This window comes from Bradyrhizobium sp. UFLA01-814 (assembly GCF_046718885.1).
GTDB lineage: Bacteria > Pseudomonadota > Alphaproteobacteria > Rhizobiales > Xanthobacteraceae > Bradyrhizobium > Bradyrhizobium elkanii.
On sequence record NZ_JAQOSR010000058.1, the window covers coordinates 1 to 45,885 of the forward strand.

At 63.1% G+C, this 45,885-nt stretch carries 43 protein-coding genes and 1 pseudogene; 24 read left to right on the forward strand and 20 right to left on the reverse strand.

All coding sequences use genetic code 11. The annotated features are described in order from the left end of the window. Positions 1-109 precede the first annotated feature (109 nt). Genes PMN64_RS19100 through PMN64_RS19110 form a run of 3 tightly spaced genes read right to left on the reverse strand, consistent with a single transcriptional unit; the run spans position 110 to position 4,163 of the window. The gene (locus tag PMN64_RS19100) at positions 110-2,335 is read right to left on the reverse strand and encodes a molybdopterin cofactor-binding domain-containing protein (RefSeq protein WP_411781740.1); all 2,226 of its coding nucleotides are present in this window, start codon (positions 2,333-2,335) and stop codon (positions 110-112) included. After that, the gene (locus PMN64_RS19105) at positions 2,332-2,823 is read right to left on the reverse strand and encodes a (2Fe-2S)-binding protein (protein ID WP_411781741.1); all 492 of its coding nucleotides are present in this window, start codon (positions 2,821-2,823) and stop codon (positions 2,332-2,334) included. The genes PMN64_RS19100 and PMN64_RS19105 overlap by 4 nt, the downstream gene beginning before the upstream one ends. Then, positions 2,820-4,163, reverse strand: a complete 1,344-nt coding sequence (locus tag PMN64_RS19110) for a c-type cytochrome (RefSeq protein WP_411781742.1) — start codon at positions 4,161-4,163, stop codon at positions 2,820-2,822. The genes PMN64_RS19105 and PMN64_RS19110 overlap by 4 nt, the downstream gene beginning before the upstream one ends. Before the next feature lie 133 nt (positions 4,164-4,296). On the opposite strand from PMN64_RS19110, the gene recQ reads away from it, so the two are divergent. Further along, positions 4,297-6,165, forward strand: coding sequence for a DNA helicase RecQ (recQ, locus tag PMN64_RS19115; protein ID WP_028341525.1), 1,869 nt, complete (start codon positions 4,297-4,299; stop codon positions 6,163-6,165). A gap of 106 nt (positions 6,166-6,271) precedes the next feature. On the opposite strand, the gene PMN64_RS19120 is transcribed toward recQ, so the two are convergent. Further along, a complete protein-coding gene (locus tag PMN64_RS19120; protein ID WP_051447922.1) occupies positions 6,272-7,189 on the reverse strand; it encodes a DUF1186 domain-containing protein in 918 nt (305 codons plus the stop codon). Positions 7,190-7,400: 211 nt separating this feature from the next. Here PMN64_RS19120 and PMN64_RS19125 point away from each other — a divergent pair, with 211 nt between their 5' ends. Then, positions 7,401-9,149 carry a flavin-containing monooxygenase gene (locus PMN64_RS19125; RefSeq protein ID WP_411781743.1) on the forward strand — a complete coding sequence of 583 codons (1,749 nt, stop codon included), beginning with the start codon at positions 7,401-7,403 and terminating at the stop codon, positions 9,147-9,149. An 80-nt stretch (positions 9,150-9,229) separates the two neighbouring features. Continuing rightward, positions 9,230-10,171 carry a metallophosphoesterase gene (locus PMN64_RS19130; RefSeq protein WP_411781744.1) on the forward strand — a complete coding sequence of 314 codons (942 nt, stop codon included), beginning with the start codon at positions 9,230-9,232 and terminating at the stop codon, positions 10,169-10,171. A gap of 163 nt (positions 10,172-10,334) precedes the next feature. Here PMN64_RS19130 and PMN64_RS19135 read toward each other — a convergent pair whose 3' ends face one another. Continuing rightward, the gene (locus PMN64_RS19135; RefSeq protein WP_411781745.1) at positions 10,335-11,594 is read right to left on the reverse strand and encodes a S1C family serine protease; all 1,260 of its coding nucleotides are present in this window, start codon (positions 11,592-11,594) and stop codon (positions 10,335-10,337) included. 428 nt (positions 11,595-12,022) lie between these two features. On the opposite strand from PMN64_RS19135, the gene PMN64_RS19140 reads away from it, so the two are divergent. Further along, on the forward strand, positions 12,023-12,154 hold the full coding sequence (locus PMN64_RS19140) for a hypothetical protein (RefSeq protein WP_259245081.1): 132 nt from the start codon (positions 12,023-12,025) through the stop codon (positions 12,152-12,154). A gap of 422 nt (positions 12,155-12,576) precedes the next feature. Beyond that, positions 12,577-12,768, forward strand: coding sequence for a hypothetical protein (locus PMN64_RS19145; protein WP_304498255.1), 192 nt, complete (start codon positions 12,577-12,579; stop codon positions 12,766-12,768). Positions 12,769-12,784: 16 nt separating this feature from the next. On the opposite strand, the gene PMN64_RS19150 is transcribed toward PMN64_RS19145, so the two are convergent. Continuing rightward, entirely contained in the window at positions 12,785-12,958 is a 174-nt protein-coding gene (locus PMN64_RS19150; RefSeq protein WP_411781746.1) for a hypothetical protein, read from the reverse strand. A gap of 1,162 nt (positions 12,959-14,120) precedes the next feature. Between PMN64_RS19150 and PMN64_RS19155 the strand changes: the two genes are divergently transcribed. Continuing rightward, on the forward strand, positions 14,121-14,432 hold the full coding sequence (locus PMN64_RS19155) for a hypothetical protein (protein ID WP_411781747.1): 312 nt from the start codon (positions 14,121-14,123) through the stop codon (positions 14,430-14,432). A 164-nt stretch (positions 14,433-14,596) separates the two neighbouring features. Further along, positions 14,597-14,878 carry a hypothetical protein gene (locus PMN64_RS19160; protein ID WP_411781748.1) on the forward strand — a complete coding sequence of 94 codons (282 nt, stop codon included), beginning with the start codon at positions 14,597-14,599 and terminating at the stop codon, positions 14,876-14,878. A 456-nt stretch (positions 14,879-15,334) separates the two neighbouring features. Here the strand turns inward: PMN64_RS19160 and PMN64_RS19165 are convergent, their stop codons facing one another. Next, positions 15,335-15,577 (reverse strand): hypothetical protein, encoded by a 243-nt coding sequence (locus PMN64_RS19165; RefSeq protein ID WP_411781766.1) that lies wholly within the window; start codon positions 15,575-15,577, stop codon positions 15,335-15,337. Positions 15,578-16,227: 650 nt separating this feature from the next. Then, on the reverse strand, positions 16,228-17,241 hold the full coding sequence (locus tag PMN64_RS19170; protein WP_028341533.1) for a 1-aminocyclopropane-1-carboxylate deaminase: 1,014 nt from the start codon (positions 17,239-17,241) through the stop codon (positions 16,228-16,230). Positions 17,242-17,402: 161 nt separating this feature from the next. Between PMN64_RS19170 and PMN64_RS19175 the strand changes: the two genes are divergently transcribed. Together PMN64_RS19175 and PMN64_RS19180 are read left to right on the forward strand one after the other, a co-directional pair. Beyond that, the gene (locus PMN64_RS19175) at positions 17,403-17,867 is read left to right on the forward strand and encodes an Lrp/AsnC family transcriptional regulator (RefSeq protein WP_411781749.1); all 465 of its coding nucleotides are present in this window, start codon (positions 17,403-17,405) and stop codon (positions 17,865-17,867) included. A gap of 185 nt (positions 17,868-18,052) precedes the next feature. Then, positions 18,053-19,225 (forward strand): Ig-like domain-containing protein, encoded by a 1,173-nt coding sequence (locus tag PMN64_RS19180; protein WP_411781750.1) that lies wholly within the window; start codon positions 18,053-18,055, stop codon positions 19,223-19,225. A gap of 33 nt (positions 19,226-19,258) precedes the next feature. Here the strand turns inward: PMN64_RS19180 and PMN64_RS19185 are convergent, their stop codons facing one another. Further along, positions 19,259-19,639: a c-type cytochrome gene (locus PMN64_RS19185; RefSeq protein ID WP_411781751.1), complete on the reverse strand. Its 381-nt coding sequence runs from the start codon at positions 19,637-19,639 to the stop codon at positions 19,259-19,261. Between the two features lie 63 nt (positions 19,640-19,702). Between PMN64_RS19185 and PMN64_RS19190 the strand changes: the two genes are divergently transcribed. Next, positions 19,703-20,596, forward strand: coding sequence for an NAD-dependent protein deacetylase (locus PMN64_RS19190; RefSeq protein ID WP_411781752.1), 894 nt, complete (start codon positions 19,703-19,705; stop codon positions 20,594-20,596). Between the two features lie 121 nt (positions 20,597-20,717). On the opposite strand, the gene PMN64_RS19195 is transcribed toward PMN64_RS19190, so the two are convergent. The 8 genes from PMN64_RS19195 to dctA all read right to left on the reverse strand — a co-directional run bounded on the left by PMN64_RS19195 (position 20,718) and on the right by dctA (position 26,664). Continuing rightward, on the reverse strand, positions 20,718-21,014 hold the full coding sequence (locus PMN64_RS19195) for a hypothetical protein (protein WP_411781753.1): 297 nt from the start codon (positions 21,012-21,014) through the stop codon (positions 20,718-20,720). Beyond that, on the reverse strand, positions 21,011-21,289 hold the full coding sequence (gene minE, locus PMN64_RS19200) for a cell division topological specificity factor MinE (RefSeq protein WP_026192121.1): 279 nt from the start codon (positions 21,287-21,289) through the stop codon (positions 21,011-21,013). The genes PMN64_RS19195 and minE overlap by 4 nt, the downstream gene beginning before the upstream one ends. Further along, complete coding sequence (gene minD / locus PMN64_RS19205) at positions 21,289-22,104, reverse strand: septum site-determining protein MinD (RefSeq protein ID WP_016842305.1); 816 nt, start codon at positions 22,102-22,104, stop codon at positions 21,289-21,291. The genes minE and minD overlap by 1 nt, the downstream gene beginning before the upstream one ends. A 21-nt stretch (positions 22,105-22,125) precedes the next feature. Continuing rightward, positions 22,126-22,842, reverse strand: a complete 717-nt coding sequence (gene minC / locus PMN64_RS19210; RefSeq protein ID WP_411781754.1) for a septum site-determining protein MinC — start codon at positions 22,840-22,842, stop codon at positions 22,126-22,128. A 203-nt stretch (positions 22,843-23,045) separates the two neighbouring features. Continuing rightward, positions 23,046-23,309 carry a hypothetical protein gene (locus PMN64_RS19215; RefSeq protein ID WP_411781755.1) on the reverse strand — a complete coding sequence of 88 codons (264 nt, stop codon included), beginning with the start codon at positions 23,307-23,309 and terminating at the stop codon, positions 23,046-23,048. 18 nt (positions 23,310-23,327) lie between these two features. After that, on the reverse strand, positions 23,328-24,305 hold the full coding sequence (locus PMN64_RS19220; RefSeq protein ID WP_411781767.1) for a tripartite tricarboxylate transporter substrate-binding protein: 978 nt from the start codon (positions 24,303-24,305) through the stop codon (positions 23,328-23,330). 88 nt (positions 24,306-24,393) lie between these two features. Next, positions 24,394-25,323 carry a LysR substrate-binding domain-containing protein gene (locus tag PMN64_RS19225; RefSeq protein ID WP_411781756.1) on the reverse strand — a complete coding sequence of 310 codons (930 nt, stop codon included), beginning with the start codon at positions 25,321-25,323 and terminating at the stop codon, positions 24,394-24,396. 24 nt (positions 25,324-25,347) lie between these two features. Beyond that, a complete protein-coding gene (dctA, locus tag PMN64_RS19230; protein ID WP_411781757.1) occupies positions 25,348-26,664 on the reverse strand; it encodes a C4-dicarboxylate transporter DctA in 1,317 nt (438 codons plus the stop codon). A 314-nt stretch (positions 26,665-26,978) separates the two neighbouring features. Between dctA and PMN64_RS19235 the strand changes: the two genes are divergently transcribed. The 4 genes from PMN64_RS19235 (at position 26,979) to PMN64_RS19250 (ending at position 29,915) form a co-directional block, all read left to right on the forward strand. Further along, on the forward strand, positions 26,979-28,121 hold the full coding sequence (locus tag PMN64_RS19235) for an FAD-dependent monooxygenase (RefSeq protein WP_411781758.1): 1,143 nt from the start codon (positions 26,979-26,981) through the stop codon (positions 28,119-28,121). Between the two features lie 23 nt (positions 28,122-28,144). Beyond that, positions 28,145-28,543, forward strand: coding sequence for a carboxymuconolactone decarboxylase family protein (locus PMN64_RS19240; protein ID WP_028341542.1), 399 nt, complete (start codon positions 28,145-28,147; stop codon positions 28,541-28,543). Further along, entirely contained in the window at positions 28,533-29,384 is an 852-nt protein-coding gene (locus tag PMN64_RS19245) for an alpha/beta fold hydrolase (RefSeq protein WP_411781759.1), read from the forward strand. The genes PMN64_RS19240 and PMN64_RS19245 overlap by 11 nt, the downstream gene beginning before the upstream one ends. Before the next feature lie 120 nt (positions 29,385-29,504). Then, positions 29,505-29,915 carry a hypothetical protein gene (locus PMN64_RS19250; protein ID WP_155258557.1) on the forward strand — a complete coding sequence of 137 codons (411 nt, stop codon included), beginning with the start codon at positions 29,505-29,507 and terminating at the stop codon, positions 29,913-29,915. A gap of 208 nt (positions 29,916-30,123) precedes the next feature. On the opposite strand, the gene PMN64_RS19255 is transcribed toward PMN64_RS19250, so the two are convergent. Further along, a complete protein-coding gene (locus tag PMN64_RS19255) occupies positions 30,124-30,390 on the reverse strand; it encodes a hypothetical protein (protein WP_028341544.1) in 267 nt (88 codons plus the stop codon). 447 nt (positions 30,391-30,837) lie between these two features. On the opposite strand from PMN64_RS19255, the gene PMN64_RS19260 reads away from it, so the two are divergent. Next, a complete protein-coding gene (locus PMN64_RS19260; protein WP_028341545.1) occupies positions 30,838-31,074 on the forward strand; it encodes a DUF6894 family protein in 237 nt (78 codons plus the stop codon). 622 nt (positions 31,075-31,696) lie between these two features. Beyond that, positions 31,697-32,113, forward strand: a complete 417-nt coding sequence (locus PMN64_RS19265; RefSeq protein WP_304498243.1) for a VanZ family protein — start codon at positions 31,697-31,699, stop codon at positions 32,111-32,113. A gap of 53 nt (positions 32,114-32,166) precedes the next feature. Here PMN64_RS19265 and PMN64_RS19270 read toward each other — a convergent pair whose 3' ends face one another. Next, positions 32,167-32,820 (reverse strand): LuxR C-terminal-related transcriptional regulator, encoded by a 654-nt coding sequence (locus tag PMN64_RS19270; protein WP_304498242.1) that lies wholly within the window; start codon positions 32,818-32,820, stop codon positions 32,167-32,169. Positions 32,821-33,279: 459 nt separating this feature from the next. Between PMN64_RS19270 and PMN64_RS19275 the strand changes: the two genes are divergently transcribed. From PMN64_RS19275 to PMN64_RS19310, 8 genes are all read left to right on the forward strand, one after another. Continuing rightward, the gene (locus PMN64_RS19275) at positions 33,280-34,200 is read left to right on the forward strand and encodes a LuxR C-terminal-related transcriptional regulator (RefSeq protein ID WP_304498241.1); all 921 of its coding nucleotides are present in this window, start codon (positions 33,280-33,282) and stop codon (positions 34,198-34,200) included. Positions 34,201-34,297: 97 nt separating this feature from the next. Beyond that, positions 34,298-35,308, forward strand: coding sequence for a UDP-glucose 4-epimerase GalE (gene galE / locus PMN64_RS19280; protein ID WP_411781760.1), 1,011 nt, complete (start codon positions 34,298-34,300; stop codon positions 35,306-35,308). Between the two features lie 341 nt (positions 35,309-35,649). Then, entirely contained in the window at positions 35,650-38,265 is a 2,616-nt protein-coding gene (locus PMN64_RS19285) for an AMP-binding protein (RefSeq protein ID WP_304498239.1), read from the forward strand. Positions 38,266-38,658: 393 nt separating this feature from the next. Further along, positions 38,659-39,822 (forward strand): GNAT family N-acetyltransferase, encoded by a 1,164-nt coding sequence (locus tag PMN64_RS19290; RefSeq protein WP_411781761.1) that lies wholly within the window; start codon positions 38,659-38,661, stop codon positions 39,820-39,822. 395 nt (positions 39,823-40,217) lie between these two features. Next, entirely contained in the window at positions 40,218-40,988 is a 771-nt protein-coding gene (locus PMN64_RS19295) for a 4'-phosphopantetheinyl transferase family protein (RefSeq protein WP_411781762.1), read from the forward strand. A 47-nt stretch (positions 40,989-41,035) separates the two neighbouring features. Further along, a complete protein-coding gene (locus PMN64_RS19300) occupies positions 41,036-42,076 on the forward strand; it encodes a thioesterase domain-containing protein (RefSeq protein WP_411781763.1) in 1,041 nt (346 codons plus the stop codon). Between the two features lie 41 nt (positions 42,077-42,117). After that, positions 42,118-44,133 carry a non-ribosomal peptide synthetase gene (locus PMN64_RS19305; protein ID WP_411781764.1) on the forward strand — a complete coding sequence of 672 codons (2,016 nt, stop codon included), beginning with the start codon at positions 42,118-42,120 and terminating at the stop codon, positions 44,131-44,133. Positions 44,134-44,200: 67 nt separating this feature from the next. Then, positions 44,201-45,379 (forward strand): acyl-CoA dehydrogenase family protein, encoded by a 1,179-nt coding sequence (locus PMN64_RS19310; protein ID WP_411781765.1) that lies wholly within the window; start codon positions 44,201-44,203, stop codon positions 45,377-45,379. A gap of 173 nt (positions 45,380-45,552) precedes the next feature. Here the strand turns inward: PMN64_RS19310 and asnB are convergent. Further along, positions 45,553-45,885: pseudogene (gene asnB / locus PMN64_RS19315) on the reverse strand (asparagine synthase B); the annotation flags it as partial.

Sequence of the window (45,885 nt, forward strand, 5' to 3'; positions counted from 1 at the left end):
AAAATGCCTGACACTGGCCTCCACCCGCGCACGCCCGATTGCGCAAAGCCCTCGCAAGCGGGAGAGGTGCAACGAGTTTGCGGTGAGATCAATCCAAATCAGTTTTATTTCACGCGTCGATCGCGTCCTTGATCCGCTTGCGGCTGAGTGGCAGGTCGCGCAGCCGCTTGCCGGTTGCATGCGCGATGGCATTGGCGAGCGAGGCGGCGGCCGGGCCCTGCCCGGTCTCGCCGCTGCCGAGGAACGGCTGGCCCGGACGGTTGATGATGTGGACGGCGATGCTGTCGGGCACCGCATTGAAGCGCAGGATCGGGTAGGTCTGCCAGTCGATGCTGGTGATCCTTGTCTCATCGAAGGTGACGCTTTCATAGAGCGTCCAGCTCGTCGACTGCACGATCGCGCCCTCGATCTGGTTGGTGATGCCGTCCGGATTGACGACCTGGCCGGCGTCGACGGCGGCGACCGCGCGCACCAGCCGAGCCCGCCCGGTTTCGCGATCGACCTCGACCTCGGATGCGATGGCGCAATAGGCGGCAAGATTCTTGTAGCGCGCGAACGCGAAGCCGTAGCCGCGATTTCGCGGCGGCTTCTGCCCGCGCGTCCAGCCGAACTCCTCCGCGGCCTTCTCGACCACCGCGCGGCCGCGCTGATCGTCGAGATGCCTGAGGCGAAACTCGACCGGATCGGCGCCGGCGAGACCGGCCAGTTCATCCATGAAGCTCTCGCTCGAGAACACGTTGTGATAGGCGCCGAGCGCGCGCATCGCGGAGATCCGCAGCGGCATCGCGGGGATGAAGTGATGCATCACATGCGCGTTCGGAAAATTGTAGATCGGGATCGCGTTGCGATCGCCGCCACCTTCCGGCAGCGGCAACGGCTTTGGTGCGGGCACCGCGAATGATCGCGCCATGTGCTGGGCCGCAAGCAGCGCGCCGGCGCCGCCCGGCCGCATCGAATGCGTGTTGCTCCACACCGCAAAATTCCAGTCGGCGATCTTGCCGTCGGCCGTGAGCGACGCGCTCAATTTCGTCACCATCACCGGACCATAGGGCTCCCAGCCGTGCTCCTGCTCGCGCATCCACTGCACCCGAATTGGGCGCTCTGGCAGCGCTCGGGCGATCAGCGCGGCGTCGGCCGCAGCATCGTCGGCGCCATTGTGGCCATAACAGCCGGAGCCTTCGACATGGATCAGGCGGACGCTGGCGGGCGTCATGCCGAGCATCTCGGCGATCGCCTGCCGGTCGGGATAGACGCCCTGCGTGTGCGTCCACACCGTCATCGCACCATCGACGAATTGCGCGACCGCGCAAGACGGCCCGATCGAGCCGTGCGACTGGTAAGGCCGCGTATAGGTTGCTTCGAGCGACCGCGCGCCGCTCACCGTGGGATCATTCCTTTGAAAGATTGCAAAGTCCTGCGACGGCAGCGCAGTCAGCACGTTGGCCAGATCGTGCTGGTTCGGCAGCTTCGCGCTCTCTCGCCACTTCGCCGCGGCGGCCAGCGCGTGCATGGCCTTGACCGCCGAAAATTCCTTCTCCGCCACCACGGCCAGGAAGTTGCCGTCGCGCACGATTTGAATCACGCCGGGCATTTTCTCGATCGCGGCCGTGTCGCATTCCACGAGCTGCGCGCCGTAGCTCGGCGGGCGCACCACGCGCGCATGCACCATGCCGGGAAGCCGCATGTCCTGCACATAGGCGGCGCCGCCCGTGACCTTGGCCGGAATGTCGACGCGTGGCACCGGCTGGCCCATCACCTTGAAGCTCGCCGGATCCTTCAGGCTTGATGTCGGTTGCGCCTGGACGTGCAACATGTCCGCGGCAACAAGCTCGCCATAGCCCAGACGCCGGCCATCGGGAGCGACGACGGCCGCATTCTCGGTTCGCAAGCCGTCGGGCGGCAAGTCGAAACGCTTTGCCGCCTCCGCAACCAGCAGCGCGCGCGCTTGCGCCGCGGCATGCAGGATCGCCGTGCCGCTGTCCTGCATCGAATGACTGCCGGACGTGTAGCCCTCGTTCGCCGTGAGTTTGGTGTCGGCGGTGATCACCTTCAGCGCATCGAAGGGAATATCGAGCTGCTCCGCCGCGATCTGCTGGAACGCAGTGCGGAATCCCTGGCCGAGTTCGGCCTTGCCCGTAAAGGCCGTGACCTGGCCATTGGCATCGATGCGGATCCAGGAATCCAGATTGGGCGCTTTCGCCAGGCTGCCCGGCAACGCCGGGCTCTGCGCAGCCTTCTGCTCCTGTGCCACCGCATGGCGAAGCGAGAAGCTGACGATCAGCGCGCCGCTGCCGGCCAGCACGCTGCGGCGATCGAGAACCACCGGCGCGGTCATCGGACGCTCCTGTCGCTTGCGGCGTCGGCCGTATCCATCAACTTGGCGGCGCGGTGCACTGCGCGCAGGATGCGCATATGGGTGCCGCAGCGGCAGAGATTCGGCTCCAGCTCGGCACGGATCTGTGCATCCGATGGCTTCGGGTTGCGCATCAGCAGTGCCTGCGCGCGCATCATCATCCCGGCGATGCAGTAGCCGCACTGCGCCGCCTGCTCCTCCATGAAGGCGCGCTGGATCGGCGCCGGCGCGGCCACGGTGCCGAGCCCTTCGAGCGTCGTCACCTGCTTGCCCTCGACCAGGACCAGCGGCGTGACGCAGGACAGCACCGCCTTGCCGTCGACGATCACCGTGCAGGAGCCGCATTGCCCGAGACCGCAGCCGAACTTGGCGGCATTGAGCGCCAAATCATTGCGCAGCACATAAAGCAGCGGCGTATCCGGTTCCGCATCGACCTGATGATCCCTGCCATTGACCTTCAATGTCATCATGGCTTGCCTCGCTGTCTGGATTCTGATGGCGTGTCGCGCGCCGCAAGCGACGCGGCCTGCACCGCCCGCGCATCGCGCACCGCCTTGTCGAGATTGGCCCACGCCGGCCGCTTGCCGAATCGGGCGCGCAGATAGGCCGTGAGCGCAACCATCTGCGCATCATCGATGCTGGCGGCGAAGCCCGGCATGATCGGGCTGCGCTCGCCTTCGACAGCAACGACGCCCGACAACATGATATTGAGGAGGTTGCGCGGGTCGGGGCTTGCGATCGCCGTGCTGAGCGCGAGATTGACGCCGCCATAGGGCAGCGCGCGGCTGCCCTCATGGCAGGAGGCGCACGCCGCGGCATAGATCGCCGCGCCGGCCGCATGGGCCTGTGCCGCATCATCCGAAGACGATTGCGCCACGACGTCGGCTGGCCGTTTGCGATCCGGCGCCGGCGCGCCCGGGATATCGGCCATGTACGCGGCGATGGCCCGCACGTCGCTGTCGGGCACCGTCGCCAGATTGCCGACCACTTCAGCCATCGGGCCGCGCGCGGTGCCATGATCGGCCTGCCAGCCGTGGCGCAAATAGGCGTAGAGCGCGTCGGCGATCCACCGCACCGGAGCTTGCGAGGTGTCGTTCAGCGCATAGGCGTGCCAATTGTCGACCTCGCCGCCGGAGAACTGCGCATTGACGCGCTCGGCGCCAAGCGCGTTGCGCGGCGTGTGGCAGGCGCCGCAATGCGCGAGCCCCTCCACCAGATAGGCGCCGCGGTTCCATTCCGCGCCCTTCGCCGAGTCCTGAGGGACATCGCCGCTGCGAAGATACAGCAGCTTCCACCCTGCGATCAGCGGTCGATAGTTGAGCGGAAACGACAGCTGATTCGCCGGCGGCGACGCGTGGACCGGCTGTCGTGTCATCAGGAACGCATAAAGCGCCCGGTCGTCCGCATCGGAGACGTTGGTGAAATGGTCATAGGGAAAGGTCGGGTAGAGATGCTGGCCATCGCGCGCGACGCCCGAGCGCATCGCGCGGACGAACGCCTCCTCCGGCCAGCGCCCGATGCCGGTTTCGGCATCCGGCGTGATGTTGGATGAGAAGACGATGCCGAACGGCGTTGGAACCGGGAGCCCGCCGGCATAAGTCGCGCCGCCCTGCACGGTATGGCAGGTGTTGCAATTGCCGATCGCGGCGAGTTCGCGGCCGCGTTTGACCGCATCGGGGTCGAAGGTATCGGCCCGCGGCGGCGCAATGGCGGCAATCTGCGGCCGCCAGGCGACCGCGAGGCCCATTGCCGCGCCCGCGACCAGCACGATCGCGGCAATGCCTGTGATGATCCGCAGCTGACCAGTCATGCTGAATTGAGTTTGTTGTTGGGACGTGTATTAACACCTTTCGTTCCGGTATCGTTCGGCCATAAGACCTCGATCACCGCCTGTTGACCCCAAGGAAATCCTGGGAAATCCCAAAGGGATCGCGCAAGGGACCATGACCGCCCAGCCCGCCCTCGATCGCGCCTCCGCCCCGTCTCGCGATGCGCTGTCCGTGCTCAGTTCCGTGTTCGGCCTGTCGGGCTTCCGCGGCGCGCAGGAAAAGATCATCCGCCACGTCACCGATGGCGGCAATTGCCTGGTGCTGATGCCGACCGGCGGCGGCAAGTCGCTGTGCTATCAGCTGCCGTCGCTGCTGCGCGACGGCTGCGGCATCGTGGTGTCGCCCTTGATCGCGCTGATGCGCGACCAGGTCGCGGGCCTCACTGAAGCCGGCGTCAACGCCGCGGTGCTGAATTCGACGCTGTCCTATGAGGAAGCCTCCGAGGTCGAGCGGCGGCTGCTCGCCGGCGATCTCGACCTGCTCTATGTGGCGCCGGAACGGCTGCTGACGCCGCGCTGCCTCAATCTGCTCGGCCAGGCGCAGATCGCGCTGTTTGCGATCGACGAGGCGCATTGCGTCTCGCAATGGGGCCATGACTTCCGCCCGGAATATATCGGCCTGTCCGCACTCGCCGAGCGCTTCCCGAAAGTGCCGCGCATCGCGCTGACCGCGACCGCAGACGCGCTGACCCGAAGGGAGATCGCCGAGCGGCTGCAGCTTACCGACGCACCGCAATACGTCGCGAGCTTCGACCGGCCCAATATCCGCTACGAGATCGTCGACAAGCAGAATGCGACCACGCAGCTGAAGAACTTTATCAAGGAGCGGCATGCCGGCGACGCCGGCGTGGTGTATTGCCTGTCCCGCGCCAAGGTCGAGGATGTCGCGGCGGCGCTCAGCGAGGCCGGCATTGCCGCGTTGCCCTATCATGCCGGGCTCGACGCCGGCCTGCGTGCCCGGCATCAGGACCGCTTCCTCAACGAGGACGGCATCGTGATCGTCGCCACGATCGCGTTCGGCATGGGCATCGACAAGCCCGACGTGCGCTTCGTCGCGCATCTCGATCTGCCGAAGAGCATCGAAGCCTACTACCAGGAGACCGGACGTGCCGGCCGTGACGGCAAGCCGTCGGCCGCGTGGATGGCCTACGGGCTCTCCGACATCGTGCAGCAGCGCCGCATGATCGATGAATCGACCGGCTCCGACGCCTTCAAGCGCGTCTCGGTCGGCAAGCTCGACGCGCTGGTTGCGCTGGCTGAAACGGTGCATTGCCGCCGGCAGCGCTTGCTCGGCTATTTCGGCGAGACCCGCGCGGAGGAAATCTGCGGCAATTGCGACAACTGCCTGACGCCGCCGCGCGTCCGCGACGGCAAGGTGCTTGCACAAAAGCTGCTGTCCTGCGCCTACCGCACCGGGCAACGTTTCGGCGCCATGCACCTGATCGACGTGCTGGTCGGACGGCTGACCGAACGGGTCAAGCAGTTCAACCACGACCAGCTGTCGGTGTTCGGCATCGGCCGCGAGCTCAACGAGAAGCAATGGCGCGCGGTGCTGCGCCAGCTGGTGGCGATGGGCCATCTGCGCGCCGACAGCGACGCCTTCGGCGCGCTTGTTCTGACCGACAGCGCCCGCGGCGTGCTGAAGGGCGAGACCGCGGTGATGCTGCGCGAGCAGCCGGAAGGCGCGCGCAACCGCGCAGTCCGCGGCAAGTCGCGCCGCGGCGAGCTTGTGCCCGCACCCGACAGCCCGGGTGGCGTCGCAAATCCCGCGCTGCATGCGGCGTTGCGCGCCTGGCGCTCGGACGTCGCGCGCCAGCGCGGCGTGCCGGCCTATGTCGTGCTGCATGATTCCACCATCGACGGCATCGCCGCGATGCGGCCGGACACGCTGGGCGAGCTGCGCAACATCGCAGGGATCGGCGACAAGAAGCTCGAGCACTACGGCGACGAGCTGATCCGCATCGTGAAGGCGACGGAAGGCTGAACCTGGGCCAAGCTATATCCATATCCGCCAGCATTTCCGGATCGGTCTCGAACGAAGCGGCGTCCGGATGTGCGCCAATGGTCGGCAGATCTAGGGCGACTGCACCTCAACCTTGATTGGCGAGGCAACATTTCTTGTATTTCTTGCCGCTTCCGCATGGACATGGATCGTTGCGTCCGACATGGCGGAGGGGATTCCTCACGGGCTCCGAGGGCATCCATTGCGTGTCGAGATCGTCCTCGGCGTCATCGTAATCGGTCCACGCCAGCGCATCGACCACATCTTCGATATAGCCGAGATAACTTTCCTCGAAGCGGGTAATGTCGTCGGGTCTCTGCTCGGCGGTGGCGAGCAAGTCGTCAAACTCGCTGCGTATGAACGGCGAGTCAGGGATGCGGCCATCGTCGATGGCGCTATGCACCAGCGGTGCCAGCTCGCGTAGTCCCAGCAAGGCAATTGCCTGCTGCCAGCCATACCAAGCTTGGTCCTCATCGTCGGCAAGTCTGTCCTCAAAGAATGCTACGAGCAGGTGTCGCATCCGCTCGTGCGGGATACGTCCGTTCCACGTAAGGAAGGCTGCCGCGCCGAGAATTTGGTCGCGGACGAACTGATCAATGGATCGATCCCCCACCATGCCCAATAGTGTATCGACGTCCCCATCGAAAACGCCGGCGACGATGCTCGCCATGCTTTGGGGCACAACATCCCCGAGCAGATAATCGAGCTCGGCTTCGGGCCGGCGCAGCAACCGCAGCAGGTCGCGGCATACGTCCTGGTCGCGGGCTCCGCCGAGGATATAGAGGCCGCGGAACAGAAGCGTGACCTCGTCGTCGGAGAGCGCTTCACCATTCGCCGCACGAGCGACCAGGGCGCGCAGCGGCGGAGCCGCCTCTTCCATCCTGACCAGACACATCCCAACCGCAAGGGCAGGTAACCGCTTTTCAGTAGCGACCGCTTCCAGGTAACCGTCGATCGGCCCCAAGTCGCCCCGCTTGAAGATAGCTTCTACTTCTTCCTTCTTCATGGGAACTCGATCTTTTCGGGCAGGTGAACGATCGCGACAGAACAACTACCGGATCACCGCTCATCCCCATACTCTACCAGAGACAGCATAGGAGCTATTCGCTGGACGGCAATACGCTTGCTTGCGGGCCGCGCCGCCATCGCCCTAATCTTCGTCCATCGCGTCCAACGAGGCGCGGACACGACATAACGATATAGGGAAGAGACGGCCCATGGCTCAGGAGAGCACCGCGCGCAAGGCTGCGCGCCCTGCCGAAACCGGAACGTTCGATGCCGTGGTGATCGGCGCCGGGTTCGCCGGCATGTACATGCTGCATCGGCTGCGCGGACTCGGCTTCACCGCGCGGGTCTATGAAGCCGGCGGCGGGGTCGGCGGCACCTGGTACTGGAATCGCTATCCCGGCGCGCGTTGCGACGTCGAGAGCCTGCAATATTCCTTCTCGTTCTCCGAGGAACTCGATCAGGACTGGAGCTGGTCGGAGAAATATTCTCCGCAGCCCGAAATTCTCGCTTACGCCAATCACGTCGCCGATCGCTTCGATCTGCGCAGCCAGATCGTGTTCGACACCCGCGTCACCGCGGCGACCTTCGACGAGCAGGCAGGCACATGGCTGATCGAGACCGACCGCGGCGACAGGGTCACCGCAAAGTTCTGCATCATGGCGGTCGGCTGCCTGTCGGCGCCGAACCGGCCGGCTTTCCCAGGCATGGCGGATTTCCGCGGGCCGATCTATCACACCGGCGAATGGCCGCATGAGGGCGTCGACTTCACCGGCCTGCGTGTTGGCGTGATCGGCACCGGCTCATCGGCGATCCAGTCGATCCCGATCATCGCGCAGCAGGCCTCCGAGCTCACGGTGTTCCAGCGCACCGCGACGTGGTCGGTGCCGGCATGGAACGAGCGGCTGTCGGCGGACTATCTCAAGGAAGCCAAGGCGCATTATCCGGAGCTGCGCGCGAAAGCCCGCGCGCGCCCGACCGGCTTCTATTTCCAGTTCAACGCCCAGCCCGCCTTGCAGGCGAGCGAGCGGGAGCGCGAGCAGCAATACGAAGAAGCCTGGCAGCGCGGCGGCCTGCCCTTCCTCGGCGCCTTCGGCGACCTCCTGTTCGAGAAGGCCGCCAACGACACCATCGCCGATTTCGCGCGCGAGAAGATCCGCGGCATCGTCAAGGATCCCGCCACCGCCGAGCTGCTGTGCCCGCGAAACGTATTCGGCTGCAAGCGGCTCTGCGTCGACACCAATTATTTCGAGACCTACAATCTGCCGCATGTGAAACTTGTCGACGTGTCGACGACGCCGATCGATCGCTTCACGACGGAAGGCATTATCGTCGACGGCACCGAATACAAGTTCGATGCGATCGTCTCCGCCACCGGCTTTGCCGCCATGACCGGCTCGTTCGACAAGATCGCGATCACCGGCCGCGGCGGGCAGACGCTGGCCGAGAAATGGCGGGCCGGCCCGCGCGCCTATCTCGGCCTTGCCTCCGAGGGCTTTCCGAACCTGTTCATGATCACCGGGCCCGGCAGCCCCTCGGTGCTCGCCAGCATGATCCAGGCGATCGAGCAGCATGTCGACTGGCTGGCGGATTGCATCAGTCATATGCGCGACATCGGCGCCGGCACGATCGAGGCGGTCCGCGACGACGAGGACGCCTGGGTCGCCCATGTCAACGATGTCTCCACGGTCTCGCTGCGCTCGACCTGCAGCTCCTGGTATGTCGGCGCCAACATCCCGGGCCGTCCCCGCGTGTTCATGCCCTATATCGGCGGCTTCCCGATCTATGTGCAGAAGTGCAATGAGGTGATGAACTCGGGTTACGACGGCTTCGTGCTGCAGGGCGGGCGCAACGGCAATGCACCGCCGCAGGTGCGCTTCACCGAGCGCTGGCAGGTGCCGCTCGACATCGAGGTGATCTCGCCGGCCGCGGTCGCCGCGAAGCGGGTTCCCGTGGTCTGAGTGCCGGCGGTATCCGCACCGGGATTGCGCATGATAGTGTCGCGCCGGTCCGCGCTTCAAACCGCGGGCCGACGGGGAACATGGCCGACACGGCATTGCAGGGATTGATCGAGCGGATCGGCGCCGACCATGTGGTGCGCCGGCTTGGGATCGAGGCCGCGCACGAGAAGCAGCTGTTCGGCCAGGGCACGCTGGTGTTCAATGTCGAGAACTGGAAACTGGCGCCGCGGATCATCGAGTCCGCGCTCAAGGTGACCGGCCTGCATGGCCGCGCGCGGCGCAATGCCGATAGCGTCGAGGTGCGGCGCAATCTGGTGACGTCGGCGCGGCTGCCGGTGGCCTTCGACGGCTTCACCATCCTGCATCTCAGCGATCTCCACGCCGACATCAGCCAAGGCGCGATGCGGCATCTGGCTGACATCGTGCGCGATATCGCCTGCGATATCTGCGTTCTCACCGGCGACTACCGCGGCAAGACGTACGGGCCGTTTGAAACGAGCCTCGCGCTGATGCGGGATCTGTGCGCGCGGATCGAGCTGCCGCGCTACGGCATCCTCGGCAATCATGACAGCATCCGCATGACGCCAGCACTGGAGGCGATGGGCATCAGGATGCTGTTCAATGAGCAGGAGCCGATCACGCGCGATGGCGCGACGATCCACCTCGCCGGGATCGACGACGCGCACTTCTACCGCACCGACGACATTGCAAAAGCCGCGGCGGCAATCCCGCGCGATGCGTTCTCGATCCTGCTGGCGCATACGCCGGAATCCTATCGCGCGGCGGCGGCCGCCGGCTTCGACCTGATGCTGAGCGGCCATACCCATGGCGGCCAGCTCTGCCTGCCCGGCGGCATCGCGATCAAGCTGGAGGCGCGGCTGCCGCGCCGGATGGGCAGCGGCGCATGGCGGTTCGGCGCGCTTGCCGGCTACACATCAGCCGGCGCCGGCACCAGCCTCGCGCCGGTGCGGCTGAATTGCCCGGCCGAGATCACCGTGCATACGCTGCGGCGGGCCGGTTGAGCTCACCCCGCCCGTACGTCGCAGGCGCCCATTGCCAAAATATCGAAAACAACCCCATGCAAAGGAGCCGGAGGCTGCCCGGACGTCGCAAGGAAAGACGCGTGGCCGGTAGCCAGATGCAGTCGCCCTGCCGTAAGGACGGGAAGAAGGCGTAGCGGAGGTCTCAATTGCCCTTCTTCGCGTTTGCGCTCTGCTCATTCACCGTGCAGGTGATCAGCAGCGTGTAGCCGCGCGCATTCTTGGCAATCTCGGCGGTTTCCTTCTTCATCTCCTCGCGCCACTCGGCGGTCCGGTACGCCACCGCGCTGTTGTCGAGGAAGTCGCGCAGCGCGCCGGTCTTGATCGCGAAGTTGATGTTCTCCGGAATGGTCCCCGTCGCCCGCGCCATCCTGACCGCGTCGAGCTTGGCAGCCACGACGCCGACCACCGCGCCGGTGTGGTCGAACAGCGGACCGCCGCTGTTGCCGGGCTGCACCGCGGCGCTGATCTGCAGATGACGGGTATCGTTGAGGATGCCGCTCAACGAAGAGACAATGCCCGTGGTGACGGTGAAATCGGATGTCAGCAATCCGTGATAGGGATAGCCGATCGCCACCACGCCGTTGCCGACCAGGATGGGGTTTTGCCTGAGGCTGACGACATCCTTGAACGGGGTCGGCGCCTGCAGCAACGCGAGATCATTGGTCTCGTCATCGGACACCAGGCGCAGCTTGACCGGCGCCTCGCCGCTCAGGTTGCCCGTGATCTCGCTGCAGCCGCCGACAACATGGTGATTGGTGACGACGTGGCCGCTGCTGCTGACCACAAAGCCGGTCCCCGTCCCTGATCTCGCCTGTTTCTGCGTGGGCCCCGGAGCCGCCTGCTGCGGCGGCGCAGCCGCGGGCTTTGTCGCGACGGCGAACTCGCCGGCATTGGCGACGCCGTTCTTCTTCACCGAGACAACGCAGTTGAGCAGTGCCGGCAGCAGCTGCGCGGTCTGATTGAGGTTGAATTGAAACAACTGGCCCTGCGCGAAGGCGGTCATCTGGCGCGCCTTGCGGAACTGGTTGATCAGCGCCGAGTTCACCGGCATCTCGACATTCACGAGCTGCGTGCCGAGCGGCATGCCGTAGACATTGAACGCAGGCTGGCCGTCGAAGGTCAGCGCGAGCGGAAAGGCCTCGCCCGCCGTCAGGCGCCAGCTCTCATGGGCAAAACCCAGGCGCCAGCTGCCATTCTCGGCGATCGACACCATGAAGAAGATGCCGCTTTGATACGTGGTGCCCGCCGAGCAATGGGTGAAGGCGCCATTCTTGTCGTTGGTGAAGGCGCCACCCTTCCAGTTGCCGACGCTGATCGAACCGTAGGGACCGCGCGCGCTCGACGGAGTTGCAGACGCAAACAGCCATGCGACTGCAACGACCGCCCAGACCGCAACTCTCATGACGCACACTCCCCAGCCACAACCCTATCATAGGAGGCGGAGAAATTCATCCGCAAGTGGAGCGCGGCTTGGACTTTGGTCCTGCAGCCACGCAAACCCACCGCGGATGAGGCAATCGCCACACCCTCAGGTTACAAAACCTATGTTCTCATTTTGTTCTTATGTCAATCGGGGTGCTGTCCGTATTCAAGCCCCCATGTCCTAAGTCGGATCTCGGAGTGTCCTAATTCGGATTAAGCGAACGGAAACCAAGGGTTGGCCGTTGTTCTCGGTAGAGCTACTGAGGCGGTTTGGTGAATGTTCTGCCCACAGCGAACATTCGTGGGTGAACGGACCGGAATGATCCGGATAGGCCCATCAAGAGTTCTTTAAAGTGGCCCTGCGACGATCCTCAGCATTGGCTGAATGAGCTTAAGGATTGCCCATTCATGAAAGGGCTGTTCATTGCAATAAGCGTCATCGCCGGCCTTTTCATCGGCGATCAACACTTCAACCACGGTCAATACACGGACGCCGTGCAGCGCATGGTTGCTCAGATGAGGCATTCTTTCGGAATATAAGGCCGCCTCAATTGAACGGAGTGCCAGTCGCTCTTAGTGCGATTTATATGCCGTGATGATTTGGGCGAATTCGTCGTCATCATCGACGGTCACTAAACCGATGACCATCCAGCCTGCGCACAAGCCGAGAACCATCAACGTCATCTTTAGCCACGGTCTCATAAAAGCTAATATGCTCCGAGAACCAGCTATTTTCCACCCCACCGGTCGTTTGGTGCTCTCCGTATTAGGCCCCAGTGGGCCATTGGATGTTCTGGCCCCATCAATTTCCATGGTCGCCATCTGTTCTTGATCTAGCTCAACGAGCGGAACAACGGCGGCATCCGGGGATTCACCGTGGGTGAACCGAGTTTCCTTGGCCTGATTTTGATTTGAGCGCTAAAGTGCGCACGCTCGCTCGAAACACCTTTGAGGGGAGAGTCATGAAGTCAATTTTCAGAATTGCTTTGGCCTTAGCTATTTTTGCCGGTTCCACCGCGACCTATGCGCAGACCTCAACCACACAGAAGGCCGCGACCGGCCAAAAGGGCGCCGCTAAAAACGCGAAACGAACTTCCATGCATGATGGCTGCCATAGCAGGGCGGCCCAAATGTCGGGAAAGCCTTGCCATTAACGTAAAGGAGGCCGCCTCAGTTGGTGGCCTCTTCCTCGTCCTGTTCGGCCAAAATCTCTTTGTCGAGTTCGAGTTTCTTAATCAGCCCGTTCGATTTCCTTGACGCCGATCTGTCCGTCACGAGCAAGCAGAAACTGGCATCCTTCGCCGAAAGCCCTGTTGTTAGTTCGCGTTCGCCAGCCATCAGCATAACCTTTCCTTGACCTACTGGCGCCGCTTGGAGAGGGGACGCGGACGATGGGCGCTGCGACGCAGCCCCATCCATTTCGCTCTCTTCCCCGGCCACGCCCGGCCTCAACCTCGTCGATCACAAGTCGCCCGGCGATCTCATCACGTAAAAAGAAACGGCCCCAGCGAGGCATCGGGCCGGGGCCGAGTTGCACTTTGGTCGTCCCAGCGCTCGTCCAGCGCCGGGCATGCGGCAACGGCAGTCGCCCTTCCCGTGTCCCAAATGAAATGGCCGCAGCATCCCGTGTGAATCAAAAGGGGGCCGCACCAAAATGCGGCCCCCGCTGAACAGCCACTCAAAATGCCCCTGCCTCTCAGCAGAGGGCTGTAGCTCTCGCCAATATTTAGACTTTTAACGGTGTTGCGGATTCCGGGCCATTACGGACCTGTTTTCAGGTGTCCTAATTCCCCCGCTGCGAGTGTCCTAACTAGAATAGGACAGCACCTCAATCGGGGTGCTGTCCCGTATTTAAGCCTCGTGTCCTGAGTTGGATTTCGGAGATTACTGAGCAAGAATTTCCAAAGAAACAGCCCCAGCACCCTTGGAGGGTAGTGCTGGGGCCGTTCTCATTGCTGTCGCCGAGCCGCCGCTGTCGGTAATCGGGCTAGCCCCTCTGGGCCTCAAAAAATTGTCCTTAATAAAACCGCTCTGCCCAGTGAGGCGAATGATCCAATCAAAGCGTGAGCCAGTCAATTAACTTGCGTAAATCAAAGGTAAAGAAGTCGTCCGGATGCTTAACGGGCCGGGCCGGGTGTCCTAATTTCCGGCTGCGAGTGTCCTATCTAGGACAGCACCTCAATTGGGTCCTGTCCGTATTTAAGCCTCGTGCCCTAAGTTGGATTTCGGAGTATCCTAATTCAGGATAAGCAACGGAAACCGCAACTCGGTCAATGTTCTCAGTGGGACAACCGAGACGGCCATCGGATGTTCTGGCTCCATCAATTTGCATGGGACACCATTCGTTCTTGATCTAAGTCAATGAGCAGAACAGAGGGGCATCCGGGGTTCTCCGTGGGTGAACGGAGTTCCAGCCAGCCTGTCCGCTGCTTTCGTCCCCCTTAGCATTCCACACGGAATACCCCGCCATCGCAGGGGTTGGAAGCTGAGGGAGGTCGAGCAAGCCATGGAAAGCGAAAGCACGCCTTCAAGGCCGGGTGAAGCCGCATGGGAAGCGTTGACATTCGATGAGCCGGTCAACGTCGCGCTTGCCATCTGGGCGGCGCTGTTGGTGGCCCACGTCATCGCGGCGTCGGTGTATTATTGGCGGGAGCAGCGCAGCCCGGAATGGTTGGCCGCACTTGCGGTTTTGGCATACTTGCCGATCTTGGTGCCGATCATCTGTCTTGGCCTTGTCTTCAAATATCTGATCCGGCCGCTGATCGGAAAAATAAGACTGTTTCGGCGAAGGTCCGATATCAAAGGCGTCGTTGAGTAAGGGCCGCCTCAGTCATGGCGTCCTATCTCCAGACAAATCGCTACAAAGGCGCTCGGGCTCGCCACTTCCGTAGAAACACGGCCCCAGTGCCGGGGGACACTGAGGCTACGGCAAGGTCCCGCGTTTACGCGAACAGAAGCCACGCTATGCTGGCAAGAAGCCCGATGAACGACATTGCCAAAACGCTGGCGAAGGCAATCTCCACACCGTCTATCCGCTCAGAATGCAATCGCATCAAACCGCCCTCCGGCGAAAAGGGATCGAAAATCTTTAACCGATTGCAGGTGTCCTGGTTCCTTGAAGCGAGTGTCCTAGCCAGGACAGCACCTCAACCCGGACACTTCCCGTTCGCCGCGAAGGCAAAGAAGCTAGATCACCACGCCGCAGCCGTGAGCCCGAACGTGGTTCACTGCGCGCCGCTCGTCTCCTCCAGGTCGGCGGCCTAAAGAAACGGCCCGCGAGGGAATGCCTACGGCGTCAGGCCGCGCTGAGCGCCCTCAGCCCATTTGGCCCTGTTGGCGATCACTGCGAGCCGCCTATTAATTCCGGCTCCGGTCCGGCGCATATGATCCGCTATCAGCCGATGATCCAGCCCAGCCTCATGCAACGCGACCAACAAGCGCTCCTCGATCTCAGTCCAACTCTTGAATCTGTTCGCACGCATTCGACAAGGCCCGCCTTGGAGCTCAAACAAACGGCCCCAGCACTCGGGCAAGGAGGCTGAGGCCGAGGGGCGCCCGTGGGGTAGGGAAAGATTCTGGACACCCCCGCGTGAGCTAGAACCTCGATGGCACGGAAGGGCATTTGCATATGTGAATGAGTGCCCTGATTTCCCCAGGCAAGTGTCCTAACTAGAACAGCACCTCAACCCGGACATTGCCCGTTCGCCGCGCAGGCGGACGCTATTGCGGCTCCCCAACCGAGGAGCGCGCCGGCGGATTTGGTTCGCTGAACCAGTACCAGGATGCGAGGGCATGGACGCCGACGCCGATCAGGAAGATGCCGGCGTAGAGTTCGACCGCATGATTCATCGCCAGCAGGCGGGCATGCGGCGCGGCACCCTGGCCCTGGTAGACCCAGCACCAGTGCCCCACGGCGACGATGCCAACGCCGAGCGCGGCGGCGGCTCGGCCGAATGCATTCATCCTCACGCGATGGTCTCCCAACTCGCCCGGCCCGGCAAAAATACCGGGCGAAGCTGACGCGGACCTGACGTGGGACATGGAACGTAGCCCGGATGGAGCGCAGCGAAATCCGGGATAGTCCCCGAACGGCACGGGCCCCGGATTGCGCTTCGCTCCATCCGGGCTACGGCTCTTCTCCTTCCCCCTGAAAGGGGGAAGGTCGGGATGGGGGTCAGCCACAGGCGACGCTGCAAGCGGAGAAAGCAGATCCCCACCCGCTTTGCTCTGGCGAGCAAAGCGACCTCCCCTTTTCAAGGGGAGGTGAGAATGCGTGGCCCGGATGGAGCGCAGCGAAATCCGGGATTATCCGCGAACGGCACGGGCCCCGGATTGCGCTTCGCTGCATCCGGGCTACGGCTCTTCTCCTTCCCCCTGAAAGGGGGAAGGTCGGGATGGGGGTCGGCCGCAAGCGACGCTGCAAGCGGAGAAAGCAGATCCCCACCCGCTTTGCTCTGGCGAGCAAAGCGACCTCCCCTTTTCAAGGGGAGGTGAGAATGCGTGGCCCGGATGGAGCGCAGCGAAATCCAGGATTATCCCCGAACGGCACGGGCCCCGGATTGCGCTTCGCTCCATCCGGGCTACGTAGCCACGAAATCAGAAGCCCACCCGCCTCAGCCGTTCCTGAACGCGTAGGCGTAGCCGTTGAGCGCCGGCGCGCCGCCGAGATGGGCGTAGAGCACCTTCGATCCGGCCGGGAAATAGCCCTTCTGCACCAGGTCGATCATGCCCTGCATCGACTTCCCCTCATAGACGGGGTCGGTGATCATGCCTTCGAGCCGCGCGCTGAGGCGGATCGCCTCCTTGGTCTCCTCCGACGGCACGCCGTAGGCCGGATAGGCATAGTCCTCGATCAGCACGACATCGTCCTCGACGATGTCGCGGCCGAGCTCGACGAGCTTTGCGGTGTTCTGCGCGATCGACAGCACCTGCGCCTTGGTCTGCGCGGGCGTGAACGAGCCGTCGATGCCGATCACGTTGCGCGCGCGCCCGTCGGCGGCGAAGCCGACCAGCATGCCGGCATGTGTCGAGCCGGTCACCGTGCAGACGACAATGTAGTCGAACTTGACGCCGAGCTGGCGCTCCTGCGCGCGCACCTCTTCGGCGAAGCCGACATAGCCGAGCCCGCCATATTTGTGCACGGAAGCGCCGGCCGGAATCGCGTAGGGCTTGCCGCCCGCCGCCTTCACTTCCTCGATCGCCTGCTCCCAGCTCTTGCGGATGCCGATGTCGAAGCCTTCGTCGACCAGCCGCACATCGGCGCCCATGACGCGCGAGAGCAGGATGTTGCCGACGCGATCATAGACCGCGTCCTCATGCGGCACCCAGCTTTCCTGCACCAGCCGGCACTTCATGCCGATCTTGGCCGCGACGGCCGCGACCATGCGGGTGTGGTTCGACTGCACGCCGCCGATCGAGACCAGCGTGTCGGCGTTGGAGGCGATCGCGTCGGGGATGATGTATTCGAGCTTGCGCAGCTTGTTGCCGCCGAAGGCCAGCCCGGAATTGCAATCCTCGCGCTTGGCATAGAGCTCGACCTTGCCGCCGAGATGCTTTGACAGCCGATCGAGCTTCTCGATGGCGGTCGGCCCGAATGTGAGCGGATAGCGCGCGAACTTCTCCAGCATGCTGGCATCCTCTTTGGTGGTCTGGAACGGCGGCCACAGCTATCACCCCTGGCGCGAAAGGTGCTCTCTAACTCGGCTTGAGGAGTTACCGGAAATTGCTGGATTTGCCACGTATGATATGTTTTCTCTCACAAAACTGCTCAATCGCGAGAGATTCTTCCATGTCCGCCCGACTCGACCGCATCGACCTCAAGATGTTGAGATTGCTGCAGAAGAACGGCCGGCTCAGCAATGCCGAGCTGGCCGAGCAGGTCGGCGTCAGCCCCGCGACTTGCCATCGCCGGACGCAGGCGCTGTTCGACGAGGGGTATCTCAGCGGCGTCCGCGCCATGGTGGCGCCGCGCAAGCTCGGCAAAGGCACGCTGGTCATGGTCGGCGTCGTGCTCGACCGCTCGACGCCGGAAAGCTTTGCGAGCTTCGAGCAGGCGGTGGCGAAACTCAAATGCGTGCTCGACTGCCACCTCGTCGCCGGCGATTTCGACTACTTCCTCAAGATCCGCGCCGGCGACGTCGACGACTTCAAGCGCATCCATGGCGATCAGCTGATCGCACTGCCCGGCGTGCGGCAGACCCGCACCTTCTTCGTCATGAAGGAGGTGGTGGACAATGCGGCGCTGGAGTTTTGAACCTGACGTGATCCCGGCGCGGGCGAGCGCCGTGAGCCGCCAGGTCGGCGGGCCTGCCCGAGAGAAGTAATCCCTTCATCCGACTTGATGGCCGGCGCAAACCGGCGCAGTCTGTCACGGAATCCCCGCGGGGTGCGGGATCGCGCGCGCGGACGCGCGGGGGCATTGATCCGCGGATGACAATCATGAGCGCCACGGCGATTCGACTGGTCATTCCGTTGCTGGCACTTGCCGCCGGCGGCACGGCGGCGCTCGTCTTCGGCATCCGCCAAACCCAGCAAATCCTGGGCGGGAACACGCCTTTGACGGCGACGGCACCATCCGCACCGGCCGCTCCCGCGCGAAACCAAGACGCGCGAAACCAGGACAAGACTGCGCTGGCAAAGGCGCAAAGCGAGACCGCTGCCTTGGCCGAAACGCTGGCGGGACCGCCGCCAGCACCAGGCGGCGACGCGGTGCCGGAGTTCGACGTCGTCAACATCGAGCCGACCGGCGAGACCGTTGTCGCCGGTCGGGCGCTACCGGGCACGACGGTGGAACTGTTGCGCAATGGCGAGGTGCACGATCGCGCCGTGGCGGACAAGTCCGGCCAGTTCGTCATGGTCCCGCGCCCGCTTCCGCCGGGAAACTATGACCTGACCCTGCGCATGACGCGCGACGGCAAGCAGGTGACCTCCAAGCAAAGCGTTGCGGTGGCGCTCGAGGCTGCGACAAGGGAGCGGCCGATGGTGGCGCTGATGGCGCCGGACAAACCGGTCCGCGTGCTGTCGCAACCTGCGGCCACGGCGCCGGCGGCCGGGAAAGTGGCCATCGAGGCCGTCGAGACCGAACCGGACGGCAAGCTCCATGTGAGCGGTCAGGCAGCTCCCGGCGCGACCGTCAGGCTCTATCTCAACGGCAGTTTGATCACGTCCGCGACAGCCGACGAGAAGGGGCACCTCTCGGTCACGATCAACAAGGGCGTGACCGCCGGCAATTATCAGGTGCGGCTTGACGACGTCGACCCCACCTCCGGCAAGGTCCGCGCACGTGCCGAGGTGCCGTTCAACGTTCCGGACACGATGACGACCGCATCGATCCCGGCATCGCCAACCTCGTCCGGCCGTGCGGATATGGCCAAACCGCAGCTCGCTGCGGCGGCAACCGCCACCGCATCTGATGTGAAGTCCCCCTCCGCCGTGATCGTGCCGAAGATCACGACGACCACCGTCGCCCGCGGCGACAGCCTGTGGCGGATCAGCCAGCGTGCATTCGGCGCCGGACAGCGCTACGCCGTGATCTATCGGGCTAACTCGCAGCAGATCCGCAATCCCAATTTGATCTATCCCGGACAGGTCTTCGTCGTGCCGGCAAGGTGAGACCGGCCTTCCGCCAACGGTCACTTGCAACGGTCACTTGCCGGGGGATTTCAGGAACGCCACGATCCTGGCGCGATCCTCCGCCGAGCGCACGCCGGTATACGGCTTCATGCCGTTACCCGACACCACGGCCTCGGGATCCTCGATGAAGCGCAGCAGCGTGCTCTCATCCCAGACGATGTCGGATGATTTCATCGCCTCCGAATAAGGAAAGCTCGCAACCGATCCGGCCTTGCGGCCGACGACATTGTGCAGGTTCGGGCCGGCGCGGTTGTCGCCGTCCTTGACCGTGTGGCAGGTGCGGCAGGAATTGTTGAACGCCTGCTCGCCCGACACGCCGGCATCCTGACCATGGGACGGCGACAGCGCCACCGACATCAACCCGCAAACGACGACGATGAATCCCGGCCGCATCGATCACTCCGTCGGCAATTGCGCCAGGCAAACAGGCGCGCGCAGCACCACGTCTCGGGTGCCATGCGGTCAACGCAGAGGCCGCGTGAAAGGTCCGCTCGCGGCAGGCCCCACATCTGGCGCAGGCGCGCGCACCGCACTAGATGTGCTGCCATGCAACACCCCGCCCTGCAGGATTTCATCGCCGGCCACCAGCGCTTGTTTGTCCTGACCGGGGCCGGCTGCAGCACCAATTCCGGCATTCCCGATTACCGCGACAGCGACGGCAACTGGAAGCGGACGCGCCCGGTCACCATCCAGGCATTCTTGGGCGAGGCGGCGACGCGGCAGCGCTATTGGGCGCGCAGCATGGTGGGCTGGCGGCGGTTCGGCTGCGCCGCGCCGAATGGCGCGCATCGCGCGCTGGCCAAGCTCGAACAGCAAGGGCGCTGCGAGCTGCTGCTGACCCAGAATGTCGACCGCCTGCACCAGGCCGCCGGCAGCCAGCGCGTGATCGACCTGCACGGCCGATTGGACGTGGTGCGCTGCCTCGGCTGCGGCGCGACGATACCGCGCGAACAATTTCAGGACGAGCTCGCGCGGCTGAACCACGCCTGGCTCACGCTCGATGCTGCCGACGCACCCGACGGCGACGCCGATCTCGAGCAGGATTTTTCGTCGTTCGTGGTGCCGGCCTGCGAGGCCTGCGGCGGCGTGCTGAAGCCCGATGTGGTGTTCTTCGGCGAGAACGTATCGCGCGATACGGTCGCGTCGGCGCAGGCCCATCTTGAGCAGGCCGACGCCGTGCTGGTGGTCGGCTCCTCGCTGATGGTCTATTCCGGCTTTCGCTTCGTCCGGATGGCGGAGCAGCGCGGCCTGCCGATTGCCGCCGTCAATCTCGGCCGCACCCGCGCCGACGAGCTGCTCACCCTCAAGATCGAGGATAGTTGCGAGACGGCGCTGTCCTTTTTGCTGTAGGTCGCTGCTCTCTCCACGTCATTGCGAGGAGCGATAGCGACGAAGCAATCCATCGAGCCGCCTATGCGGAAAAATGGATTGCTTCGCTTCGCTCGCAATGACGATGGGCCAGGTTATCGCACTACGCGCGATGCCGTTGCGCCTTGGCCATCGGCAGATTGGCGTTCCAGTGCGTCCAGCTGACGCTGGCGAGGCTGCCGAGGTCGGTCGCGAGCGGACGACGGGTGCGGCGCTCGTACTCGGCGATGCAGCGGCCCGACTCGCCGATCTTGCGCTGCAACTCGTCGATCGTCATCTGCGTCGCGCGGCCGCAATTGGCCTTGCCGAGCTGATCGGCCTCGATCGCCTTCAAGGCCGCACGCAGCTTCTTGAGCTGCGCGCGCTGCCAGGCAATGTGACTATCGCTGTCTGCCGTCATGTGGCCGCCACCATCTTTGATCGTTGCACGCCATTGGGAACCTCGATGTCGACCTCGAGCATCGAGACAAACTTGCCGCGGTCCATCCGGACCACGACCTTGTCGGGGTCGACGTCGATATGCTTGGAAACCACGCTCAGGATTTCCGAGCGAAGTGTCTCCAGGAGATCGGGCGCGCCGGTCCGGCCACGCTCATGCGAAAGCAGGATCTGCAACCGCTCCCGCGCGACGGGCGCCGATGCGGCGCGGCCGCCGAACAGCCGCATTACGTTCATCATGCCGCCCTCCGTCGCAGTAGCCGATCCATCAGCCCCTTGCGTTGAACCGGCACGGTCATCTCCACCGCCTCGCCCATCAGGCGGCGTACCGCGTCGGTATAGGCCCGCGCCGGCGCGCTGCTTGCTGCGTTCAGCGTGACCGGGCAACCGACATTGGAGGCGCGCAGCACGTCCTGGCTTTCCGGGACGATGCCGAGCAAGGGGGTCGCAAGGATTTCCAGGATATCGTCGATCGAGAGCATCTCGCCGCGCGCCGCGCGGCCGGCATCATAGCGGGTGACCAGAAGATGCTTCTCGACGCGCTCGCCGCGCTCGGCGCGGACCGTCTTGGAATCGAGCATGCCGATGATGCGGTCGGAGTCGCGAACCGACGACACTTCCGGATTGGTGACGATGACGGCTTCGTCGGCGTAGCGCATCGCGAGCGTCGCGCCGCGCTCGATGCCGGCCGGGCTGTCGCACAGGATCCAGTCGAACTTGGTCTTGAGGTCGGCGATCACGCGCTTGACGCCCTCTTCGCTCAGCGCGTCCTTGTCGCGGGTCTGCGACGCCGGCAGCAGCCAGAGGTTCTCCAGCCGCTTGTCGCGGATCAGCGCCTGCGGCAGCTTGGCGACGCCCTGCACCACGTTGATGAGGTCGAACACCACCCGACGCTCCGCGCCCATCACCAGATCGAGATTGCGCAGGCCGACGTCGAAATCGATGACGACGACGTTCTGACCCATTTGCGCGAGCGCCGCGCCGAGCGCGGCGGTTGAGGTCGTTTTGCCGACCCCGCCCTTCCCAGACGTCACGACCAATACCTTGGCCATTCTCTCTCTCCTTGTGGTCGGTCAGTTCAATGGTGTGATGCGCAGCATTTCGCCCTCGAGCCACGCCTGGGCGGGCCGGTTGCGCAAGCTGTCGGCGATTTCGTCCGCAGTCTGGTAGTAGCCGTCGATCGCGAGCAGCTCAGCCTCGATCCTCTGGCAGAAGATGCGAGCCGCCGAATTGCCGTTGATGCCGGCCATCGCGCGGCCGCGCAGCGTGCCGTAGACATGGATCGAGCCGCCGGCGACGATCTCGGCGCCGGAGCCGACCGAGCCGAGCACGGTGACGTCGCCCTCGGCAAACACGATCGACTGGCCGGAACGGACCGGGCTCTCCAGCAGCAGCGACGGCAACTTGGTCTTGTCCTTGTCCTTGTTTTTTTCCTGCACCTGCGGCTTCTGCGGCTCGACATGGGTGATCGCGCAGGCCCGGCCGCCGGTCAGAAGCGGCGGCATGTTGGCGCCGAGCTTCGCTTCGTCGACGCCCTCGATGCCGAGGATGCGGATGTTACGCTCAGCGAGGCTGCCGATCAGATGCGCGATCGCGGTCTGGCTGAGATCGACCGCCGAAAGGTCGAGCACGATGGGCTTGCCGGTGAAGAAGCCCGGCGACTTCGCCAGCGTCGCGTCGATCTCGGCCAGCCAGGACACGACAGGCACGACCGGCGAGAAAACGAACGCAACGTAGGAACGGCCGCGCATGCGGACCTGCTGACGTGCGACCTGTTGAGTTGCGTCCATCGCCCCTGACTCAGTTGTCTTGTCGAATGGTTAACAATCGGACCGCATGGTTAATCAAAGGTTAACGCGGTCAGGGTTTTCACCGATTTGGACAGCACTCGCCCCAGGACCTCGAAGCGCGCTTCGGCGTTTGAACATGGAATTGGGGGAGATACGGCCGCGTTTTTGAGCTGGATCAATTTTCTTCGCGCCAGACGGGGCTATCATTCCGGCAAGCGTTTACAGACCACGTCATGACCCACTCCAGCTGGATTGAGATCCTGCGGTGCCCGAAATGCCGACGCACGGGCCACGCTGAGCTGTCCGAGGTCGCCCCGCTTCGCAACCGAATTGTCCGGGTCTCGGAGGATTTCGAAGTTCGCCCCGACGAGCGCGGCGACGATTTCCAGTGCCGAGCTTGCAAGCTGCCAGCCCTGCCATGACAGATGCCTTGGCGCGCAGCTGCCCGTCACGTCGAAAAACGTCATCGAATCAAATAATTGCAGCTATTCCGCCTTGATATTCGCCGATTTGACGATCGGCCACCACTTCTCGACCTCGGCAGCCTGATGGCTGCGCAGCGCGTCGGGGCCCTGTCGGTCGGGCGGCGGGATCTCCTGGCCGAGCTCGGCGAAGCGTTGCCGGACGGCAGGCTCGGCAAGCGCCGATATCACCGCATTCGACAGGATCGACACGACGTCAGCGGGCGTGCCTTTCGGCGCCCAGATGCCGTGCCAATAGGCGATATAGAGACCCCGCAATCCGGCTTCATCGACCGTCGGAATCTCCGCTGCCGATGCAAGCCGCGACGATTGGGTCACCGCAAAAGCCTTCACGGTCCCGCTCTTCACCTGCGGCAGCGAGTTCGAGGCCTGATCGAACATGATGTCGATATGTCCGGCCATCAGATCGTTCAGCGCCGGTCCAGCGCCGCGATACGGCACGAAGGAGAAGTTCGCGCCGGTCAATTGCTGGAAGAACACGCCGGCCACATGCGCGCCGGATCCCGGGCCCGCGGTGCCCGCCGTCGCCTTGCCGCCATTGGCCTTGAGCCAGCCGATCAGCTCCTTCAGGTCCTTCGCCGGCAGATCGGGCCGGCCGATGATGAGCTGCGGCCCGCTTGCGATCAGCGCAATCGGCGCGAATTCGCGCACGTCATACTGCAGCTGGTAGATCGCGCCGTTCAGGCAATGCGTGCCCCAATGCCCGATCGTGATCGTGGTGCCGTCCGGTGTCGCACGCGCGGCGCGCAGGCCTGCAACGGTGCCGGAGGCGCCGGTGACATTCTCGATGATGACGGGATGGCCGAGCGTGCCGCGCATATATTCGGCGAGGATCCGCGCCAGCACATCGGTCGGCCCGCCCGCGGCGAACGGCACGATCATGGTGACCGGGCGCGCGAGGGTCTCCGCGCCGACACCGATCGACGCCAGCGGCAGCGTCGCCGCGCCGAGTGCGAGCTGCAGGAATGGCCGGCGAGACATGTTGGGCATCTGCGTTCCCCCTCATTTGTCATAGAGCCGGCATCGTCGGGCGGTCCAGCCTGAAGACGCGACGTCCGCCATTCGCTCGCTAGAAGCTCCAGCCCTTCGACGTGGCCCAGTCCAGCATGAATTGCTCGGTCTCGCGCCCGGCATCGGCGAGCCATGCGGTGAAGTCGGCGATGGCCCCGGCGCTTTCATTGTCGGCGAGATAGAACGAGCGGTATTCGCGCTTGCGCAGGCCGAGGTCGCCGAACGGCAGGCAGAGCTGGCCGGCCATCAGCTCGTCGATCACGAGAAACAGCGGAAACAGCCCGATGCCGATGCGCTCGATTGTCGCCTGCAGCGCGAAGAACATCTGCTCGAACCGCAGCGTCTCCTGATCCGCGCTCATCTCGCCGCCGGCCTGCGCGAGCCAGCGCGGCCAGTCATAGGGCTCGGTCAGATAGGTGATGAGGGTGTGATGCCGCAGATCATCGGGGGTGGCGAGCCGCCCGCGGCTCAAGAGATCGACATGGCAGACCGGTGCGATCAGCTCGGTCATGAAGTGCTGCGACATCCAGCCGACCGGCTCGCCGACATTGCCGCGGATCGCGACGTCGAACGAACGGTCGTTGACATTGAGCGGTCCGATCGAGGTCAATAGCCGCAATTCGACATCGGCGCGCATCCGCTGGAACGACGCGATACGGCGGATCAGCCAGCGCATCGCGAAGGTCGGCGGCGCGCTGACGCGCAGCACAGACGGCGAGCCGTACGCCTTCATGTCCATCGAGGCGAGCGCCAGCCGATCGAGGATGGCCGTGACCTCGCGGTAGTAGATCTGCCCGGCGGCGGTCAGCGTCAGTTGCGAGGGCGCGCGGCGAAACAGCTTGACGCCGAACCAGTCCTCGAGAAGCGCGACCTGGCGGCTGACGGCCCCGTGGGTGACGAGCAGCTCTTCGGCGGCCTTGGTGAAGCTGACGTGCCGCGCGGCCGCCTCGAATGTTCGCACCGCGTTGAGCGGTGGCAACTTTCTCATGGTCGTGTCGCGTCTCCGGATGCATCAGGAAGATAGCGTGGCGGCGTCCGGATTGTCGAGGGCGCGGACGAATTGGGCGCGGTCGAGGTCGCCTTCCCAGCGCGCCACCACCACGGTCGCCACCGCGGTGCCGATGAAGTTGGTCAGCGCACGCGCCTCCGACATGAAGCGATCGATGCCGAGCAGCAGTGCGATGCTTGCGACGGGAACATGACCGATCGAGCCCAGCGTCGCGGCCAGCACGATGAAGCCGCTGCCCGGCACGGCAGCCGCGCCCTTCGACGTCAAGAGGCAGACCACCACGAGGCCGATCTGCTGGACCAGCGACATCGGCGTGTCGGTGGCCTGGGCGAGAAACACGGCGGCCATGGTCAGATAGATGCAGGTGCCGTCGAGATTGAAGGTGTAGCCGGTCGGGATCACGAGGCCGACGGTCGATTCCGCGCAGCCGGCGGCCTTCATCTTGTCGATGAAGCGCGGCATCACCGATTCCGAGCCGGACAGGCCGAGCACCAGCAGCAGCTCCTCGCGGAGATAGCGGATCAGCTTGAAGATGCTGAAGCCGGCAAGGAGCGACACGATGCCGAGCCCGACGATCACGAACAGCACGCAGGTGAGATAGAACACCAGCATGAAGTGCGACAGCGCGACGATCGAGCCGACGCCGTATTTGCCGATGGTGAAGGCCATGGCGCCGAATGCGCCGATCGGCGCGATCCGCATGATCATGCCGATCAGGATGAAGAGGATATTCGACAGCCTCTCGATCGCCACCAGCACCGGCTTGCCGCCCTCGCCATGGCGTTGCAGGGCGATGCCGAACAGCACGGCGAAGAACAGCACCTGCAGCGTGTCGCCGCTGGTGAACGCGCCGCCCACGGTCGACGGAATGACGTTCATCAGGAAGCCGACGACGGACTGGTCGTGCGACTGCGTCACGTAGGAGGCGACCAGGCGGGAATCCAGCGTATCGGGCGAGACATGCATGCCGACGCCGGGGCGCGCCAGGTTGATGACAACAAGGCCGAGGATCAGCGCCGCGGTGGTTGCGATCTCGAAGTAAACAAGGGTTTTGACGCCGATCCGTCCGGCCTTGCGCATGTCGCCGAGGCTCGCAATGCCGTGCACCACGGTGAGAAAGACGATCGGCGCGATCGCCATCTTGATCATCTTGATCAGGGCGTCGCCGAGCGGCTTCAGCGCCGCGCCGACATCGGGCCACAGATAACCGACCAGCACGCCGAGCGCGATGCCGATCAGCACCTGGACATAAAGACGCGCATGCCAGGGCGCAGCGACGGCGTCAAGACGGGCGGCGCCGTCATTGGTGATCGTGGACATGGGCGTCGATCCTCTGATGTCTTTGGTGTTGGCCGCGCAGCAGGCATCGTCGGCAGACGCATCGCTGCAGCAGCGGCGGAACGTTGGCGGGCGATTGGCCGAAGCGCAAACGAGTTAAGCTCAGGCAGCGTGACCTCAGCTCACAGGCCGACCGCCGTCTCGATCGGCAATGGCGGCACGAGGCGCGAATGAGCCCACCCCGCGTGAGCCCACCTCACGCTCCGTCAGCATTACTCGTTTGCGGGCGCCGCCGGCTTTGGCCGACAAAAGCCGAGAAGCCGGTCGTCAACCGGCGCAAGCTGTGAGGAACGACAATGAGCAGACTTTCGGTGGCGGTGATCGGCGCCGGCATGGGCGGGCTTGCCTCCGCCGCGGCGCTGACCCGCGCAGGGATTGATGTGACGGTGTACGAGCAGGCCCAGCGCTTCACGCGGCTTGGCGCCGGCATCCAGATCGGCTGCAACGCCATGAAGGTGATGCGGGCGTGGGAACTCGAGCCGGTGCTGCGCCGCGAGGCGTTCTATCCGCGGTCCTGGAACAACAAGGAGCACGACACCGGCGAGGTGCGCTTCGACATGGTGTTCGGCCCGGCCGCCGAGGAGCGCTATGGCGCACCTTATCTGCTCGGGCATCGCGGCGATCTGCATGCGGCGCTCGCCAGCGCCGTGCCGGAGAAGCTGGTTCGTCTCGACCACAAGCTGACCGCGATCGAACAGCGCGCGGACCGCGCGGTGGCGCTGACCTTCGCCAACGGTCACAGCACGACGGTCGATGCCGTGGTGGCGGCGGATGGCGTGCATTCCCTGGTCAAGGAACGGCTGTTCGGCCGTGATGAACCGAACTTCACCGGCCGCATCGCCTATCGCACGGTGTTCCCGGCATCGCTGCTCAACGGTTATCCGATCGACGACTGCACCAAATGGTGGGGACCCGATCGCCACATCGTCATCTACTACGTCAAGCCTGATCGTAGCGAAGTCTACTTCGTGACCAGCCAGCCGGAGCCCGGATTTACCGTGGAATCCTGGTCGGCCACCGGTGACATCAACGAATTGCGCAAGGCGTTCGAAGGCTTCCATCCGCAGGTCCGCAAGGTGCTGGAGGCCTGTCCCTCGGTGCACAAATGGGCGCTGGTCGACCGCGATCCGCTGCCGCGCTGGAGCGACGGCAATATCACCTTGCTCGGCGACGCCTGTCACCCGATGACGCCTTACATGGCGCAGGGCGCGGCGATGGCGATCGAGGACGCCGCGGTGCTGTCGCGCTGCCTTAAGGGCGTCGATCGCGACGGCGTTTCCGACGCCTTCCGTCGCTTCGAGGCGACGCGCAAGCCCCGAACCTCGCGCGTGCAGGCGAGCTCGCGCACCAACACCTGGCTCAAGAACCCGACCGATCCGGACTGGGTCTACGGCTACGACGCCTGGACCGCGCCGCTCGCCGAGCCGGCGCTGGCGTGACCACACTTCAAGAGGAGAATACGATGACCGACGCAAATCCCCGCGGCGAGAAGTTCGAGCGCGGGCTGCAAACCCGCCGCACCGTGCTCGGCGACGCCTATGTCGAGCGATCGCTGAAGGCGGCCGACGATTTCAACTGGCCGATCCAGAAGCTCGCGACCGAATATTGCTGGGACGAGATCTGGAATCGCCCCGATCTCGACAAGCGCAGCCGCAGCCTGCTCAACCTCGGCATGATCGCGGCGCTCAACCGGCCGCATGAGCTCAAGGTGCATATCCGCGGCGCGCTCAACAACGGACTGAGCAAGGCCGAGTTGCGCGAGGTGTTCCTGCAGATCGCGGTCTATTGCGGCATGCCCGCCGGGCTCGACAGCTTCCGCATCGCCAAGGACGTGTTCGCGGAGATGGGCCTTGTCGACTGAACCGGCCCCGATCGAGATCGCCGCATGGCAGGGCTTTGTCCGGCACAATGTGCCGGGCAAGGCCGGGCGACTCAGCGTCCGCAGCGGCGGCCCCGAGCGCGGGACGCCGGTACTGCTCTGCCATTCGATCCTGACCAGCAGCGCGATCTGGCATCGGCAGGCACTCGCGCTCGCTGCCCGCGGCCATCGCATGCTCGCACTCGACAGCAGGGGTCACGGACAATCGGAGGCACCGCGCGGTCCCTACGCCATGGACGATCTGGTGGCGGATGCGATCGCAGTGCTCGATCACTTCGGTATCGCGCAGGCGCACGTGATCGGCGTCTCCCAGGGCGGCATGACGGCGTTCGGTCTCGGCGTGCGCCATCCCGACCGCCTCCTCAGCCTCTGTGTGATCGCTGCACGCGCCGATGCACCGCCACCATTCGCCGCCGCATGGGACGATCGGATCGCGCTGGTGCAAGCGCAAGGCATCGCGGCGCTGGCGGCGCCGACCGCCGAGCGCTGGTTCGGACCCGCCTTTCTCGCGGCACATCCGGCCATCGCCGCGACGCTGCTCGACTGCATCAACCAGACCGATCCCGAAGGCTTCATCGGCTGCGCGCGCGCAATCCAGTCCCTCGCCTATCTCGACGGCGTCAAGCAGCTGCAGGTTCCGCTGACAATGATCGTGGGCGCAAACGACCAGCTGCTGGTGCAGCCGATGACGGAGCTTGCAACGATGCTGGGTTGCCGGCTCGTGATCATTCCCGGCGCCGGGCATCTGCCTCAGGTCGATCACCCGGACGCGGTCGACGCCGCAATCAAACTCCACCTGCGCGAGATTGGGCCAGTGGCGTGAGGCGTGTCATCCGACCGCGAACGCCGCTCCAATAATTATCGGCGGTGTAAGGTGCTTCACATGCAACTCACAAGCGATGAGGTTGAATCGCGCGGACTACTTGTGCAGGAGGAGAACTCTATGTCCACGTATGTGACAGGCTTCACAAGAGACGCCAAATCCCAGAACGTCGTCGAGTTCGCGTCTGACCTGGCCCCGGACACCTGGATATCGATACCGCGGGGCCTGATCGAGAATATCAAGGAATTGCCCGGCAAGGCGGCACAAGGCGCTTACGTCAGGGTGGGCATCAAGCTCGCGGAGCCGGCCTCGCCTGAGGGAAAAGTCTTTGCAGCGCTGACCGACGGGCTCAACACCGCAATTGTCTCGCTTTCGCGGAAGGTCGCCCCCGCCCTGGACAGCACCGGCAAGGCAACGCACGCGAGCGACTCATGCATCCGTTGTCTCGAGGCCTGCAAGCTGATCGTCCTTCCTCCGGACGACCCATTTGCTCAGATTACTTGCATGTTGGGGTGCGCGGCTTGCCCATGAGCTCCTGAAAGAGAGGCTGGGCTAGCCGATCGGCATCTGCGCGGGTTCAACCAATCGACATGGCGCTTGCCGTCCGCCGCAAGGCACCACTTGGCGGCGGCGAACGGCACGAGCTTGCGTCGGACGCAACCGGGCATCGATGTATTTGCTCTACGCCCGAGGAAGACCCGCGACTTCGTCGCGGGCCTCCCGGGAAGGACTGTGCCGATCAGTGGACCGAACGGTCGGTGCGGGCAGCGGCCCGCGCGGTCGTCATCTTGTTGCGGGGCGTCAGAACGCTGAGTTGATGCGGCGTCGCCGACGTCGTCGCCACGGGCGCCTGTTCGCGGGCGTTGGCGGCGCCAATGACGCCGGCCTGCACCGCCGAGATCGGCAGGCCCGCGGCCTCGTAGGTCGGAAGCTCCGCGGCGGACACGGCGGTTGCGCTCGCGATCGCGAGAGCGGCGGCAATGGTGGAGAGGGAAATCTTGATCACGGAAGGCTCCTCAATGGCACGTGAGAAGCAGAGTTAGTCAGCTATTATTGCAATGCAATATCATTATTGCGGCACCGCACAAATAATTGATTGCCGGCGCGACCCAGCAGCCGTCGTGAACCGCTGCTCGTTAGCTTCGGATGTCAGGGATTGCCGCACGCTTCCTTGACCGTCCGAGAGAGATCTCGGCGCATCCGGGCTTGTCCCGGGCATGACGGCGCGGAAGAATCGGTTCATTCCAAATGCGATTGCCCTGCTATCGACCCGATGCGTCGTTCGACCTTCCGAACCGATGATGATGCAGGTCCACGTCGGGGTACTCAACAATGATGATCCGCCCTCCTAGAATAGCGGCTTGCCGTCCGCCTCCCCATGGTGCGATGACACCATCCTGATGCGTAGAGTTCGGCGCAGTCGTCGGAATGTTCGCCTCATCCGGAGACACCAATGCCGCGGTATTTTTTTCATATCCACGGCGGCCATTCAGTGCTCGATGATGTCGGCTTGGATCTTCCCGACATTTTCGCCGCACGGACGACGGCGATTGAACTGAGCGGCGAGATACTCAAGCACGACGTGACGGAGCCATTCTTGCGTCATCTTCGCTGGCATGTCGAAATCAGCGACAGCCCCGAGCCGGGCGGCCAGTCACTGTTCGTCCTTCGGTTTTCCATTGCGGCATGAATAGCAGCGAACGCAGCGCTCGCCTGGGGCGCCTCGTGGCCATTTTAAAACTTCGCGATCGAGCGCAGCGTGCAAGCTTGATGTCCGGGAGGAGTACTCAGAACGCACCGGAGACACGCTGAGCGAAAGCTGCAATTCCAGTCCATTGTGGCCGGACCAGCCGCCGGCTTGCCTTGGCTCGCAGAAACCAATCACCACTACATCATGGAGAAGAAGCTTTCTGCCGATCCGCTTTCAAACATCACCGCCTGGTGTCTCGAATTTGTTTTCGCGCCTAGACCTGACCTCGGAGGTCCCGCATGACAGCAAGACACATCTGGTACGTCTCCTTCGTTGATCAACGCGATGCTCCGCCCGACAGGCACGCACGAAGGACTGCGACATTCGTATCCGAACAGGATGCGAAGCAGTTCACAATGAAACTGGCGGAGGACCGGCGCATCGAGAGACTCTCGGCTGGAACGATCAACCCGTACCGGCCAAAACGGGTTATCGGATCCAGGGAAATTGGCCAGTGGCTTGGCAAGACTTAGCCCACCATGGTGATCCGCAGTTGAGCTTGCCCCCACCGTGGAACGACGATCCACCTCTTAAAACGGCCGCGCCTGGAGAGTAGTTGCGAATGCGAATGATGAAACCAAGCTACTCCGTTCTTGCTGACCCACAAGGGATGACGCAAACCGTATTCCGATGTTTGGCCTGGGGATTAATCCTGGGCCTCTTCATCGTCACCGATACACCGCTGGCATTCCGTCCGCACACATTGGTATCGGCGAACATTGATCGTTTTGCAGCTCTGTTCATTATCGGGGTCGCCTTTTCGCTCGCCTATCCGAAGCGCGTGCTGCCAATACTGCTCGTCCTGCTAGTTATAGTCGTCGGCTTCGAACTCATCCAAAGACTGCTCCCCGACAGACATGGATACGTGAGGGACATGCTCGTTAAAGGCGCCGGCTGCTGTGCAGGCGTTTTCATCGCAACTGCCTTGAGACGCTCGTTCTCTGCAATCTCCAGGCGTACAGGCAGCCCGTTGATCTAGCGGGAATGGTCATCTCGCGCGAAGCTCGATGAAAAAATGCCGGTTCGTCGCCGCTATTCGGATGGAACGCCGGTCGGCCCGGAATATGAGACGGCCAGCGTAGCAAGGACGGTCCTGTTGCTGATCTCGAGCTTGCGGAAGATGTGGTGCAGATGGACCTTGATGGTACCGTCGGCCACCTTCAGACGGCGGCCAATCTCCTTGTTCGATAGGCCCTCCGACACCAAACGCATGATCTGACGCTCGCGGTCCGTCAGCACCGCAAGATATTTCTCCGGAATCGTCGTTTGCGCATAAGGGATGGCTTCTTCGTACGAGGGCGGAGGCAACGTCTTCTGGCCGTCGGCGACTTGCCGCAACGTCTGCAAGAGAGTTTCAGGCTCCTCCTCGCTCAGAAGAACACCGCAAGCTCCCGCTGCTGCGAGCATGGCGAGATCGCGATCCTCAACCGAGGCGGCAAGAAACACGAGCCGCACACCGAGCGCCCCGGAATTTGCGACCTCGAGCATGGCCTGCCCAAAAATGTCGGGCATCGACATGTCCAGAATGGCGATGTCCGGCGCAAGGCTCTGCATTGCCTTGAAGCAGCTCGCAATGTCATTGCAGCGAGCAACAACTTTGAAATCGCGCTCTGCTTCGAGCAGGCAGTTCAGACCCAATAAAACGACTGGATATCTACTGGCAATTACAACACGACTGAAATGCATTTCCGATCAACCCTCAGTCCCCCTCCAGTTCAGATCGGCGCCCATGTCATAAGTTACTCTAATATGAGACATGCTAGTAAGGTTTTGTTGTCGCGTGGCCCCGTGAATCTACCGCCTGGAGCGCGCCGATAAACATGATTCCACAACGCGTAATCGCAGCGACGATCCGACACACCCTCAGCGAGCGTCCGTCGACCAGGACCCGGCGACCGCCCTCGTCAAGTTGATGGTCCCAAATGCCCTATAACCAACGGTATATAGGGATATTGGGGATTAGCATCTAACATTCGTAAATATTTTCTGAGTGGGTTAAGCGCTTTTCGTCCCGGGTTTGTTCCATCGACCAAATCTGAGGAAGCTTGTTTTTACGTCGTTCTTTTTAGCTGGGCGGGCCACCGAAAATGAACCGGGTTCAACCGTTCAACCGCTTGTATCATTGTAGCGTCCGGGAGAGTTTCCATGAGACGACGATATCCTTTTGCCATTGCGCTGGTTGGTGAAAATAGTCTTCGCAAAGAAGGCCTTGCAAGAATTCTAAATTCGGAGAATTTTGTCCTAGCCTCAATAGACGATGCCGATGATTGGCCGAGCGACGAGGCGCTTCAGAACGTCCCCGCCAGTCAGGCATTGTTCCTCATTGTTCATAGCGGCGATGATTTTCGCTCGACAGTCGAGCAGATCGAATCGTTCAAGCACCGCTGCACGGATGCACGTGTGGCAGTTGTCGCGGATCACTTTCACCTGAGTGATCTGGTTGCCGCATTCCGAGCCGGCGCCACCGGATATTTCATCGACGTGATGAACTGCGACGCGTTCATCAAATCCATCGAACTCGTCATGATGGGTGGGACGGTATTCCCGCCGGCATTCTTGACGTCCGCCCTCGATACCGAGAAACGCGAGGTGGACGATGCTCCCGTAGCCAACGATGACGATCGCGCCGTCGCAACGGCAGATGACACGCTGGCTCAGCAACTTTCGCCGCGGGAAGTTTCAATTGTGCAGTGCCTGATTGAAGGCGATTCCAACAAGTGCATTGCGCGCAAGATCAAGATTGCCGAAGCCACGGTGAAGGTTCACATCAAGGCGATCCTTCGCAAGATCCGGGTTCAAAACAGAACGCAGGCAGCAATCTGGGGATTGAACCATCGATCTGCGGCTTGGTCGAGAAGCAGCAGTTCGGCACATCAGATCGTCGACGTAACCGAGCGGCTCCTCCCGCCTGGCCGGGAAATTTCCAAGATCGCGAGAGCGGGCCGGCCGGCGCCACTTGGCGCGATCGACCATGCGGAGAGCTACTTTGAAGCCTCCCTCGCCAACGGCCATACCCGCAAGGACATGAGCTCAAAAGCCGACGGGGCGATCCGACTGCGAAAATAGCTGAGACTCGTCCGGTCTGGCGCATCGGCATCACCGCGCGGGATGATTTCCCGCGCGCGGCGGGCAATGACCACGCAGACGCGAAACGGAAGCGGAAATGATCTTGTTGACCGGCGGTGCCGGCTATATCGGGTCTCACATTGCTGTCGCGCTACTCGACGCCGGGCTCGATGTCGTCGCGGTCGACAATCTTTCCAACAGCAACAGCGCCTCCCTCGAACGGATACGAGCCATCTGCGGACGATCGGTCATTTTCCGGCATGCCGATATCCGCAATGAAGAGGCGATCTACCAGATCCTGCGCGCCCACGACGTGACCGCGGTCATTCATCTCGCCGGCCTCAAGGCGGTGGGCGAGTCCAGCGCGCAACCCATCACCTATTACGACAACAACGTCGTGGGAACGATGCGGCTCGTGTCGGCCATGACGCGAGCATCCGTCAAGACGCTGGTCTTTAGTTCATCCGCAACCGTTTACGGGACACCCGCGTACCTGCCGCTGGACGAGAAGCATCCTGTCGCGCCGATAAATCCATACGGCCGCACAAAATACTTCATCGAAGAAATCCTGAAGGATCTTCATGGGGCCGACAAGGATTGGCGGATTGCCATCTTGCGCTACTTCAATCCGGTTGGCGCCCACGAAAGCGGACTGATCGGAGAAGATCCTCTGGATGTGCCGAACAATCTGCTGCCGATTGTCGCACAAGTGGCGATCGGACGGCGTCCGAAGGTGCATGTTTGGGGAAACGACTATGATACTCCGGACGGCACCGGGATCCGTGACTACATTCACGTTGTCGATCTTGCATCCGGACATCTGAGCGCCCTGAGCCAACTGAGGCAGCCGGGCCTCCTGACTGTCAATCTCGGAACGGGAAGCGGCAGCAGCGTCATGGACGTGATCCAGACATTCAAGGAAGTGAGTGGCCGGCCAGTTCCGTATGTGATCGACCAACGCAGGGTCGGCGACGTCGCGATCTGCTATGCCGATCCAGTTCTCGCGAAGAACCTGTTGGGCTGGACATCAAAGCGATCCCTGACACAGATGTGTGCCGACCATTGGCATTTCCAGATGAAGAACCCGAATGGCTATCGCGGCGCGTAGTCGGCGAGAGCCGTCTGCGTCTTGCGCGGTCACGACGATGACCTAGCGGCTGCCAAGACCACACCATCTCGGTGGCTGACGAGAACTTCTGTGTTGTTCGAGGCCCGCTCAATCCCGCGCAAGATGGACGACTGCTCTCATCGGCGAGCGCAAGTAGCGCCGCTGCCCGGTCTGGTTAAGCCACCACTCACCAATGCTCGCAATCGGCAGGATGGCAGGATGCCGCACTGAATATTGGCTAATCCCGAATTGCTGCCTTCACTTGCTGTACAGCAAGGCATCTTCGGGAGCGGCGCGCTATGGTTGTGCGAGCCGACTTAGGTTGTTCAAGGTGGGACGGAATGCTTCTGGACAACGAGACGCCTGCCGCCACCATGTGTTCCGAGAGCTTCCGCGCTCGCGACAGTGGGGAGCCGGAAGCACGACTCACGATAGGCCAGATCATCGGTCGAACAGCCAGTCGGTTTCCGAACCAGCCGGCGATCGTCTCGAGCGCTTTCGAGCCTCTGACATACAGCGGTCTTGAACGCCAGTTGAATGCATTCCGACGGCGGCTGCGCTTGGCCGGATTCGACTGCAATACCCGGATCGGGGTCTTGATGCCGAACGGCCCGGAGGCGGTTCTCGCCATCGTGGCAGTCGCCTGCTGTACCGTCGCGGTGCCCCTCGACCCACGCCTCTCCCAGCCTGAGATCGAGCAGCGTCTCGACATGCTGAACCTGAGCGCCCTCGTTGTGCTGCAGGGCAGCGCCCCTGAAGCTCGCCAGGCCGCAGCTCGCAGAACGCTTGCCATTATAGAAGCCGCTCCGGTCGGACAGGGGCAGCTTGGACTCGAGATCGCCGTGCAAGTTTCCGCCTCCCCTGCCATCGACGCCGAGCCGGATCCGCGCTCCCCCGCCTTCATCCTGCAGACGTCGGGCACGACCGCGCAGCCGAAGCTCATTCCGTTCAGTCATGACAATATGCTGGCGGCGGCCGAACGCCTTCGGGCCTGGTTCGGCCTCACGTCCCGGGACCGATGCCTGAGCGTGTCGCCCCCGTACTATTCTCATGGGTTGAAAGTAACGGTCTTCACGCCGTTGCTCACGGGAGGCAGCATTGCCATCCCGGCGAACAATGCGATCGTCGCACTCGATGAGTGGTTCGATGTCCTGCGGCCGACCTGGTACTCGGCGGGCCCGACGCTTCACGCCACGGTGCTGGACAAGGCGCAGAGCCTCGAGAATGCAGGGGCTGCGCACACTCTGCGATTCGCCATGTCAGGCGGCGCGCCGCTGCCGAGGACCGTGCAGGACGGCCTGCAACACGCTCTGGGCGTGCCGGTGCTGGAGCATTACGGCTCCAGCGAGGCGGCGCAGATCGCCGCCAACCAGCTGCCGCCCGGTCCGAACAGGCCGGGCACCTGCGGGAGACCCTGGCCCGATACGGTGGCGATCGTTGGTGAGGATGGACATCCCCTGGCGGCCGGCGAGCGCGGAGAGATCTGGATTCGTGGACCGACCGTGACGTCGGGCTATCTCGATGCGCCGGAACTCAATCAAGCCGCTTTCACGAAGGGTTGGTTTCACACCGGCGATATCGGCAGCCTCGACGAAGACGGCTTCCTTTCGCTGGACGGCCGCCTGAGCGAGCTGATCAATCGCGGCGGTGAGAAGATTTCTCCCGCCGAGATCGAAGCCGCGCTATTGCGGCATTCGGCCGTCGCCGAAGCTGCGGCCTTCGCGATCTCACATCCGCGCCTGGGCGAGGACGTCGCAGTCGCCATCGTCCCTCATCGCGGCGCGCAGCCGACCGCTGCGGAGCTTCGCCAGTTCCTGCAACGCGAGTTGGCCTCGTTCAAGATTCCGAGACGCATTCTGACGCTCGACCATCTGCCGAAGGGGGTGACGGGAAAGGTTCAGCGGCGACGTCTGCGCGAGCTGGTCGACCGGCCACGGGGGCATCTGGCGCCGATGCCGGCGCCTGTCGCGAACGGGCCGCTGAATCTGGAAGCCGAGTTGCTGACGCTCTGGCGCAGGCTGCTCAAGAACCAGGCCGTGACCGTCGACAGCGATTTTTTTGCCAGCGGCGGAGACTCCCTTCTCGCGATGGAGATGCTGCTCGAGGTCGAGCGGCTCGTCGGCTATCCCGTGCCGGAAACCATCATGTTCGGGGCGGAAACCATCCGGCAATTTGCCGCAAGGGTTTCCGCACCAATGGACACGTGGGCGACGGCGTTCTTCCAGCCCCATGCGTGCGGCACGCGGTCTCCGCTGTACTTTTTTAACGGCGACCTTGTCAGCGGCCACGCGAGCGTGCGGCGGCTGGTAGAGCTTCTGGGGCCGGATTATCCGATCATCTCGATCAATCCCCACGGCCTTCATGGGGAGCCGATTCCGGTCTCGATCGAGGCCATGGCCGCCGACCGCCTGCCGTTCATCCTGGCAAGGCAAGCGAGCGGTCCCTTTCTTCTTGGTGGCAAGTGCAATGGCGCCATGGTGGCGTTCGAAGTGGCCCGCCAGCTGATGGCAGCCGGCCACACGGTTGATTTGGTCACGATGGTGGACCCGCCGACTGTCAGTGCCCGTCCAATGCCACGGGCGATCCTCAGGCTGCTGAAGCCGCTGGTTTCGCCTTATCTTTTGCGTTGGACCTTCGAGCAAATGGTGAGACTGGAGCGATACATGAAGCTCCCCGCGAACGGACAGACTGCGAGCGCCAAGGTCGAGATTCCCGCGGCGTTGTGGGACGCTCATTCAATCGCAATGGCGCAGTATTGTCCGGCGCCGCTCGAAATCCCTGTGGCCTTTTACGCGGCCGACCACGATGGCCGAGCGTGGCGGCATCTCAGCTCTCAACTGGAATTGATACAGGTGCCTGGCGGACATCCCGGCTGCCTGTTGATCGGTGCGGAACTGCTCGTGGATCACCTGCGGCGGAGATTTGAAAAACTCACCTCGGGATCGAGCGCCACGTGAGAAACCGGACGTCAGCCATGGCAGGCCGTGGTGAGCGGGCGGGGGATCAAGGCCGTCGGACGCCGAAGGCTGGAGCACGCTGCACCAGCCTTGAGCCCGGTCGATCTCAGCTTCACCTCGGCACAGTTGCTCCGCCGGCACAAGAGGCTAGCGTGGGTACTCAGGAAGGGTCCGCACCTCGATCAAATTCCGGATATAGTTCGCGTTATCGGCCTCCGCCGAGGCAACGGTCGGAGACGCCCAATCACGACGTGTCCGTCAGAGGGATGCCTGTGTGTGACCAGCCACCCGTCATCGGATCTTGCATCGGATCTTGCGCGCGCGTTGCAGCTTGGTCCTTCGGTCTTCCCGTCGCGGCGCGCGTTCGGTCCTCTGGCGTTGGAACGGGAAAGCATGCCTGAGACGGTTACCGATGTCAGCCTGGATGCCCTGGAGAGCATTGCGTGGCTTGAAACCTCATGGAAGGAGCTCGAAGCGCGAGTGACTCACTCGTTCTTCTTGTCCTGGCTCTGGATCGGCACCTGGCTCCGGCATATCCCGAAGGGCGCGCAACCACACGTCCTCGTGGCCCGGTCATCAGGCAAGATCGTTGGCCTGGCGGTCATTTGCCGGCGGAGAACGTGGAGTCTCGGGCCGCATGCACGGACGCGCTGGCTGCTCAATGAAACGGGAGATACCCGCTTCGACCGATTGTTCATCGAGTACAACGGCATTCTTGCAGAGCAATCCGATGCCATCATGTCGGCGGGTCTCAATGCGTTGACGTCCCGCCTGCACCGGTCGGATCAGTTGGTGCTCTCCGGAATTGATCCGGACCTTGAGGCGACTGCCAGTCGCGCCGCAGGCCTGGCTGGGCTCGTGACCGAGGTGAAACAGTCTGATGCGGCATTGTGGGTTGATTTTGTCCCGGTCCGCCAGCGAGGGGGCGATTATCGCGCCACATTGGGCCGCAGCACGCGCCAGGCCGTGAGCCGTGCCATGCGGTTATATGCCGAACGCGGCCCCGTTGAACTCCGCATCATGGAAACGACGACGGAGGCCCTCGCCGCGTTCGATCTGCTGAGCGACTTTCATCGGTCGCGATGGGGACGCAGGGGAGCCTTCGCCAATCCCGGCTTCCGTCCGTTTCACGAGGACCTCATTGCCCGCGGCGTTCCCACGGGGGCCGTTCGCATCTCACGGACGATGGTGGGGAACGAGACAATTGGGGTGGTGTACAATTTCGTGCACGACGGCCGTGTCCTGAACTACCAGAGCGGCTTTCTCTATGAGAGCGACAGCCGGCTCAAGCCCGGGCTCGTCAGCCATGTGCTGGCCATTGAGGACAGCATTGCACGCGGGGAAAGCGGCTACGACTTCCTGGCTGGTGGCGGCGGGCACAAGTCCCATCTGGCCAATCGGGAACAGGCCATGACGTGGATCGCTGTAGGCAAAGACAGTCCGGAGCGCCACATCGAGGCCAAGATCCGCAGCGCCAAGCGGATGCTACGAACCATTGCTACGAATCTTCCAAAAAAGACCGCGGCTCTATATTCGGTGTTCGGGACTAGTTCCTAGTCGATCGGTTTGGGCTCTTTGGCGAGAACCAACGTCTGGGTTGGCGATGTGGCCATTGTCGGTGCTGCGCCTTTTTGGCTGCCGGACCGGGTCGCGCTTACGCCCGGACTGCATCCATTGACCGTTTAGCGGTTTAACTCTCCTAGGAATATTCCCCGCTACCGCTTTGGCGGAAGGACGCGGCGCGCTTTGCCGCCGGGTCACTCAACCCAAGCCGCACAATCCGGGGGCACCGGATGGGAACTGGCAAAAAATGGGTAATTACGATGGTCCATTGAGCCACGGCGGTGCGCGACTAAAATTTCGACCAGCAGTCCGTTCGAATGCCCATCGCAAGACCCGTTCGCAACCTACCGGCGGCAATCCGGATCGAGGCCAATAGAAAGCAAGTTGTGATGGCTTTTCGCATAGGTGCCTGTGAACAGAGCGCGTGGGAAAATAGTCGTTCCTTTGACGGGCAAGGCTATCGCAAACTTGAAAGCGGAGCTCGCGGAGCCGGCACCGCCCGCTCGAGCTTTTCGGACAAAGCAGTTGAGCTGAGACGAGGGATCATCACGCCGGTTCTCGAGAATGATGGCTTGGAGGTCCTGGCATTCATGCTCCATGTGGAGCAGGACGTCATCCGGGAGCTAAGCGTTTGCCTCAACGCAGAGGAACATCGGCGCGCTGAGGGATTGAGATTGGAGCGAGACCGCCGCCGCTTCATCGTTAGCCGCGGGCAGCTGCGCCACGTGCTCGCGTCCAAACTGGGAATTTCGCTTGCGGAGATCGAGCTGGAATATGGACGGCTGGGCAAACCCCACCTCTCCCGCCGCATGCCCGCCCGCGACTTGCGCTTCAGCGTCTCACGATCCGGAGAAGTCGCGGTCATCGCCCTCTCGATCACGCAAGAGGTCGGGGTGGACATCGAGGCAGTTCTCCCTGTGCCCGAAGCGGACGAGATCGCAGCGCTCTGCCTTTCCACCTCCGAGTACGAGTCCTACGCCGCCCTCGATCCGGAAGACCGGCTGGAAGGCTTCCTCGAGCGCTGGACCCGGCTGGAGGCTGTCTCCAAGGCGCTGGGGTGCGGCCTGGGACAGCCCATTTGCTGGGATGAGAAGGATTGGGCTGTCCAAAGCTTCGTACCGCAACCTGGATATGTCGGGAGCGTGGTCGTCCGGAAATGAACTGTCATCCGGGGTCGAAGATACCGCGATGGCGCACGGAAGAGGAAATGTCAGCTTCATCCATGAAAAGCCCGATGTCAGCGCCGGTGATGCAGTTTTCTGAACTGCTCGCAGACCTCGCGGTCAAGGACATCAAGGTCTGGGTCGAGGGCGACCGGCTGCGCTGCAACGCCCCGGCCGGCGCGCTGACGGCGGAGCTTCGCGATCAGTTGCAAGGTCGCAGGGGCGAGATCATCGCGTTTCTGAACATGGCCACGGCCGCGGCCACGCAATCGCCTGCAATCGTTCCGTTGCAGTCTCACGGAACACGCACGCCCATTTACGCCGTACCCGGTCATGTCGGGGCACCGTCCTCATTCCTGGACCTCTCTAAGAACCTGGGCGGCGATCAACCGTTCTACGCGCTCCAACCGCCTGGCTTCGATGGGCAGAGCGAGCCGATGGACCGCGTCGAAGATATCGCCGAGTACTTCGCCCGCCAGATCGTCGAATACCAGCCGACCGGTCCGTACATCATCGCCGGCTATTGCTCCGGCGCTTCAACAGCCTTCGAACTGGCGCAAATCCTGGGACAACGCAAATCGGAGGTCTCATGCGTTGCGCTGTTTGGCCCTCTTCACCCCACCACCTATGGGGAATGGCCGCGCCGGCTGTATTTCCTTGCCAGGGGTAAGGCGGAATCGTTCCTGCACGAGACAGCGAAGCTGCCGACATTCGGCGCCCGTCTCCGATATTTCGGCAGTCGCCTCCGCGAGCACTTCCGCGCCCTCGTACCCCTCGTTGGCAAGAGCGAAGAGCCTGTCGCGGCAGATCCGGTATTGGCGAGCAGGGCTCTACTCAAATCCACGGCGATCGCGGCCTTTCAGCGGTACGCTCCCACTGCGTATTCGGGTCGGGTTTGCATATTCCTTCCCAACAAAGCCTGGCTGCGATCGGGCGCCGCGCCACACCGATGGCTACCAGTAGTGCCGCATGCCGAGTTTTACTTCGGGCCCGATGACTGCAACGAAGCCACGATGCTGATGGAACCTGACGCACCTGCCATCGCAGACCTCTATCGCCAGGCAACCCAAAAGCAGAACGATTGACGTGATTTGATTTTTTGGTTTTCCCGATGGGAGCGTATTTCATGAACGAAGTCCTACCTATCGCGCCGGAGGGCGTCGCGCTTCCTCTGCTGAAGGATTCCGATCATCAGGCGCTGGTTGTCGATTACAACGCCACGGCAACACGCTATCCGTCGGACAGGACGATCATCGATCTCTTCCGCGACCAGGCGACGCGCAGTCCCGACGCTGAAGCGATCCGCTTCGGCAATGCAACGCTGACCTACCGGCAGCTCGACGAACGCTCCAACCAGATGGCCGCGCATTTGAGCTCGACCGGCGTCGGCCCGGGCCGGATTGCCGTTGTTTTCATGGAGCACTCCATTGAAGTCGTCGTTGCGATCCTGGGCGTCCTGAAGTCCGGCGCAGCCTATGTGCCGGTCGATGCGGCGACGCCGAAGGGGCGTATCGCAACAATCCTGCAGGACATTTCCAACGGGACCGACGGGCGGGCGCCCGTGGCGATCACTCAGTCGCGCCTGCGTTCCGGCATTCCCCCGAACCTTGCCGACATTTTCGTGCTCGACGCCGATTTCGATTCGATTTTGAATCAGCCGGCCTCGGCCCGACCGTCCGCTGCCACGCCGGACGGCACCGCCTATATCATCTTCACCTCGGGCTCGACCGGCACGCCCAAGGGCGTCGAGATCGAGCACCGGAGCCTGGTGAACTACATCTGGTGGGCCGCCCAGGTGTACAGTTCCGGCGAAAGTTTGGCATGGCCCCTTTTCTCATCCCTCGCATTTGACCTGACCGTCACAACGCTCTTTACGCCACTCATCACCGGCGGCCGCATTGTGGTCTATCTTGGCGATCCCGGAGTGCAGAGCATGGTCGCGCTCAAGGTGATCGACGACAATGCGGTCGATATCATCAAGCTGACGCCGGCGCATCTCGCGATGATCCGCGACCGCAATCTTGAGACCACAAGACTGCGCAAGTTCATCGTGGGCGGTGAGGACTTCAAGGCCGCGCTGGCTCGCGACATCACCAACGCTATTCCCCATCCCATCGAAATCTACAACGAGTATGGACCAACCGAAGCCACGGTGGGCTGCATGATTCACCGTTTCGACACCGACCGGGATCAATCCGCATCGGTGCCGATCGGCGTTCCGGCCGCGAATGCGGGAATCTACGTCCTCAGCAAGGAATATCAGCCCACCGGCCCCGGGATCATCGGTGAGATGTTCATTGCCGGCGACGGTCTCGCGAGAGGTTATTTCAACCGCCCTGACCTGACCGACGAGCGTTTCCGCACGGTCGCCGATCCCCGAGATGGGCGCTCGAAGCTGCGGCTCTACAAGACGGGCGATCTCGCCCGCTGGAACTCGGAAGGACGCCTGGAATTTCTCGGCCGCGCCGATCATCAGGTGAAGGTCGGTGGCACCCGTATCGAGCTGGGCGAGATCGAAGCACGGCTGCTCAAGCACCCGGACATTCAGGAATGCGCCGTCGTCGCTATCACCACCTCGATGACGAAAGCGGCGACACAGAAAACGAACGGCCATCCCGAACCATCGACGCCCGAAGACGGCATCGCACGGCTGGTGGCCTACTATGTCTCGTCGAAAGCTCCGACCGTGGCGGATCTGCGCGCGCACCTCGCCGAAGAACTCTTGGAGTCCATGATTCCGACGCACTACGTTCGCCTCGAGCGGATGCCGCTCACGTCCAACGGCAAGATCGACCGCTCGTCGCTTCCCGAGCCGACGGCGGAAAACATCCAGCCGGCGCAAGTCTTCGCCGCCCCCTCGACCGAGACCGAGAAGACCCTGGCCGCGCTATGGTGCCAACTCCTGAAACTCGAGTCGATCGGACGCCACGACAACTTCTTCGACCTTGGCGGGGAGTCGCTCCTGGTGGTGCGGGCGGTGTCGCGCATGCGAAAGATCTTCGGCATCGACGTGCAGCTTCGCAACCTCTTTGAGCGCCCGACACTGGCCGAACTGGCGGAAGTCATCGACGGAATGCGCTGGGTGGCCGGTTCCAATACCCCTTCCCTCTCGGAGGGACCGAGGGAGGAGGTCGAACTCTAACCGGAAGGCCTCCGCCTGGTCTTGGGCATCGGGACAGGAGCCTTTGAGTCAGCTCATAGCAGATCGGATGAAGACGATGGACAAAGCTTGGATGTCGGCGCGAGAGCCGGAGCTGCCTTGGATGGCGGCGGAGTATGAGCTCTTACGGGACCAGGTCCGCCGGTTCGTCAAGGAGGAAATCAAGCCCTGCGCGGATCGCTGGGAAGAGAACGGGTTCATTCCGCGTTCGATCCTGCGCCGCATGGGCGAACTCGGTTTCTTCGGCATCCGTTACCCGGCTGAGTATGGCGGCGCCGAAATGGACTCTGTCGCGTCAACGGTCTTCGCCGAGGAGCTCGGGCGCTCGACCTATGGCGGCGTCGCCGACGCGATGCTCGTCCATGCCGACATGGCGTCCTTGTATGTCTTTCACGACGGGACCAAAGCCCAGCGGGCCCGCTGGATGCCGGGCATTGTCAGCGGCGAGGTGATCACCGCGGTCGCCATCACGGAGCCGGATGCGGGCTCGGACGTGAAAGCCATCCGCACGCGCGCGATCCGAGACGGCGACTCCTACGTGCTCGACGGCACGAAGCTCTACATCACGAACGGCGTCCACGCGGATCTCTACTGCGTCGCGGCCAAGACGGATCCCGCGGCAGGAACCAACGGGATCACGATGTTCCTCGTCGAGAAGGGGACGCCAGGCTTCAGCGTCGCGCGCGAACTGGACAAGCTCGGCTGGCGCTCCTCCGACACGGCGGAACTTGTCTTCGACGGTTGCCGCATCTCCGCCGAGAACGTGCTCGGCGCGGAGGGACAAGGCTTCTACTCAATCATGCGCAACTTGCAGAACGAGCGCCTTGTCCTCGCCGCCATGTCGATAGGGATGGCCGAGGCGGCGATCGATATGACCGTCACCTACGTGAAGACCCGCCGCGCATTCGGGGGCGTCCTTTGGGACATGCAGGCGATCCGTCAACGTCTCGCAATGCTCTCTGCGAAAGTGGAGGCAAGCCGTCAGTTTCTCTATGCTACCGCTTGGCGCATGGCGGCCGACGACGATTGCCTGCGCGAAACCTCGATGTTGAAGGCCATCTGCGGCGAACTCGTCAACGAGGTCGCGTATGCGTGCGTGCAGTTCCACGGCGCCATGGGCGTCATGCGCGAGAGCGCGATCGAGCGCGTAGCGCGTGACGCGCGCGTCCTCTCCATCGCCGGCGGCGCGACGGAGGTGATGCTTGAGGTGGTCGCCTCGATGTCATGATCCCGATGCGGCGCCGACGACGTCGCTCTGGCATTGGTTGCAGGAAGGCCGAGTGCCGGCTCTTCGGGCGGGCCGGGCTTGAATGGTCTCGGCATCCGGGCCGGTCGCGGCGACCGACGCAGCACGCCGGATTCACCCACAACGGTAGGCGATCCGCTTGAAGGAGGATGATTTCACTCCGCCGCTGCAACCCGTTCGCTCGATGGGGCGTCCGAACTGTTGAGGTTTCCAACGGATCGAACATCATCAATAGCTTGAACGTGTATCCCTTTCACTGCCCTTCCAGATGGGTCATTCATGCTCGCAAATTGCTGAGACCAGAGAAACGCGGTCGGCGTGGAGCATGCGATCGAAGGACCGACGGGGACAGTTAGGCAGGCTGTCGGGTTGTTGAAAATGCCATCAAAGATGGTCCTGTAGAAATATCCTTCCTTGGACGTCGGCGTTTGCCGCGGAAAGCGCTTGCTCGCCTCTGCGAGCATCTGATCCGAGACTTTATTCTCGGC

Excerpts from the sequence above, each read along its gene's own strand:
- PMN64_RS19225 (WP_411781756.1), bottom strand. The coding sequence starts at position 25,323 with ATGAGAAAGTTGCCACCGCTCAACGCGGTGCGAACATTCGAGGCGGCC.
- PMN64_RS19105 (WP_411781741.1), bottom strand. The coding sequence starts at position 2,823 with ATGATGACATTGAAGGTCAATGGCAGGGATCATCAGGTCGATGCGGAA.
- PMN64_RS19110 (WP_411781742.1), bottom strand. The coding sequence starts at position 4,163 with ATGACTGGTCAGCTGCGGATCATCACAGGCATTGCCGCGATCGTGCTG.
- PMN64_RS19195 (WP_411781753.1), bottom strand. The coding sequence starts at position 21,014 with ATGACGGCAGACAGCGATAGTCACATTGCCTGGCAGCGCGCGCAGCTC.
- PMN64_RS19100 (WP_411781740.1), bottom strand. The coding sequence starts at position 2,335 with ATGACCGCGCCGGTGGTTCTCGATCGCCGCAGCGTGCTGGCCGGCAGC.
- PMN64_RS19180 (WP_411781750.1), top strand. The coding sequence starts at position 18,053 with ATGAGCGCCACGGCGATTCGACTGGTCATTCCGTTGCTGGCACTTGCC.
- PMN64_RS19155 (WP_411781747.1), top strand. The coding sequence starts at position 14,121 with ATGGAAAGCGAAAGCACGCCTTCAAGGCCGGGTGAAGCCGCATGGGAA.
- PMN64_RS19190 (WP_411781752.1), top strand. The coding sequence starts at position 19,703 with ATGCGGTCAACGCAGAGGCCGCGTGAAAGGTCCGCTCGCGGCAGGCCC.
- galE (WP_411781760.1), top strand. The coding sequence starts at position 34,298 with ATGATCTTGTTGACCGGCGGTGCCGGCTATATCGGGTCTCACATTGCT.
- PMN64_RS19260 (WP_028341545.1), top strand. The coding sequence starts at position 30,838 with ATGCCGCGGTATTTTTTTCATATCCACGGCGGCCATTCAGTGCTCGAT.
- PMN64_RS19165 (WP_411781766.1), bottom strand. The coding sequence starts at position 15,577 with ATGAATGCATTCGGCCGAGCCGCCGCCGCGCTCGGCGTTGGCATCGTC.
- PMN64_RS19185 (WP_411781751.1), bottom strand. The coding sequence starts at position 19,639 with ATGCGGCCGGGATTCATCGTCGTCGTTTGCGGGTTGATGTCGGTGGCG.
- PMN64_RS19300 (WP_411781763.1), top strand. The coding sequence starts at position 41,036 with ATGTCAGCTTCATCCATGAAAAGCCCGATGTCAGCGCCGGTGATGCAG.
- PMN64_RS19285 (WP_304498239.1), top strand. The coding sequence starts at position 35,650 with ATGCTTCTGGACAACGAGACGCCTGCCGCCACCATGTGTTCCGAGAGC.
- PMN64_RS19175 (WP_411781749.1), top strand. The coding sequence starts at position 17,403 with ATGTCCGCCCGACTCGACCGCATCGACCTCAAGATGTTGAGATTGCTG.
- PMN64_RS19270 (WP_304498242.1), bottom strand. The coding sequence starts at position 32,820 with ATGCATTTCAGTCGTGTTGTAATTGCCAGTAGATATCCAGTCGTTTTA.
- PMN64_RS19120 (WP_051447922.1), bottom strand. The coding sequence starts at position 7,189 with ATGAAGAAGGAAGAAGTAGAAGCTATCTTCAAGCGGGGCGACTTGGGG.
- recQ (WP_028341525.1), top strand. The coding sequence starts at position 4,297 with ATGACCGCCCAGCCCGCCCTCGATCGCGCCTCCGCCCCGTCTCGCGAT.
- PMN64_RS19145 (WP_304498255.1), top strand. The coding sequence starts at position 12,577 with ATGAAGTCAATTTTCAGAATTGCTTTGGCCTTAGCTATTTTTGCCGGT.
- PMN64_RS19220 (WP_411781767.1), bottom strand. The coding sequence starts at position 24,305 with ATGTCTCGCCGGCCATTCCTGCAGCTCGCACTCGGCGCGGCGACGCTG.
- minC (WP_411781754.1), bottom strand. The coding sequence starts at position 22,842 with ATGGACGCAACTCAACAGGTCGCACGTCAGCAGGTCCGCATGCGCGGC.
- PMN64_RS19250 (WP_155258557.1), top strand. The coding sequence starts at position 29,505 with ATGTCCACGTATGTGACAGGCTTCACAAGAGACGCCAAATCCCAGAAC.
- PMN64_RS19310 (WP_411781765.1), top strand. The coding sequence starts at position 44,201 with ATGAAGACGATGGACAAAGCTTGGATGTCGGCGCGAGAGCCGGAGCTG.
- PMN64_RS19135 (WP_411781745.1), bottom strand. The coding sequence starts at position 11,594 with ATGAGAGTTGCGGTCTGGGCGGTCGTTGCAGTCGCATGGCTGTTTGCG.
- PMN64_RS19170 (WP_028341533.1), bottom strand. The coding sequence starts at position 17,241 with ATGCTGGAGAAGTTCGCGCGCTATCCGCTCACATTCGGGCCGACCGCC.
- PMN64_RS19235 (WP_411781758.1), top strand. The coding sequence starts at position 26,979 with ATGAGCAGACTTTCGGTGGCGGTGATCGGCGCCGGCATGGGCGGGCTT.
- PMN64_RS19140 (WP_259245081.1), top strand. The coding sequence starts at position 12,023 with ATGAAAGGGCTGTTCATTGCAATAAGCGTCATCGCCGGCCTTTTCATC.
- PMN64_RS19160 (WP_411781748.1), top strand. The coding sequence starts at position 14,597 with ATGAACGACATTGCCAAAACGCTGGCGAAGGCAATCTCCACACCGTCT.
- PMN64_RS19215 (WP_411781755.1), bottom strand. The coding sequence starts at position 23,309 with ATGACGTTTTTCGACGTGACGGGCAGCTGCGCGCCAAGGCATCTGTCA.
- PMN64_RS19150 (WP_411781746.1), bottom strand. The coding sequence starts at position 12,958 with ATGCTGATGGCTGGCGAACGCGAACTAACAACAGGGCTTTCGGCGAAG.
- minE (WP_026192121.1), bottom strand. The coding sequence starts at position 21,289 with ATGAACGTAATGCGGCTGTTCGGCGGCCGCGCCGCATCGGCGCCCGTC.
- PMN64_RS19125 (WP_411781743.1), top strand. The coding sequence starts at position 7,401 with ATGGCTCAGGAGAGCACCGCGCGCAAGGCTGCGCGCCCTGCCGAAACC.
- PMN64_RS19305 (WP_411781764.1), top strand. The coding sequence starts at position 42,118 with ATGAACGAAGTCCTACCTATCGCGCCGGAGGGCGTCGCGCTTCCTCTG.
- dctA (WP_411781757.1), bottom strand. The coding sequence starts at position 26,664 with ATGTCCACGATCACCAATGACGGCGCCGCCCGTCTTGACGCCGTCGCT.
- PMN64_RS19290 (WP_411781761.1), top strand. The coding sequence starts at position 38,659 with ATGCCTGAGACGGTTACCGATGTCAGCCTGGATGCCCTGGAGAGCATT.
- minD (WP_016842305.1), bottom strand. The coding sequence starts at position 22,104 with ATGGCCAAGGTATTGGTCGTGACGTCTGGGAAGGGCGGGGTCGGCAAA.
- PMN64_RS19295 (WP_411781762.1), top strand. The coding sequence starts at position 40,218 with ATGGCTTTTCGCATAGGTGCCTGTGAACAGAGCGCGTGGGAAAATAGT.
- PMN64_RS19130 (WP_411781744.1), top strand. The coding sequence starts at position 9,230 with ATGGCCGACACGGCATTGCAGGGATTGATCGAGCGGATCGGCGCCGAC.
- PMN64_RS19240 (WP_028341542.1), top strand. The coding sequence starts at position 28,145 with ATGACCGACGCAAATCCCCGCGGCGAGAAGTTCGAGCGCGGGCTGCAA.
- PMN64_RS19275 (WP_304498241.1), top strand. The coding sequence starts at position 33,280 with ATGAGACGACGATATCCTTTTGCCATTGCGCTGGTTGGTGAAAATAGT.
- PMN64_RS19265 (WP_304498243.1), top strand. The coding sequence starts at position 31,697 with ATGCGAATGATGAAACCAAGCTACTCCGTTCTTGCTGACCCACAAGGG.